Annotated in this window: 52 protein-coding genes, 4 pseudogenes and 1 riboswitch (2 of these 57 running past the window's edge); of the genes and pseudogenes, 21 read left to right on the forward strand and 35 right to left on the reverse strand. The window is 58.6% G+C overall.

The window, feature by feature from the left end; translation table 11 throughout:
* A protein-coding gene (locus tag KZJ38_RS21420; RefSeq protein WP_219798131.1) for an ammonium transporter crosses the window boundary here: on the reverse strand, positions 1–354 show its 5' end (the start). Its footprint begins 1104 nt before the window's first position; only the first 354 of its 1458 coding nucleotides appear in the window; it begins with the start codon at positions 352–354; the stop codon falls past the left edge of the window.
* A gap of 27 nt (positions 355–381) precedes the next feature.
* A complete protein-coding gene (locus KZJ38_RS21425; protein ID WP_006048089.1) occupies positions 382–720 on the reverse strand; it encodes a P-II family nitrogen regulator in 339 nt (112 codons plus the stop codon).
* Between the two features lie 432 nt (positions 721–1152).
* Between KZJ38_RS21425 and KZJ38_RS21430 the strand changes: the two genes are divergently transcribed.
* Both KZJ38_RS21430 and KZJ38_RS36675 read left to right on the forward strand, forming a co-directional pair.
* Entirely contained in the window at positions 1153–1407 is a 255-nt protein-coding gene (locus KZJ38_RS21430) for an accessory factor UbiK family protein (RefSeq protein WP_219798132.1), read from the forward strand.
* 105 nt (positions 1408–1512) lie between these two features.
* Positions 1513–1770, forward strand: a pseudogene (locus tag KZJ38_RS36675) (magnesium chelatase domain-containing protein); the annotation flags it as partial.
* Positions 1771–1997: 227 nt separating this feature from the next.
* Here the strand turns inward: KZJ38_RS36675 and KZJ38_RS21440 are convergent.
* Complete coding sequence (locus KZJ38_RS21440; protein WP_219798133.1) at positions 1998–2300, reverse strand: hypothetical protein; 303 nt, start codon at positions 2298–2300, stop codon at positions 1998–2000.
* Positions 2301–2319: 19 nt separating this feature from the next.
* Here KZJ38_RS21440 and KZJ38_RS21445 point away from each other — a divergent pair, with 19 nt between their 5' ends.
* A complete protein-coding gene (locus KZJ38_RS21445) occupies positions 2320–2481 on the forward strand; it encodes a hypothetical protein (RefSeq protein WP_219798134.1) in 162 nt (53 codons plus the stop codon).
* Positions 2482–3770: 1289 nt separating this feature from the next.
* Here the strand turns inward: KZJ38_RS21445 and KZJ38_RS21450 are convergent.
* The gene (locus KZJ38_RS21450) at positions 3771–4223 is read right to left on the reverse strand and encodes a hypothetical protein (RefSeq protein WP_219798135.1); all 453 of its coding nucleotides are present in this window, start codon (positions 4221–4223) and stop codon (positions 3771–3773) included.
* A 142-nt stretch (positions 4224–4365) separates the two neighbouring features.
* Here KZJ38_RS21450 and KZJ38_RS21455 point away from each other — a divergent pair, with 142 nt between their 5' ends.
* Positions 4366–4656 (forward strand): helix-turn-helix domain-containing protein, encoded by a 291-nt coding sequence (locus KZJ38_RS21455; protein ID WP_219798136.1) that lies wholly within the window; start codon positions 4366–4368, stop codon positions 4654–4656.
* Positions 4657–4831: 175 nt separating this feature from the next.
* On the opposite strand, the pseudogene KZJ38_RS36680 reads toward KZJ38_RS21455, so the two are convergent.
* Both KZJ38_RS36680 and KZJ38_RS21465 read right to left on the reverse strand, forming a co-directional pair.
* A pseudogene (locus KZJ38_RS36680) lies at positions 4832–5225 on the reverse strand (SOS response-associated peptidase family protein); the annotation flags it as partial.
* Between the two features lie 291 nt (positions 5226–5516).
* Positions 5517–7049, reverse strand: coding sequence for a YaaC family protein (locus KZJ38_RS21465; RefSeq protein ID WP_246641577.1), 1533 nt, complete (start codon positions 7047–7049; stop codon positions 5517–5519).
* 344 nt (positions 7050–7393) lie between these two features.
* Between KZJ38_RS21465 and KZJ38_RS21470 the strand changes: the two genes are divergently transcribed.
* The 3 genes from KZJ38_RS21470 to KZJ38_RS21480 all read left to right on the forward strand — a co-directional run bounded on the left by KZJ38_RS21470 (position 7394) and on the right by KZJ38_RS21480 (position 13018).
* Positions 7394–9646 (forward strand): KAP family P-loop NTPase fold protein, encoded by a 2253-nt coding sequence (locus KZJ38_RS21470; protein WP_219798137.1) that lies wholly within the window; start codon positions 7394–7396, stop codon positions 9644–9646.
* Positions 9647–9819: 173 nt separating this feature from the next.
* Positions 9820–11607 carry an ATP-dependent nuclease gene (locus KZJ38_RS21475; protein ID WP_246641578.1) on the forward strand — a complete coding sequence of 596 codons (1788 nt, stop codon included), beginning with the start codon at positions 9820–9822 and terminating at the stop codon, positions 11605–11607.
* Positions 11543–13018, forward strand: a complete 1476-nt coding sequence (locus KZJ38_RS21480; RefSeq protein WP_219798138.1) for a UvrD-helicase domain-containing protein — start codon at positions 11543–11545, stop codon at positions 13016–13018. Before KZJ38_RS21475 ends, KZJ38_RS21480 begins: the two co-directional genes overlap by 65 nt.
* A gap of 203 nt (positions 13019–13221) precedes the next feature.
* Here KZJ38_RS21480 and KZJ38_RS21485 read toward each other — a convergent pair whose 3' ends face one another.
* From KZJ38_RS21485 to KZJ38_RS21505, 5 genes are all read right to left on the reverse strand, one after another.
* Positions 13222–14283, reverse strand: a complete 1062-nt coding sequence (locus KZJ38_RS21485; RefSeq protein WP_219798139.1) for a HoxN/HupN/NixA family nickel/cobalt transporter — start codon at positions 14281–14283, stop codon at positions 13222–13224.
* A 59-nt stretch (positions 14284–14342) separates the two neighbouring features.
* Positions 14343–14530, reverse strand: a riboswitch (cobalamin riboswitch).
* 85 nt (positions 14531–14615) lie between these two features.
* Complete coding sequence (locus KZJ38_RS21490) at positions 14616–15062, reverse strand: copper chaperone PCu(A)C (protein WP_246641579.1); 447 nt, start codon at positions 15060–15062, stop codon at positions 14616–14618.
* Between the two features lie 34 nt (positions 15063–15096).
* A complete protein-coding gene (locus tag KZJ38_RS21495; RefSeq protein ID WP_219798140.1) occupies positions 15097–16566 on the reverse strand; it encodes a PepSY-associated TM helix domain-containing protein in 1470 nt (489 codons plus the stop codon).
* Between the two features lie 14 nt (positions 16567–16580).
* Complete coding sequence (locus KZJ38_RS21500; RefSeq protein WP_219798141.1) at positions 16581–18956, reverse strand: TonB-dependent receptor; 2376 nt, start codon at positions 18954–18956, stop codon at positions 16581–16583.
* A gap of 97 nt (positions 18957–19053) precedes the next feature.
* On the reverse strand, positions 19054–19413 hold the full coding sequence (locus KZJ38_RS21505) for a DUF2946 domain-containing protein (RefSeq protein WP_219798142.1): 360 nt from the start codon (positions 19411–19413) through the stop codon (positions 19054–19056).
* 188 nt (positions 19414–19601) lie between these two features.
* Here KZJ38_RS21505 and KZJ38_RS21510 point away from each other — a divergent pair, with 188 nt between their 5' ends.
* The 5 genes from KZJ38_RS21510 to KZJ38_RS21530 all read left to right on the forward strand — a co-directional run bounded on the left by KZJ38_RS21510 (position 19602) and on the right by KZJ38_RS21530 (position 22955).
* The gene (locus KZJ38_RS21510; protein WP_219800544.1) at positions 19602–20489 is read left to right on the forward strand and encodes a hypothetical protein; all 888 of its coding nucleotides are present in this window, start codon (positions 19602–19604) and stop codon (positions 20487–20489) included.
* An 11-nt stretch (positions 20490–20500) separates the two neighbouring features.
* On the forward strand, positions 20501–20872 hold the full coding sequence (locus KZJ38_RS21515; RefSeq protein WP_219798143.1) for a copper resistance CopC family protein: 372 nt from the start codon (positions 20501–20503) through the stop codon (positions 20870–20872).
* Positions 20873–21037: 165 nt separating this feature from the next.
* Positions 21038–21292 carry a BufA1 family periplasmic bufferin-type metallophore gene (locus KZJ38_RS21520; protein WP_219798144.1) on the forward strand — a complete coding sequence of 85 codons (255 nt, stop codon included), beginning with the start codon at positions 21038–21040 and terminating at the stop codon, positions 21290–21292.
* 38 nt (positions 21293–21330) lie between these two features.
* Positions 21331–22182, forward strand: coding sequence for an MNIO family bufferin maturase (gene bufB / locus KZJ38_RS21525; protein ID WP_219798145.1), 852 nt, complete (start codon positions 21331–21333; stop codon positions 22180–22182).
* The gene (locus KZJ38_RS21530; protein WP_219798146.1) at positions 22179–22955 is read left to right on the forward strand and encodes an HvfC/BufC N-terminal domain-containing protein; all 777 of its coding nucleotides are present in this window, start codon (positions 22179–22181) and stop codon (positions 22953–22955) included. The genes bufB and KZJ38_RS21530 overlap by 4 nt, the downstream gene beginning before the upstream one ends.
* A gap of 173 nt (positions 22956–23128) precedes the next feature.
* On the opposite strand, the gene KZJ38_RS21535 is transcribed toward KZJ38_RS21530, so the two are convergent.
* Together KZJ38_RS21535 and KZJ38_RS37190 are read right to left on the reverse strand one after the other, a co-directional pair.
* Positions 23129–24043, reverse strand: coding sequence for a DMT family transporter (locus KZJ38_RS21535; RefSeq protein WP_281425796.1), 915 nt, complete (start codon positions 24041–24043; stop codon positions 23129–23131).
* The gene (locus KZJ38_RS37190) at positions 23947–24219 is read right to left on the reverse strand and encodes an opine metallophore biosynthesis dehydrogenase (RefSeq protein WP_425518376.1); all 273 of its coding nucleotides are present in this window, start codon (positions 24217–24219) and stop codon (positions 23947–23949) included. Before KZJ38_RS37190 ends, KZJ38_RS21535 begins: the two co-directional genes overlap by 97 nt.
* 222 nt (positions 24220–24441) lie before the next feature.
* On the opposite strand from KZJ38_RS37190, the gene KZJ38_RS21545 reads away from it, so the two are divergent.
* Positions 24442–25278 carry a LysR family transcriptional regulator gene (locus KZJ38_RS21545; RefSeq protein ID WP_246641816.1) on the forward strand — a complete coding sequence of 279 codons (837 nt, stop codon included), beginning with the start codon at positions 24442–24444 and terminating at the stop codon, positions 25276–25278.
* Positions 25279–25958: 680 nt separating this feature from the next.
* Here the strand turns inward: KZJ38_RS21545 and KZJ38_RS21550 are convergent.
* A complete protein-coding gene (locus tag KZJ38_RS21550) occupies positions 25959–26441 on the reverse strand; it encodes a hypothetical protein (RefSeq protein WP_219798150.1) in 483 nt (160 codons plus the stop codon).
* Between the two features lie 161 nt (positions 26442–26602).
* Here KZJ38_RS21550 and KZJ38_RS21555 point away from each other — a divergent pair, with 161 nt between their 5' ends.
* The 4 genes and pseudogenes from KZJ38_RS21555 to KZJ38_RS21565 form a co-directional block, all read left to right on the forward strand.
* The gene (locus KZJ38_RS21555) at positions 26603–28123 is read left to right on the forward strand and encodes a recombinase family protein (RefSeq protein WP_219798151.1); all 1521 of its coding nucleotides are present in this window, start codon (positions 26603–26605) and stop codon (positions 28121–28123) included.
* Between the two features lie 146 nt (positions 28124–28269).
* On the forward strand, positions 28270–28602 hold the full coding sequence (locus tag KZJ38_RS21560; RefSeq protein ID WP_219798152.1) for a hypothetical protein: 333 nt from the start codon (positions 28270–28272) through the stop codon (positions 28600–28602).
* Between the two features lie 754 nt (positions 28603–29356).
* Positions 29357–29740, forward strand: a complete 384-nt coding sequence (locus tag KZJ38_RS37195; RefSeq protein ID WP_425518271.1) for an integrase arm-type DNA-binding domain-containing protein — start codon at positions 29357–29359, stop codon at positions 29738–29740.
* A gap of 182 nt (positions 29741–29922) precedes the next feature.
* Positions 29923–30282 (forward strand): annotated as a pseudogene (locus KZJ38_RS21565) (YkvA family protein); the annotation flags it as partial.
* Between the two features lie 402 nt (positions 30283–30684).
* Here KZJ38_RS21565 and KZJ38_RS21570 read toward each other — a convergent pair.
* From KZJ38_RS21570 to KZJ38_RS21590, 6 genes and pseudogenes are all read right to left on the reverse strand, one after another.
* Entirely contained in the window at positions 30685–32136 is a 1452-nt protein-coding gene (locus KZJ38_RS21570; protein WP_219798154.1) for an IS1182 family transposase, read from the reverse strand.
* Positions 32137–32233: 97 nt separating this feature from the next.
* Positions 32234–32398, reverse strand: a pseudogene (locus tag KZJ38_RS36685) (integrase); the annotation flags it as partial.
* Positions 32399–32468: 70 nt separating this feature from the next.
* Entirely contained in the window at positions 32469–33026 is a 558-nt protein-coding gene (locus tag KZJ38_RS21575; RefSeq protein ID WP_219798155.1) for a hypothetical protein, read from the reverse strand.
* A 500-nt stretch (positions 33027–33526) separates the two neighbouring features.
* Positions 33527–33907: a hypothetical protein gene (locus tag KZJ38_RS21580; RefSeq protein WP_219798156.1), complete on the reverse strand. Its 381-nt coding sequence runs from the start codon at positions 33905–33907 to the stop codon at positions 33527–33529.
* Between the two features lie 2 nt (positions 33908–33909).
* The gene (locus KZJ38_RS21585) at positions 33910–36165 is read right to left on the reverse strand and encodes a hypothetical protein (RefSeq protein ID WP_219798157.1); all 2256 of its coding nucleotides are present in this window, start codon (positions 36163–36165) and stop codon (positions 33910–33912) included.
* The gene (locus KZJ38_RS21590) at positions 36122–38116 is read right to left on the reverse strand and encodes a hypothetical protein (protein WP_219798158.1); all 1995 of its coding nucleotides are present in this window, start codon (positions 38114–38116) and stop codon (positions 36122–36124) included. Before KZJ38_RS21590 ends, KZJ38_RS21585 begins: the two co-directional genes overlap by 44 nt.
* A 23-nt stretch (positions 38117–38139) precedes the next feature.
* Here KZJ38_RS21590 and KZJ38_RS21595 point away from each other — a divergent pair, with 23 nt between their 5' ends.
* The gene (locus KZJ38_RS21595; RefSeq protein ID WP_246641580.1) at positions 38140–39561 is read left to right on the forward strand and encodes a YifB family Mg chelatase-like AAA ATPase; all 1422 of its coding nucleotides are present in this window, start codon (positions 38140–38142) and stop codon (positions 39559–39561) included.
* 335 nt (positions 39562–39896) lie between these two features.
* On the opposite strand, the gene KZJ38_RS21600 is transcribed toward KZJ38_RS21595, so the two are convergent.
* The gene (locus KZJ38_RS21600) at positions 39897–40400 is read right to left on the reverse strand and encodes a hypothetical protein (protein ID WP_219800545.1); all 504 of its coding nucleotides are present in this window, start codon (positions 40398–40400) and stop codon (positions 39897–39899) included.
* Between the two features lie 302 nt (positions 40401–40702).
* Here KZJ38_RS21600 and KZJ38_RS21605 point away from each other — a divergent pair, with 302 nt between their 5' ends.
* Together KZJ38_RS21605 and KZJ38_RS21610 are read left to right on the forward strand one after the other, a co-directional pair.
* On the forward strand, positions 40703–41227 hold the full coding sequence (locus KZJ38_RS21605; protein WP_219798159.1) for a TlpA disulfide reductase family protein: 525 nt from the start codon (positions 40703–40705) through the stop codon (positions 41225–41227).
* A gap of 324 nt (positions 41228–41551) precedes the next feature.
* Positions 41552–43078, forward strand: coding sequence for a M35 family metallo-endopeptidase (locus KZJ38_RS21610; RefSeq protein ID WP_219798160.1), 1527 nt, complete (start codon positions 41552–41554; stop codon positions 43076–43078).
* A 121-nt stretch (positions 43079–43199) separates the two neighbouring features.
* Here the strand turns inward: KZJ38_RS21610 and KZJ38_RS21615 are convergent, their stop codons facing one another.
* The 9 genes from KZJ38_RS21615 to KZJ38_RS21650 form a co-directional block, all read right to left on the reverse strand.
* Positions 43200–44549: a sigma-54-dependent transcriptional regulator gene (locus KZJ38_RS21615; protein WP_219798161.1), complete on the reverse strand. Its 1350-nt coding sequence runs from the start codon at positions 44547–44549 to the stop codon at positions 43200–43202.
* 19 nt (positions 44550–44568) lie between these two features.
* On the reverse strand, positions 44569–46668 hold the full coding sequence (locus tag KZJ38_RS21620; RefSeq protein WP_219798162.1) for a sensor histidine kinase: 2100 nt from the start codon (positions 46666–46668) through the stop codon (positions 44569–44571).
* Between the two features lie 18 nt (positions 46669–46686).
* On the reverse strand, positions 46687–47967 hold the full coding sequence (locus KZJ38_RS21625) for a dicarboxylate/amino acid:cation symporter (RefSeq protein ID WP_219798163.1): 1281 nt from the start codon (positions 47965–47967) through the stop codon (positions 46687–46689).
* Between the two features lie 363 nt (positions 47968–48330).
* Positions 48331–49104 (reverse strand): glycerophosphodiester phosphodiesterase, encoded by a 774-nt coding sequence (ugpQ, locus tag KZJ38_RS21630; protein WP_219800547.1) that lies wholly within the window; start codon positions 49102–49104, stop codon positions 48331–48333.
* Between the two features lie 60 nt (positions 49105–49164).
* Positions 49165–49689, reverse strand: a complete 525-nt coding sequence (locus KZJ38_RS21635; RefSeq protein ID WP_219798164.1) for a helix-turn-helix transcriptional regulator — start codon at positions 49687–49689, stop codon at positions 49165–49167.
* A gap of 2 nt (positions 49690–49691) precedes the next feature.
* Positions 49692–49973, reverse strand: a complete 282-nt coding sequence (locus tag KZJ38_RS36690) for a hypothetical protein (RefSeq protein ID WP_246641581.1) — start codon at positions 49971–49973, stop codon at positions 49692–49694.
* 301 nt (positions 49974–50274) lie between these two features.
* Positions 50275–51285 (reverse strand): lipoyl synthase, encoded by a 1011-nt coding sequence (gene lipA, locus KZJ38_RS21640; RefSeq protein ID WP_219798165.1) that lies wholly within the window; start codon positions 51283–51285, stop codon positions 50275–50277.
* Positions 51278–52129, reverse strand: a complete 852-nt coding sequence (gene lipB, locus KZJ38_RS21645; protein WP_219798166.1) for a lipoyl(octanoyl) transferase LipB — start codon at positions 52127–52129, stop codon at positions 51278–51280. The genes lipA and lipB overlap by 8 nt, the downstream gene beginning before the upstream one ends.
* A gap of 152 nt (positions 52130–52281) precedes the next feature.
* A complete protein-coding gene (locus KZJ38_RS21650; protein ID WP_219798167.1) occupies positions 52282–52608 on the reverse strand; it encodes a DUF2917 domain-containing protein in 327 nt (108 codons plus the stop codon).
* Positions 52609–52707: 99 nt separating this feature from the next.
* Here KZJ38_RS21650 and KZJ38_RS21655 point away from each other — a divergent pair, with 99 nt between their 5' ends.
* Positions 52708–53718 carry a transcriptional regulator GcvA gene (locus KZJ38_RS21655; RefSeq protein ID WP_219798168.1) on the forward strand — a complete coding sequence of 337 codons (1011 nt, stop codon included), beginning with the start codon at positions 52708–52710 and terminating at the stop codon, positions 53716–53718.
* Here the strand turns inward: KZJ38_RS21655 and KZJ38_RS21660 are convergent.
* The 5 genes from KZJ38_RS21660 to KZJ38_RS21680 all read right to left on the reverse strand — a co-directional run.
* Positions 53684–53953: a DUF493 family protein gene (locus KZJ38_RS21660; protein ID WP_219798169.1), complete on the reverse strand. Its 270-nt coding sequence runs from the start codon at positions 53951–53953 to the stop codon at positions 53684–53686. The two genes, KZJ38_RS21655 and KZJ38_RS21660, sit on opposite strands and share 35 nt — an antisense overlap.
* A 110-nt stretch (positions 53954–54063) precedes the next feature.
* Entirely contained in the window at positions 54064–55287 is a 1224-nt protein-coding gene (locus tag KZJ38_RS21665) for a D-alanyl-D-alanine carboxypeptidase family protein (RefSeq protein ID WP_219798170.1), read from the reverse strand.
* A 392-nt stretch (positions 55288–55679) separates the two neighbouring features.
* Complete coding sequence (locus tag KZJ38_RS21670; protein WP_219798171.1) at positions 55680–56306, reverse strand: alpha/beta hydrolase; 627 nt, start codon at positions 56304–56306, stop codon at positions 55680–55682.
* Positions 56307–56453: 147 nt separating this feature from the next.
* Positions 56454–56777, reverse strand: coding sequence for a (2Fe-2S) ferredoxin domain-containing protein (locus KZJ38_RS21675; protein WP_219798172.1), 324 nt, complete (start codon positions 56775–56777; stop codon positions 56454–56456).
* 146 nt (positions 56778–56923) lie between these two features.
* Positions 56924–56954, reverse strand: partial view of a VanZ family protein gene (locus KZJ38_RS21680; RefSeq protein ID WP_219798173.1) — the 3' portion only. The gene runs 1142 nt beyond the window's last position; only the last 31 of its 1173 coding nucleotides appear in the window; the start codon falls outside the window, past its right edge; the stop codon is at positions 56924–56926.

Here is a 56954-nt window from a genome sequence, read left to right on the forward strand (position 1 = left end):
CACGTTCTTCTTGCGGACCATGCCGCCGTAGAAGAGCGCGAGGCCCGGAATCGTCATGAACAGCACGAGCGCGGTGGAGGTCAGCATCCACGCGGTGTCGCCGGAGCTGATCTTCGACGAATCGACCGAGAACGGTGCGGTCGGTGCGGCAGGCGCCGCAGCCGCGGAAGCGTCCGCGGGGGCGCTGGCGGCCGGCGCGGCGGACGCATCCGCAGCGGGCGCGCTCGCGGTCGTCGCGGTCGTGTCGGGGGCCGATGCAGCGGCCGGTGCCGACGCGTCATCCGCGACGGCGTTGCCGATGCCGGCTGCGAGCAGCGAGCCGACCATCAGCAGGGACATCAAAAGTTTGCGCATTTCCGGTTTCCTCTTGTCACTGTTCTTCTACAGGGCATCCGCGCCGGTCTCCCCGGTACGGATCCGAATTACTTGTTCGATTGGCGTCACAAAAATCTTGCCGTCGCCGATCTTGCCGGTGCGCGCCGCGCGTTCGAGCGCTTCGATGGCCTGGTCGACGATGTCGTCCGACACGGCCGCCTCGATCTTCACCTTGGGCAGGAAGTCGACTACGTACTCCGCGCCCCGATACAACTCCGTGTGTCCCTTCTGACGTCCGAAGCCTTTGACTTCCGTCACCGTGATGCCGGAGACGCCGATCGCCGACAGGGCTTCGCGCGCCTCATCGAGCTTGAACGGCTTGATGATTGCGGTAATCAGTTTCATGAAATCCTCGCTGTAGTGACTCAACCCGTTGCGTGCTGCTTTCTAGTGCCTTTCGCCTGTCGGCGGCCACTCCATGAAGCCGCGGGGCCCGCGCATCGATCGGCGTCCCGACTGAAGCGCGGGCCAACAACAGCAGCTTCCATGCCATGCTGCATCGCAAAAAGGGTAAAGTTCATGCCGCGCAAGGCTCTGGCGGCAATTGGCGGGTTTACTCGTCCGAACGGCCAGCGTTGGCGGCGCACGGTGGCGCGGCGCGTTGATCGTTGTTAGAGTGTCCGCACGCATGCAGCACGGCTGTGCGCAACGAATGTGCACCAAGCCCGCACATGCGGCGTGCGCTGCCGGAGCGGGATGCACCATCAACGAACATCGGCGCTCGCGAAGCACTGAGGTAACGACGCTTGCACAAATTTTGTGCACAAGGGGAACGCAATGAGACAACCGAACGACATCTTCAATGACCTGCAGGCGCGCATGAGCGACCTCTTCAAAAACTCACCGGCCAAGGATGTCGAACGCAACGTGAGGGCGATGCTGGCCCAAGGATTTTCGAAGCTCGATCTCGTCACGCGCGAGGAATTCGATACGCAAACCCAGGTGCTGGTGCGCACACGCGCGCGGCTCGAAGAACTGGAGCGGCGCGTCGCCGAACTCGAGCAGAAGCTGCCGGTCACCCAATCGTCCTGACTGAACACCCTCCAGAGCTGCACATCACCGGCAAGCGAGCCGTGACGTCATCAGCGCATTAATGGGAGTGCGCGGCAACGCCCGCGCGTTCCGACGGGAGTAAACATGTCGCTTGCCGTGGTCAAGAGCCGCGCGCCGGCTGCTGGCCGCGCGCCCGAAGTTACCGTCGAGGTTCACCTCGCCAACGGTCTACCTGCTTTCTCCATCGTGGGTCTGCCCGATCTCGAAGTGCGCGAAAGCCGCGAACGGGTGCGGGCGGCGCTGCAGAACTGCGGACTCGACTTTCCCGTCCGCCGTATTCTATGTCGCCAACCGGTATCCCAAAGAAGTGAACTGAGTAGTGGTTTTGACGTTGGCCTTGCACATTATTTCATAATGTGCAACGACGGCCACTACCGTTACAAATATTGTGCGATAGCTTAATACTTGATACTTCATGCAACGCTGTACATTGGTTAGGCAGCGATGGCGCAACCATTCTCGAAGCTAAAATCACGTAGCGCCGGGACCGCCTCTCTTGAGCGGCCGGCCGGTACTTGACGCATGCAGCCCGCACGGCACCTCGTGATGTCGAACTCCCGCCCCGGCACCTACGCGCGAGAACGCGGCGCGTTTGGATGCGGTGTCGGGGTCGGTCGGTAGATCTTGTCGGCCCGGTGGATTTGCGCGTCGATCTCACGAAGTAGCTTGTTGATCTGCTTTACCCGTTGATCGAGCGGCTGCTTGTTCTCGGCCGCGATGCGGCATTGCTCGACCAGCGTGCGTATCTCGGGAAGCGCATAGCGTTGGGCCTGCACTTCAAGAATAAGGCGCCGCACGTCATCGCTTTCATATCGGAGCCACCACGAACGTAGCTCTTCGTATTTCGGTGGCTTGAAAGGGGGCAGAATCATCGATATCCCGACAGCTGATATGTATAAATATACAGTGCCAACCAACCACGTTGCGCCGATCTTCCGGGCGTTTGTACAGGGCGACGGGATTCGTGAAACCGGAAACGCGGAAATGGTCAAGCTGGTCGGATCGACGGCATGCACCAACGGCGCAGCTATCTATGTTGCAATGGGCAAGTGATGCATCATCCCTAGGCTGCTTGCCCGCGCTACGCGACACGCTTGATGACGTGACATTACCGGGTCAGACTTGTCGTGTCACTCACTCATTCCGAATGACCTCGATGATCACCGCTTTTGTCCGGATCTATACCAAACCGCGCCAATATCGCCATACGCCGCGATTCGCTGAGAATTGCCGGATCAACGGGCACGAGTGTAATTCGGGCTCTGTTTAGCGGGCCATCAGGCTTCTTCGCTGGTCGCGTGCGCGCTACCAGCTCTCTCGCGGCGGAACCGTCGTATCGCCAGCTACCGAGCCAATCTCGGATCGCGCGGATCCCACGCTGTAAAGGACGACTAACGAGAAACCTCTTAACGGTTCGATGCTTGCTCATGTTAGCAATCACCCAGTGTAAACAGCGTGACCTCATGGGGATATCGCAGGAAATCGATAGAGCAACACCGGTTTCCCGATCTCACCGCGACGATACGACTCATGTCATCGTCGGACGGAGGAGTCTGAAATTGCGCTCAAGACGCCGACGCTTTCAATCGTCCAGCGTCTGCTACAACCACCGCTTTATCCGAAGGCGCATGGATATAGTTTGGGCGCTGTCTCTACGTCAATATGCCCGCTCTCCTCCGTTGGGCGACTCACTTACCCACTCGTTCCTTGAAGCATGCTGCCAACAGGGAGGCGTCGCCTTTGTACACTGCGCCACTGCTAACCAATGCTAAGCAACGAACCGAATTATCGGCAGGTCAGCGCAACGGATGGGAAGTGGAACGGTTATATGGATGACAGCAATCAGGCCATGAATAGTGGCGCGCCACTATGCCATTCCGGCATTAGCGTCGTCGCTGTCTAGTCCAGATCAGCGCCAGTTCGGAAACAGGATGTGACCAAGAATCAGGAGCGAAACGGCAATGCCAAGTATGCAGATGCCGCCGCATAGCCACTTCACAAGCACGTCGATGTTCCTTTGGGACGCCGCGAAACGCAACAACCAATTGAACATCACAACCTCCCTAAGATAACGTCGCCCGGCGCGCCGCCGTAAGTCGCGCCCGGAACTGCCCGCCTGTTTCGGCCGGTGGCAACGCCATCATAAGCGCCCTTCGTCAAGTTGGACTTCGCCATCCGGACGGATCACGCTACCTGCAACACAACCGGGAGGCAAGTCACACGGCAACATGGACGGTCGTGGATGCTGCGTCCACGACCCACCGGCTTCCAGACAATGACACAACTTTGCATCGATGATTCCGGCCGTACGACCGCACGGTCACAGTCTTTTGGAGCCGTCCTTACAGCGCAGCCGTCGTCTTCGCACACCCTCCGAACGCGATCTCCTGAACCAGTCCAGCGTGAACGTCAGTTTCCGCTCGGGTCCGATTGCACGCCCGGACCTTGCCGCCGGGGATTCCATACCAGAACGCAACGGCTATCCCCGGATTGGCCAATTCGCTCCACAGGGCCGTAACTTCAACCAGTTGCCCGGCACCACGGCGACCCATCTCGATCGCGTAGACGGCCAGTTTGCATGCATCCAGCTGTCCAGCCATGTTCAGCAGCGCCTCGCCGCCGCTGACGAACCACCCGTCAGGCAACCCTTCACGCTCCTCAAGGTCGCCGGTCGGAATCACCCAAAAATTGGTGGTTTCGTTCACCCATCCGACGCATCGCCAGGCGCTGTAGGGCTGCACCAACGCCCTCCTGACCGGATGAAATTCCGCCCACGTCGCGTCAGTCAGCAGCATCACAACACCTCGCAAAAAATCCGGAAGCGGGTAATCGTCCGATTTTTAACTCTGATGATCAGCAACAAGTTTAATTCATAGTTCACTATGAAGACAAAGTACAGCGCCAAACTGACAGTGCTCCCATTTCACGGGAGCAGATTTGGAAGCAGCGGAAGCCTTCGGACTCGTACTGCGTAGGCGGCGGCTCGAGGCGCGCCTCACACAAGAACAGTTGGCGTTCGAAGCTGAGATCCAGCGCGTCTACGTCAGCAAGCTCGAACTCGGACAGTACCAGCCGACCTTGACGATGCTGCTGACCTTGGCCAAAGCGCTCAACTGCAGCGCGAGTGATCTGGTCAGCGAAGTCGAACAGCAACTGGCGAGCGTGCGCGAGAAAGCACAAGCCGATGCCGCAACGGCATCCCGACGCAGCCGCCCCAAGCACAAGTAGGCAACATAGCGGGGTTGTCTGTCACGTAGGTGCGAGCGCAACAGCGCAGGTCGGCTCTTTCCCAGACTAAGGGCGCGTCAGCACGCTCGGTCCGCGGAGCCCGGGTTCCCAGGGCCTGCGCCTTCCCTTGATCCAACGAACCGCCGCTGCCGGCACTCTTGGTTCGCCTCGATTTAGCAGGAAGCCTGTGTTCGTAGTACGGCCGGTCCCTGTCATCAAGAATCGCGTACAGCGCCGCCAGATTAGTCGGGTCGGGATTTAACCACGTGTCCATGTACTGTTCCTTGATAGGGATGATGCAGCGGTCGTGACCAGCCGCGGCCACCTCAGGCCGCGGCTCGTCAGTGATGGCGGCAAAGGACAGCAAGTCAGGTTCGCCCGGTGCCGTCCATCGCGACCAAAGGCAAGCGACGAGCATCTGCTGGCCGTTGATGGGGCGGAATTCCAGCACGACGCACTCATCCTCTTCGCCCTCCGAAAGCGTCCTTCCGTCCTGGCGCGGGAGGCATTCTCATAGAAAACGTCCATGAGCAGATGCCTTGTGTGTACCCGAAGCAAGACATCCAGAAGCTGCTCCAAGCCGTCGCACCTCCGCAACTCAGTGGAACCTGTTGATGATCAAACCGACCGCCGGAGTGTTTGACGACCCCGAGGCCTATGTTCAATTCTCCGACGTAGAGAAGATCATGACGGGTTTCTCCGCGTGCCGGATGGAAATGTAGTTTCAATCTCACTCTCCGAACGCGTCGTTGGTTGTCCGAGTGGCTGGCTGTTAAAGATTCGCGACTCACCAAGACAAGTGCCGTTTCACATCCAACCATCCTGAAAGTGTGCAATGGCGGCTAGCCCACCACACGTCGTCAAAAAAATCCTCCTGGAAGGCTGGCGTGCACGTGATCGTCGGTAATGCTTTCGAGAAACTCTTGCGGCAACATTCGCTCAAACACTTCGAGCATTCGCACGATTAACGCCGAATGTTGATCCCAGTCGCCACCTTCGACGCGCCTCCAAGCACTGGGCATGTAACGGACAAGAATGGATAGCGCGTAGAGGATGACCAAACAGATTGCGCGATACTCGTGAATTCCAGCCAAGACCGGGAGAATCAGCGTTCCGGTTTGCGTGAATGGACTGTGATGAATCGGAAGCACCTCGTACCAAAAGTCGAACCCGGAGTGGTCAACTCTCGCACGAAAAACATGCCTCTGTCCGACGTCATCTTGCGCCCGAGCGAGTTCCGCAATCGGCCAGTTTGTCATACGCAGCCTGTCCTCAGAGAGGCGAGCCGATTTGTCAACGAACCGCACGTAACTGCTGCCAACCACACCCGCTTGGCCCAAGTGGTTCGATTCCATGTCGAACACAGGTGCGACCCATGAGGGTTCGAGATCGTATACATCAAGAAAGAGCGACTCGAGTTCCGGTAGCGTCGAGAGCAATTCGCCGAGCGTCGTGACGCAGTTGGCAGTAATGTTCTCAAGGTCACTGGGCGTCTTTGGTTTTGCCCTCGGGTACTTGTCGGTCCCATAGCCGAGGAATGCCACCCAACGCGGGAAAAAGCCCGTCGCTAGCACACCGATATGTAGCGCTCCGAGGTCATCCGTTGCAGACGGAACGGTAAACAGGCCGTGCCCGTGCTTTGTCATGCCCTCTACTTCATCTAGGTCTGCAGCACCCTTCGGCGAGGCCAACATCTCCGCGAACGCTAGCGCGAGCGAACCGTAGTAGATGCTGAGGATACGACGATTCAAACTCTCGTTCGCGGCTCCACGAAAGTAATCCGCGGCATTTCGAATCGCGTATGCGACACCCGCTGATTTTGCTTGTAGTTGTTCTGATGACAGGTCGGCGGATTCTTGTACGGCGCGCCGTGCCACCAGCCTACCCGCCAACTTCACGCTCCCAAGCTGCGTCAAATGTGCCCATACCTCATCGACCGGTCGTTCGGCCGTTATGTGTCGAATGCCGTGGACCTTCCGTGAGCCCGTTGGCGCTACGACTTCCGGTGCCACCTGTTTGTTCCAATCGACAAGTACAGGGAAAAAATCATCGATCGGTGAAACGGGCGTCGATATCCCGAATGCGAAGCTATCGACCATGTACAAAGCCCCGTTGACGAATATTTGATCCACAATCTCGTCTAGTCGCTTGTAGTAACGATTATCCGTAGCAGATGTATACATTAAGGCGAGCTTGCGAGTCACGCCTGACTTTGTCGCACTTATGACCAGGTATTCGCCACCAGTGTCAGCAGCTGTGACAGAAGCGGCCCATCCGTGAGTTTGCAACGGTTTGAGAATTTGCTGATCGGCCGCCCTACGAAGAATGTCCATCCGCAACTCGATGCCGACGCCACCCATGATCATTACCCCGCTCAGTTTGAATTGCGCCAATGCTTGATTGCCGTGTGGGCATCTGCGTGCATTGCACGAAGCTCGCCAGCTATCGTGTCTCGGACACGCACGCCCTGGGATACAGTATCGCGCGCATCACCGCGCCCACACCGCCATCGCTGAAATTTTTGACTTTGATCCGAATCGTTATTACCGCGCAGAACCGTGCGCGAGTTAGAACGACGTAGCACTTGGCCTGGGCATCGGGCTTTAGCTCCACGCGTCCGCATTCTAGCCTCGAAATGTTGCATTCAGCGGCGGTGGAAAGCAACAGCCAAAAGTTTCTCGCTAAGCAAGGTAGGATTACCTCAAGACACAGAACGACAAACTCACCGGGGATCGAATTGGCAGCGAAAAACCAGAATGCGGCTCGCATATCGCCAACGCTCAAGACGCCGCTGGGCAGTGACTTACCGCAAGTGCATCCATCGCTCGATGCATTTGGATACGCGCCATTCGCAGGTGCAATCGCTGAAGCAACACGCGCGACACCTAGCCCCCAAGGCCTCGTCATGGCAATTGACGGTCCGTGGGGTGCGGGCAAGACGAGCTTACTCAACTTCGTTCGACATTACCTATCACCGGAGGACAATGCGTCATCGACCGCGGATCGCGGCACTCCAGTAGTGGTGGATTTCAATCCCTGGTGGTTTGCAGACCGCGAACAGCTCGCCATGCAGTTCCTAGCTCAGTTGCGGGCTCGCTTTCCCAGCGAAAACAAGATTTTGATGAGCGTCGCCGATGCTCTTGCCGAATACGCAGATGCCATTGGATCTGCCGTTTCGGTGAGCATGGCCGCAGGCGCGGGCTTCCCGGTCCCAATGATGAAAGAGTCCATCTCGTTCTTCCTGAAAAAGTTCAAGCGGAAGGCGAAGGATGTGCCAAAGCTCAAAGACGAAATTTCGAAAGCGCTGCGAGACAGTGGCCAGCGTTTCGTTGTTTTTATCGACGACATCGACCGACTCACGCCGGAAGAGGTGCGCGAAGTCTTCAAAGTGATTAAGGCAATCGCGGATTTTCCCAATGTTGTCTATGTTCTTGCCTTTGATCGGCGCGTAGTCTCTGAGTCGTTACGGGTCGCACTGGGAATAGCTGACGGAAACGCATACCTCGAAAAAATCGTTCAAGCGCAGTTCGCATTGCCAGCCGTCTCGCATCAACTCGTCTTGGACAAATTCGTGTCTGACTTGAACGTTCTCTTTAGCGGCCTCGACGACGGAGCGATTGGCATCGATCACACTCATTGGGCAAACGTGTTTCACGATGGAGTCGCACCGTTCATCGAGACCCCCCGCGACGTAGTTCGCGCCATTAACGCACTTCTCGTTACGTTCCCCGGAATTCGCGATGAAGTGAATCCGGTCGACTTCATTGCTCTCGAATGCTTGCGTGTGTTTGCGCCAGACGCGTATGCGGTCATCCGAGACAACAAAGACAGGTTCACGGGAGTCGCACCCGATCGCGGCGAGCGAGCCGATGAGCGAACTTTTCATGAGGGCTGGCTGGGCTTGCTCGAAGAGAAATATCAGGAACATGTCAAAGCCCTGATCCTTCGACTCTTCCCGCGCACGCAAGCGGTTTGGGGCAACGTTCATCACGGAAACAGTTCACTGCGACATTGGACTGTCGAGGCGCGCGTTTGCATTTCGGACAAGTTCGACAGGTACTTTCGATTCTCGCTGTCGCCGCACGAACTGGGTGAACGCGAGCTTCGGGATTTCATTGGTTTGGGCGACGACGTTGACGCGCTGGCGGCAGCGTGGGAGGCCGCGAACAATCAACGCCGTCCGGCGGGAACCGGGAAGGCAAACGATCTGATCGACGCATTGACGGAGCGCGATGATCTGCCCGCACGCTTTGCCAAGGCCTGTCTTGATGCGTTCTTCCGCGTCGGAGATCAGTTCGTTGCGGACCCAAGAAATGCGCTGAAACACTTTTTCAGCATCCGCCCTGAAATTCAAGTGTATTGGTTGGTGCATCACCTCGCCAAGGTAATTCCTGACGCCGATCGTGCTGCGATCGTTCTGGAAGAAATACGGAATGGAGATGCGATTGTTGTTGCTTGTCATGTTGCGTGGAGCATCGCACGCATGCACGAGCCCGATGCCGAAGAGCGCGACTCGGTCTTCCGGCAGTTCGCCGCTGGGAGGGTCGACGAAATGAAGTCAATCGTTGTTCAGCGTCTGCATGACGCTGCACGGGCTGGTACTTTATGCGATCTGCCGCACGTTCATTTCTTGCTGCATGTCTGGCACACGTGGGCGGGTGATACAACAGTACAAGACTGGTTCCAAACCGTACTGGAGAATGACAACGCGATTTTGCGTCTCCTCGTCGACGCCCGGCGAATTGGCACATCGCAAACCGCAGGTAACCGGGTAGTCGATCGGATCGTCTCGATGGATCCGCACGAATTCGAACCGTACTTGCGCGCACCCACTGATCTCGAAGCGTTCGCGACGCGAATCGGCGCGCTTGCGACGAAGCAAAATCTGACCGACGATGAGCGGGAAGCTATCCAGGTATTCGGCCAGGGCATGGAGTTGATTCGAAGCGGCCGGAACCCCAACGACCCGCGTGCTCGAAGAGGATTGTGAAGTAACTCAGTGGGTATCCAACCAATTGCGACGTGCGCCGGTCTGAGTCGTTGAAAGATAGAATCTGAGCGACAGTTTGAGGCTACATGCGGTCCGTCAGCATCCAAACTCCGGTGGCTCGTTTGTCTGAGAGACCTGACGTTGGGGTATGCCTAACGAGTACCCCTGCATTCTTGTGGCAGCTTCACGTCGTGTTGGGATATTTACCCGACCAACTAAGAGGAAACATGACGCGCGTTCGTCGCCTTGAAATTCGCAATTTCCGCTCGATACAGACGCTCGATTGGACACCATCTAACGGCGTGAATTGCCTTATCGGCCCCGGTGACAGCGGCAAGTCGACCATCCTCGATGCCATCGACCTATGCCTCGGAGCGCGGAGGAGCGCACCTTTCGGAGACACAGACTTCTTCGGCCTGGACGTCACTCGGACCATCGCGATTACGATCACGCTCGGCGCACTACCAGACGCGCTGAAGAACATCGACACCTACGGAGAGTTCCTTCGCGGATTCGATCTCGGCACTGGAGTGCTTGAAGACGAGCCGCGCGCAGGTCTAGAAACGGTTCTGACGCTGAAGCTTGAGGTCGAAAGCGACCTTGAGCCGAGCTGGACACTCTATTCCGATCGAACCGTCCACCAGCAACTGGAACGGTCTCTGGCCTGGAAGGACCGCAGCCTCTTAGCACCAGCTCGAATCGGCACCTACGCAAACACGAACCTTTCCTGGGCTAGGGGTTCAGTGTTGAATCGGCTCACGGACGAGCGCGCGAACCTTGGCTCGGAACTCGCTGGCGCGACACGAGCCGCTCGCGCAACCTTCGGCGCGCAAGCTGGCCCGCAACTCGCCCAGACCTTGCAAGTAGTCACCCAAACAGCTGCTGGCCTAGGCGTGGCCGTCGGTGCGAGCGCACAGGCGCTACTTGATGCTCACTCGGTGTCGATTGGCGAGGGTGCTATCGCGCTCCACAGCGAGACCGGCATCCCTCTGCGGTCGCTGGGCACCGGGTCGGGGCGGCTCCTTGTCGCGGGGTTGCAAAGGGCCGCAGCCGCAGCCGCCACGGTCGCCCTGGTAGATGAAGTCGAGTACGGACTTGAGCCGCACCGGCTCATGCGCCTGCTCGACTCAGTCGGAGCGAAGGACGCGACCCAGCCACTGCAGGTCTTTATGACAACCCATTCACCAGTGACGCTCAGGGAGCTCGCCGGCAACCAGCTTTTCGTCGTGCGCCAGCGCTTGGGTATCCACACGGCCACATGTGCCGGTACGGACGACGGCATCCAGGGCACGTTGCGCAAGGCGGCCGAGGCCTTCTTGTCCAAGTCCGTCATCGTCTGCGAAGGCGCCAGCGAGGTCGGATTCGCTCGCGGGATGGACCAGTGGTGGGTCCACTGCGGCGCAACCTCATTCCTGGCCCACGGAGGGTCATACGTGGACGCAGGCGGAGGAAGCCCCGACCAATGCTTCACACGAGGGGAGGCCTTCCTCAAGTTGGGATATCGCGTCCTCGTCTTCGTCGACGCAGACAAGCCTGTTTCAACCGTCGGACTCGTCGAGAGATTCGTTGCGGCTGGTGGCCAGCTCCTCACGTGGCGACCTGGCTTGGCACTCGAGGATGAGCTATTTCGCCATTCAAGCGATGCCGCAGTGCACGCCCTGCTGAATAAGGCGGATGAGATGGTCGGCCGCGAGCTCATGGCCGAGCACATCAAGTCGAAGTCGAACGGGCAAGTTACCTTGGATGCTATAGAGGCCGAACGACTGAATGGCGGCTACACACCTGCGAGCCGAGCATTGCTCGGACTTGCCGCTCGCAACAACAAGAACGGCTGGTTCAAGTCAGTGAGCGGTTTCCAGGAAGTCGCCAAGGACGTCGTCGGCCCTAACATAGCGAATGCAGAGCCGGGCTTCGTCCAAATTACGAACCTGCTTTGGGGGTGGACGAGTGCCGCCGCCTGAACTCGATATCTTTCAGGCGCGCCTAGGCTCAGTTACCGCTCCAGCCGGATGCGGCAAGACCCAGCTCATCGCCGACGCGCTGAGTCAGCACACCGACAGCAAGCCGGTCTTGGTGTTGACGCACACTAATGCAGGAGTCGCTGCGCTACGCGCTAGGCTCCAGCGTGGCGGCGTCCCGAACTCAGCGTACAGGGTGTTGACCATCGATGGTTTCGCGATGAGGCTTGCGGGCAAGTTTCCGCTCCGCACGGGCCTAGACGCTCGCGTTCTCGAACTGGCCAACCCGAACGCCGACTACCCTGCCATCCGAGGTGCCGTGCAAGGGATCCTGCAGGCCGGTCACATCAATGACCCAATAACCTCGACATATTCGCGCTTGCTGGTCGACGAGTATCAGGACTGCAACACCGCGCAGCACGCGATCGTCTGTTCCATCGCGCAGACGCTCCCCACATGTATTCTTGGTGACCCGATGCAGGCGATATTCGGCTTCCGCGATCCACTGGTCCACTGGGAGCGTGAGGCTCAGGCTGCGTTCCCGCCAATTGGCGCATTGCAGACTCCTTGGCGATGGCAACTCGTAGGCATGGACGCGCTGGGTGCTTGGCTACTTCAAGCCCGGGCATCATTGCAGGTTGGCCAACCTGTGGATTTGCGTGGAGCGCCAGAGGCAGTTCAGTGGGTTCAGCTAACCCGCGGTGCGGAACTGCAGCAGCGACTGGTGGCCGCGCGGACAGAAGCACCAAACCGAGACGGCCGCGTTCTCGTCATAGGCGACTCCATCAATGTCAATGGTCGCCATCAACTCACCATGCAGACGCCGGGCGCCACTTCCGTCGAGGCTGTCGACCTAAGAGACCTAGTGAACTTCGCCCGCCAGTTCGATTTGGCAAGTCCCAACGCGCTGCGACAAATTGCCGAGTTCGCAACATCACTGATGACCGGGGTGGGTGCTGCAAACTTGCTCACGCGAGTCGAAACGATACGAGGCGGCCGAGCCCGCACGCCCGCAACGCCAGCAGAAGTCGCAGCAGTAACGTTTATGGCTGCTCCCAGCCACGCGACTTCAATTGACCTGCTCCAGTCCCTCGCGGACCAACGCGGTGCGCGCGTTTACCGACCCGAAGTGCTGCACTGCTGCATCTCAGCGCTTAGAGCCGCCGGCGGCGAAGGTGGGTTCATTGGCGCGGCAATTCAGGCTCGCGAGCGAAACCGTCATCGGGGTCGGCCGCTGGGTCGGCGCGCCGTTGGAAGCACGCTTCTTCTGAAAGGTCTGGAGGCTGACGTCGCGGTCATTCTTGAGCCCGAGCGCATGACTGCACAACACCTCTACGTGGCTCTCACGCGAGGCGCAAGGAGAGTCGTGGTTTGCTCGTCGACGCCTTTGCTAACGCCCGCCGCGGGCCGATAGCGAACGCTCAATCAGCAACTTGATCTCACCCTCTCGATGGTGACGTCCGGGCCTCCACGACTGCTCCGCGCTCCAAATCGAACGTGCACTGCCGGACACCGAGCTTCCGCTCCCGACCCTGAGCAGACCTTCGAGTCCACCCTGCAGATGACTGCTTCCAGACGTGAAGCGGTCATCTGCCAAGTCCATGTGGTGAGACTCTGTCAGCCGAGATTGACCGGCAAATCGTCGTAGCGTTTGAACCTGTAGAACAGCACAGAAATCAGCCAGCTCGCGACGAAGACGCCGATCACCGCGTAGCCGAGCAAACCGAAGTTCTCCGACGCGGCGCCAATCAGGTCCCACGAGCCCCCCTTCAGATCGAGCTTGTCTGCGATCAACGCCAGCGCTTCAATGCCACCAATCAGCACGGCGACTACCACTGAAACGAAGGTGATCGTGATGTTGTAGTAGAGCTTGCGCACCGGCTTCATGAAGGCCCAACCATACGCGCCGAGCATCAGCACGCCATCCGCCGTATCGATCAGGCACATGCCGGCGGTGAACAGTGCCGGAAAGACCAGGATGGTCGCAAGCGACATGCCGTCGGCAGCCTGCGCGGCAGAGATGCCGAACAGCGCAACTTCTGTCGCCGTATCGAAGCCCAGTCCAAACAGGAAGCCGATCGGATACATATGCCAGCTACGCGTGACCAGCCGGAACAGCGGACGAAACACGCGCGAGAGGAAGCCGCGCTTGTTGAGCAGCATGTCCAGGTCTTCTTCGACCAGCCGCTCGCCGCGCTGCACGCGCCGGAACGTTTTCACGACCGACACGAGGATCAACACGTTGACCACAGCCAGCACCAGCAGAAAGCCGGCTGAGACGGATGTGCTGATCACACCGCCGATTGCCTTCATGTCTTCAAAGCGCGATTTCAATGTGACCGCCGCAAACGCCACCGCGACCGACAGTGCAATGACGATCGTCGAGTGGCCCAACGAAAAGAAGAAACCCACTGCGACGGGTCGCTTGCCACCCTGCATCAGCTTGCGCGTGGTGTTGTCGATCGCGGCGATATGGTCGGCGTCGACTGCATGACGCAAACCGAACGTATAGGCAAGCACTGCGGTACCGATAAGGCCGGGCCGCCCATGCAGCGCCGTTAGCGCCCAGATCCAGATGCCGATGTTTCCTGCGATAAGCAGCGAAAAAATCCCGATGACCTTACCGCGCAGTGCGTGTGCGCCATCATCGAAGAGACGGGAAAGGTATTGCCGTTGCATGAATGTCCTCGCATGCCAGGGTTTGAGCCACCCGACACGGGCGGCCAGGACCGGGGGTGTCGACGTCCCGGGCAGTGGCAGGTCTCCTGGCTCACGCATCATCGTCCGGCGCCGCCTTCCCGGTTTCCCAGTGTCTTCATCGCGCCGGGCTCCGCGCTCACAGTTGCGGGCACAGCTATGGCCTTGACAATCGCCTCACCATATTCCCTATTAATGCCTTGCGGCAACCATCGTGCCGCCGATTATCGCGCGGAAAACGCCTGGACGAATAACAAATGCGTTTGTGCGCGATACCTTACGGCATGCACGCCGGGTTTCGTGCGGATGCCGTCTCAGTGACCCATCGTGGCCGGACTTTTCGTTTCACATTCGGCTTGCAGATGCTCGCCGTCGCTGAAGACGAATATGAAGGGAATCCTGTCGCCGACCTTGAGCGGCCGTTTCGGCTGCTCCAGCATCACGTGATATCCACCTGGCTTGAATGCAAGCGTGCCATCGGCAGGCACACTGACTTTATCCACCATGTCCATCTTCGACATACTGCCGTTGCTGACCGTCTGGTGCAGCATCGCGCTGCCGTACGCGTCGGTCTGCACGCGAAGCAGGTCGACCGGCTTATGGCCCATGTTCATGACGCTGAAATAACCGCCCGATGGCAGATCGCCGGGCAATAGCCGGATCCAGCAGTCGGACACCATCATCGTTGCCGGGGCGGCGGTAGCACTTCCCGCCCATGCGAACGATGCCGCAACCAGAAAGAATGCTCGTGTGGCCGTCATGTCGTTCTCCTATGCACGAAAATGCCTTATGGCGTCACGCTGCGACCGGCCGCGATTCGCGGCCGAACAACATGCGGTCCATCAGCCAGACCGCGACCAGCGTCGCTCCCATCAGCGGAAACACAAGGCCAAGCACAACGAGGCCGACCTTCCAGCCTCGCATCGGCACACCAGCACGCTCGCGCGCGGGGGCGCCGAGCGTGCCTGCCGGCCGGCGCTTCCACCACATCACGCAGCCCGTCGCGGCGAGCGTTGCCAGTCCAAGCGAAATCGCCGTACAAACGAGCTGGTTCGCAAGGCCGAAGTAGCGGCCCATATGCAGCGACGTACCGTAAGACACTGCCTTTGCCACCGCGCCGTAATCGCCGTAGCGAATGTCTTTTAGTATTGCGCCGCTGTACTGATCGATGTACAGCGTGCGCTCGAGCTTCGGGTCAGCCGGAAAATACGACACCGAGTACACCCCGCTTGCGGAAGCGGGTAACGCGACGTCGTAGCCATCGGAGAGGCCGAGCGCACCCACCTGCGAAACGATCTGGTCGAGGGTCAATGACGTGGGACCCACCTGCTGCGACTGCGGCACGCGAGTCGCACCGGCAGCCCATGGAACCTGCGGCAGCGGCAGATCGTCCATCGTCATGCCCGGCATCGAATCCATGTCCGAGTCGCGTGACGCATGCGACGCGGACATTGGCTGCGCTTTCGCGCCCGGTATCGTCGAACGCAACGGCGAACCGCCCCACGCGCCCTGTGGCGAGCCGAGCTTTGCGCTTGTCGCCAGCGCCTTGAACTGCTTGCCCCATGACCCGGTCCACGGCAAGCCCGTGACGACGAACGCGAGCGCGCCCACGGCAAGCCAGATTCCGAGCGCGGCATGTATGCTCTTCCAGAACGGCCGGCCGCGCAGCACAAAATGCGGCACGAGCGCGCCACGTAGCGACGCCCCTGCCCGGGGCCACCAGAGCGCGACGCCTGTGCCGATCATCACGAGCGTCCAGCAGGCGACCAGTTCCATCAGCAGTTCACCCGGTTTTCCAAGCAACAGCTTTCGGTGAATCATCCGGTCGAGCTGCATGAAGCGGCGATCGACGCTCAGCGTGCCGAGCACGGTGCCGTCGTACGGATTCACATACACGCTCTGTTTGTCGCCATCGGGCAGGCGGAAGACGAACTCCGCACTGCGGTCCGTGCGAGAGGAGATGCGTGCGGTCGTCGCGACCGAGCCTGCCGGCAGTGCACGGCGTGCATTTGCGAGCAACATGTCTTCGGCAAGACGCGGCGTTTCGCGCGGCTCGACGACGAGCCGATGCGGATACAGCAGCGGCTCGATCTGCGGCTGGAAGCAATACAGCGTACCGGTCAGCGCGAGCACGACAAGAAACGGCATCACGAACAAGCCGGCATAGAAATGCCAGCGCCACAGCGTTCGATAACCGCGGCCCGCTGCCGTGGCGGCAGCCGGCGTCGTGCGCGGGTTCGGTGGTCGGGTTACGGTAGTGGACATGACATCCTCCTCCTTTAAAGATGAAGCCGGCCTTCGACGTAGAACGTACGGCCCGGATAGGGGTGATAGACGTAGTAGCGCTCATCGAAGAGGTTATCGATGCCTACGCCGATTTCGCTCTGCTTCGTCGGCCGGAATGTGAACTTCGCATCCGCGACCACATACGTGCTGGTGCCGCCGAACACATCGGGATTCGTGTCGGTATTCGTGAGCGTGTTGTACTGCCTGCCGGAATAGCGCACTGCAAGCGTCAGCGCCGAACGTGCATCGAAACGGTAAGTGCCGGCGACGTTCGCGCGCCACAGCGGAATACGGTAGAAGTATTTGCCCACCGTAGCGGGATTCTGCGCATTGGCGATGATCTTCGACTGCGTGTATGCGGCATTCGCGATCAGATCGAAACCGCGCAGAAACACGTCCTGCCCCTGGTAGCTGACTTCGACGCCGCGCGAACGCACCTTGCCGATGTTCTGGAAGCTCGTCACGTTTGGAATCACGGTCGTATCGGTCTGGCTAAAGATCGTGTTCTTTACGTCGTCCTGAAACAGCGAGAGCCGGAACAGGCCGTTCCAGTGTGCCCATTCCGCGGTCAGCTCTTTCGACAGGTCGTCCTCTGGCTGCAGATTCGGGTTGTTGTTGATGATCGACGAACCGTTGATTTGCCCCTGGAACAGCTCGCCGACCGTCGGGAAGCGATACGCGCGCGCGATCGATGCGCGCAGCGTCAGATCGTCGGTCGCATCGAAAGACAGCGACGCTTTCGGCGAAAAATGATGCTGGTCCGCTTCGGGGTAAGGCAAGGTTGCGGCACCCAGCGCCTGAAAACCGTCGTACGCGCGCCAGTCTTCGTAGCGCACGCCATAGACGAATTTCCAGCGCGGCAGAAAACGCCACGCGTCCTGCGCATACGCGGCCTGCGTTTGCGTGCGCCCCCTGAACGCGTTGGCGAAACTGCCGGACGCGCCGTCGCGCCAGGCCGCCGTGTTGTAGGTTTCGTTGTCGAGGAAGTAGTTGTCGTAGTGATAGCCGAACGTCAACGCATGGTTCAGCAGGCCCGCTTGCGGCGATGCGGGCGTGTACGTCGCTTTCAGGTCGAGCGTTTTCCAGCCGGTGCCGTCACCGAACGTGACCACACCCGGTCCGTTACCGGGACCGCCCGCGTTGGCGGTGCGCGCGACGCTATTCGACACGTCGTAGTACGACGCAATGGCCTCGCCGTTCCAGCCTGACGCGTTATGAGTCTTCAACCACGCGCCATACAGCCAGTTCTCGCTATTGCCAAGGCTCGGCGCCAGCGCTGCGGCCGGAATGTTGTACTCGAAGCCATTGATCGCGACCTTGCCGCTGTACACCGGGTTGCCGTTCGCGTCGCGCAGGAAAGTCGACGTCTCGCTGTTGTACGTTTGATGCCAGTACCCGAGCGTGAAACCCGCTTGCACGGTTGGCGTGAAGTCGTACTGCATCTTCACTTTCAGCTGGTCCTGAATCGTGCGCTCGATCCCTTCCCCATTGACGCCGAGCACCGCGGTCGGCGCGTTGGTCTGGTTGTTGTAGAAATAGGCGCCCGTGACCGGTGTGTCGCCCGGCTTCGCAGGCGTGCTGGATTGCGCGAGTGTCGCGAACTGCAGCGGCTGACCGGTGTTCTCGAGGTGATTCGCGCCGACGAAGAACGAGAACTTGCCGATCCGGTCGCCGACGGTCGCGCTGGACTCGGTGCCGTTGAAGTTGCGATTCACGCCGAACAGATCGAAGTGTTGTGTGAAGGCCTTGACGTCCGCGCTCGCTTCGAACTTCGTCGGCATGCGTGTCGTGATCAGCACTGTCGCGCCCAGCGAGTTGCCGGGATAGAGCACGGAGTACGGACCGTAGATCACGTCGACCTGCTGGATTTCGTCCGGAAACACCATCGACCAGCGAGGGGGAAAAGAGTAGCTGTTGCCGAGCAGATTCGATAAGAGCAGCCCATCCGCGTAGACAAGGCCACGCGCGCTTTGCACGTTGCTCGTACCGCGCACCGCAATGATCGAGTTCAGATCACCGATAAAGCGCTTGCGCACTGCGAGGTTCGGCAGGTACTTGAGTACATCTTCGGTGTTGACCACATTCCAGTTCTCGAACTGCTCGCGCGTGACCGTTTCGGTCGATGCCGGCAGATTTGGATCGACGACCCGGCGATAGCTGCCGGCACTGCTTGCCGTCACGGTGACGGCCGGCAATTCGTTGGCGGTGGAACCGGTGCTGGTCTGAGCAGTAGACGACGCGCCCGCAGGCGCACCGGCTGTGTCCGCAAGTGCTGGAGCGGCCAGCGTCAGCGGCAGAAGTCCGAAGGCGACATGGCGCCTGCGCGGCCGAATGCCGCGGCTAAGGCTTCGCAAAGCGAAGTACAGCATGTTGTTATTTCCTGTGCGTGTTGGTGAACACGCCGCTGGAAACAGCTATGCGCGCCTTCAAAAGGCGCAAGCCGGTGCGGCGTGCGGCGAACGACGATCAGGAAAAGGCGGGAGGGTCGCGTGGACGCCCGGATGGAAACGCGCCGAGCGGCGTGAAGCGTGTAGAGAGCGCGACGGTTGCGGCCACAACCGGCAGCAGAAGAACCGGGACGATGGTCGGTGGGATAGGTGGCGGCGCCGCATGCGTGGCGAGCAGATCGCAGTAGCCGCACGCGGAAAGCAGATCGCCCGCATGATGACTGCCGCCATCCACTTGCGTGGCAGAACAGAGCACCGCAACCGGTTCCGCGACATGAGCCGACGCCACCAGCTGACTCACGACCGGCACGAACACGACAAGGCACATGGCAAGCATGCCAAGCCATGCGCTCAGGCGTCGACGGGCGTGAAGAGTCATAAGGGATGGATGCGTAGCTGCGTCAGCGAGCGAAGTTTAGCACCGGTTTGTACCGGGTTAAGTATTCGCTTTCCATTTTTCGGTTTGCGCGCGTCCGCCGAGTGCCACAATAGGCCCCGCATGCATGGACATCTTTCAAGAGTGCGACGATGCTCTGGAATAAGGAGGAGTCGTGTATTCCCCGTTCAATGCGAAGCCAGGCACCACGCGCGTCGCTCACGATCGTAGCTGTCGCGCTCGGCATTATCCCGGCCGTGCTGCCGTTGCAAGCGGACGCCCACGCGATCGCGGGCGACCGCGTCTTTCCCGCAACCATGTCCATCGACGATCCCGGTGTCGGCGACGAAGCCAATCTTCAGTTCGGGCACATCCGCGTGCCGGGCGACAACGGCGACCAGAGCATCAACACGTTCGATTTCGAGTACGACAAGCTGATTACGTCACGGCTCGCGCTATCGGTAGGCGGCACATACGTGATGCAGAACAACCCGACCGCGCACGGCTTCGACAACTTCGAGGTAGGCTTGAAGTATCTGCTCTACGTGAACGAAGCGCACGAATTCATGACTTCGATCGGCGTCAATGCGGAACTTGGCGGCACGGGAAGCCGCGCAATTGCGGACAGCTTCTCGACCATCTCGCCGACGATCTACGCCGGCAAGGGCATGGGCGACCTGCCGGATTCGCTTTTGTGGCTGCGCCCGGTTGCTATTACGGCGGAGGCGGGGCCGGCACTCACGACGGGAGCCGGGCAGCCTAACGCGTTCAACTACGGCTTTACCGTTCAGTACAGCCTGCCCTATCTGGAGCAGCACGTGCATTCGCTTGGCTTGCCCCAGCCGTTTTCGGACCTGATTCCGCTAGTCGAGATTCCACTTTCGCGAAGCCAGGGGCAGACCACGGGTACCGTCAACCCCGGCTTCATCTGGATTAACCGCTATGGTCAGTTCGGCATCGAAGCGCAGATTCCGATCAATCGCGCGAGCGGCTCGCACGTTGGTGTTCTGGTACAGGCGCATCTCTTCTTCGACGACATCGCGCCGACGACGATCGGCAAGCCTTTATTCAACTGGTAAAGGAGCACTGCATGAACTCATCTCATCGTATCCGGGCCTGCGTCGTGCTGGCATTCGTGCTCGGACCGGCGTCGGCCAGCGCGGTTTGCGCGCACGTCTTTCCCCGTACGCAGGTTCCCGCAGCAGGCGCCACCGTAACGTCGGCCAACGAGGTGAGGATCGTCTTTGACGGGCCACTGGAACCCGCCTTTTCCACCGTGACCGTCACCGATGCAAGCGGCAAACAGGTCAACACTGCAAAAGCCGCTGTTGATGCGAAAGATCACGATGCGATAGAGGTCGCTTTGCCGCCATTGCCAATGGGGCACTACACCGTACATTGGGCGGCGGTTGCATCCGATGGCCACCGCACGCACGGCGACTATGGCTTCGACATAAAGTAGGAGGCGGTACTTTCGGGCTTGCCGGATTGCCACATCCAATGCATGAAGTGTGCGGCAGATGCGGCCCCGAATTGAGGCTATATTAAATGACAGGCGGCGCCTCTATCATTCAGTCGCACATTTTCCGCCTTTGGCATGCCTGTCGGACGGACTGGAGATCGAATCATGAAACAGGAGATTGCACGTCAGGCGGTCATCGCCGCAGCCCTGGCAGGCCTCACGTTCGTAGCGCACCAAACCGCGCACGCCGAAAAGAAGGTGCAGTGCTATGGCATCGCCAAGGCGGGACAGAATGACTGCGCCAGCAAGACCGGCGTGCATGGTTGCGCGGGCGAGTCAAAGGTCGACTACGACAAGGGCGACTTCAAGAATGTGCCCGAAGGGACCTGCAAGAAACTGGGCGGAACAGTGGGCACCTGATTCCCCACGTCACTCGACGCAACCTCAATGGCCAGGCGATGACTGAGCACGTGTCGCTCGCGGAATTATCCGGCGTGGGCATCGGACTGAGGCACGCGCACTATGCGGATTTCCTTGAAACCATTCCTCCCGTCGATTGGGTGGAAGTCCATAGCGAAAATTATTTCGGCGATGGTGGATACGACCTTCACGTGCTGGAGAAAGTGCGGCGCGATCTGCCCGTCAGCCTTCACGGCGTAGGTCTCGGGCCAGGTTCATTAACGCCGCTGGACACTGTGCATGCCGGCAAACTCCGACGCCTCGTCGACCGCATCGTCCCGGCTATCGTGTCCGAACATCTGTCGTGGAATGCATCGACATCCGGTTACATCAATGATCTGCTCCCCTTGCCGCTTACCGGCGAGGCGCTCGACCACCTGTGCAATCGCGTCGACGCGCTCCAGCACGCGCTCGCACGCCCGATCCTTCTCGAGAACGTTTCGACGTACATCCGCTTCAAGGAGGACCAGTACAGCGAAGCCGCGTTTCTCGCCGAGCTCGCGAATCGCACGGGATGCGGCGTGCTGCTCGATATCAACAACCTTTACGTCAATCAGCGCAATCATGGAGAGGATGCGATCCGCGCGATGAACGAGCTTGCACCGCAGGTCGTGTGCGAGATTCATCTTGCGGGACATAGCGTGACGGATTTCGCCGTTATCGACGACCACGGTTCGCGCGTGACACCTGAAGTCTGGGCGCTTTACAAGTACGCGATCCGGCGTTTCGGTCAACGCCCCACGCTGATCGAATGGGACAACGACATCCCACCACTTGCCGTCCTGCTCGATGAGGCGGACAAGGCCCGCGCCTGCGGCGTGACCACTTCGAACGCCGGGGCTGCACGATGAAGGCACGGCTCGACGTCATTGAGCAGGCGTTTGCTGACGCCATCCGCGATCCACGCAAAGAGTCCGCGCTTCTCGAACTGCTGTCGACGGAACCGCAAGTTGCAGCACGCCGGCTCGACATCTATCGCGGCAACGCATACGCGCATTGGCATGCTGCGCTGAAAAATGCATACCCGGTCTTACTGGCACTTGTCGGCGAACACTATTTTTCGACATTGGCGCGCGCTTACGCAGAGACATGTTCATCGCACAGCGGGGACCTGAACCAGTACGGAGCCCAGCTTGCCGCGTTTATCGACAACCGGGAACGGGATCCGCGCTATGCGTATTTCGCCGATATCGCGCGACTCGAGTGGGCCGTTCACACTGCCTCGCACGCGTCCGAGCCAGCCGCACTCAGCGCGAGCCAATGGCAGCAGTTCAATGCCGAAACGCTGCTCGCATGCCAGCTCATTATTCATCCGGCGTGCCGCGCCATCAGCTCGCGCTATGCGATCTCCGCGATCTGGCGCGGACACCAGCCCGGAGGAACCCTTCCGCAAAGCATCGATGCGCCATCACAAGCTCTCGTTGTGCGTCCCGAATGGCGCTGCCTCGTTGTCGATCAGACGGACGCAGCGCATGCGGCTTTCATCGCGCTGCAACGCCGGCGCACGCTCAACGAGGCAATCGACATCGCATTGGCTATCGATGAGCAATTCGACATATCGTCGCAACTTCAAACCTGGATTTTGATGTGCGCAGTCATTGATGTTGTATCTGACGGCGCATAGGCTCGATGGACCCGTATCGCTGAAGCAGACTGCCTCAGGAGTGAAGCGAAAGTCGCTTCATGGCCGCTGTCTGTCGGATGAGACGATCGCTGCTCGACCCTTGTCAGTCATTTGCCGGACTATGCTCAGTGTCCGCTAGCGAAAAGCGGACACGATCATTTCGGAAATTTCGCCTAGGCCCCTTTGAGGCGCGAGAGAAGGATACAGGCCGCCACGATCAGGCACCCACCCGCGATTGTCAGTGTGCCTATCGATTCGCTCCAGAATAGCCAGCCCCAAGCCACATTAAAAACAATGCCGATATATCGGGTAACGGCAACGATCGCAGCACTTTCGTGCGTAAACGCCTTCGTCAGAAACAATTGACCCAGCAGTGACACGACGCCAAGTGTAATGAGGCAAATCCATTCGCGCTCGCTCGTCGGCCAGACGAAATCCGTCCACATTAATGGGATTGACACGAGTGCGGCAATCGACAAAAAGTAGAAGACAATTTCGTACGCGTGATGTCTCGCGCTTAGCTGACGAATGGCGACATGCGCTCCGCCCGCGAAGAAGGCACCCAGCAGGCCAATCGCCGCGTACATGGAGTAAGTGGAGTATGAGAATGGCCTAACTATGAGAGCCGCCCCGATGATGACGACGCCCAGCAGAAGCCAGATGGGTGTTGCGACACGCTCCCTGAGAAAAACGGCCGAGATCAGAATAATGAACACCGGAGACATGTGTGCGAGAATGCTCGCGTCAGCGAGTGGGATATGCGCGATTGAAAAGAAATAACAGACGAGATATAGCGCGCCTAGCAGCCCCCGAATCAGGAGCATAGGTACGTCCTGGTTTGAGAATGAAACCTTCTCGCGCAACATCAGCAAATAGACGAGGACCGAGCCGATCACGCCTCGGAAGAATCCAATTTCCGAAGCAGGAAGAGTGGCGCTCGCTTCTTTCACAAGCGCGTTCATGATACTGAACGTGAACGAAGCCAGAATCGCTAACAGGACACCGCTCTTCCATGCCTCGTTGACCATTGACGATAGATGATCGACGCCAGTTCCTGTGTGTTGTCCCGGAGTACGGTCGGGTGGCAATGTTGTGCTCCTTTCAGATTAACAAAGCGCTCAATCGCAAATGCGAAATTCGAGAGTAAATCCTGTGTTTGCGGCATATCTAGCTGAAATTGACGCCCCAGATGGGAAACCAGCGAAAGCTTCCGGTGATCTTCCAGAGGTACACGAGGAACGTGCCATTGACCTTGCGCGTCCACATAGGCGCGCCGAAAAGGGATCGCCGAAAAATCGAAGTATCGTCCCTTGTTCGAATGATGCTCGACCAAGCATCATGTCATGAACCGGATAGTGCAATAGTCGCTATTCTCTTGCTAATGCAGACTTGATTTGCATCTATTCAAAAACCGTATAGACATTCATCAGGCATGAATCAACGACAGATTGCAGCTTTCAGGGCTGTCATGCTCACGGGAACGACAATGCGTGCCTCGGAGACGATGCATACATCCCAATCTGCGGTTAGCCGACTAATCGGCCAACTCGAAGCAAGTCTCCAAATGAGACTCTTTGAAAGAGACGGAGCACGCCTGCGCCCGACTCCGGAAGCGAAAGCGTTGCTCATCGACGTGGAGCGTATGTTCTCGGGTCTTGATCAAATAAGGGAGCGCGCGCGGAGTCTGCGTGAAGGTCGCAGCGGACTGCTGACGGTCGCAAGTCTTCCCGCGATGGGATATGGTCCGCTGCCCCAGTTGGTCGTGCAGTTGAAACGCCAGTTGCCCGAGCTATCCGTTCGTTACGAGATCCATTCTTCAACGGAGGTTCGGGAGCGTGTGGCGAGTGGGCGCTGCGATGTGGGCTTCGCCGCCGAGCACATCGACACGCATGGGCTCGTTGCGCGGTCTGTCGCCCGACGGCGCGCGGTGCTTGCTGTACCCGTCCGTCATCCGTTGGCGCGGCGATCAAGCGTGTCGGTCATGGACGCCGCGGAATATCCTTTTGTCGCGCTATCGTCTACGGATACTTCGCGTCGCCAGATCGATGCACTATTGGCAGCTCAGGGCAAAGCACTCAACATCGCTATCGAAGCGGCGTATACGTTGACTGTCGCTTCACTGGTGGTAAACGGAGCGGGAATTGGACTCGTGGATCCACTGTCGCTCGAAGCCTTTGACTGGCCAGGAGCCAGATTCTTACATCTTGATGAAGCGATCTGGTTCAATACGCTGGCGATTCACAGCATGTCAGTTCCGCTTTCCGCTGCTGCCGGGATGCTGATCAGGATGGCGCATGAGGCATGGTCTACGGAACCTCGCTAGGCGTACCATCGCATGCAAATCGGCTGAAGCATGCATCCCAGATGGCGCGAACAGTCCCTGCCACATAATCACCGAACGTCCGATGTTCCTACAGATGCGGATGTTCGCGAGGAAACGCCGAACGTCTCTTCATGGCCGATAGTGTTGAAAAACTCGCTAGCGATGCCTTATGCGATGTTTTCAGGGGTCTTCTTACCCTTGGCCGGCGCTCACGAAGGGCTTATACGTCGATCTGAGAGGTCGATTTTTTGAGCGTCGCGCGTGCGGCGAGACAAAGCGAGTTTTTCAACACTATCGGCCGAATGCGGCCGTTTCTGATTCGCTCCGCCGCCATGCGACTCAGTGGCACCTCACTGCCGCTATGGCAAATCCATAACGGGACAATTAAACGCAGGATTGGTGTCCAACGTCGCATGGCACTTGGCGCCAGGATCCTAGACATCGCCGCACGACTCGGTTGCTAAACCTTTGCCGTCGAGCAGCCATGATCTAGAGTGAATCTGCCCGGTACATGAAGCGATCGGGCACTTGTCCATACCCCGCACGACCTGTACGTGCGGGGCTTTTTTCGCGCATTGGATGGCCGGGCTGGTGGGCCGTCAGTGTCGTTCCGCTTCGGCTACTGGGGCCGGTGGTAACTGGCAATGGCGCAGCCACAGGCGCACGGAGATGTGGCTCATTTAAAGCCAGGTGAACGACATCCTGCCCGCAAGGTAATTCAGGCAGACGCCGTACAGAGACCTGGCCGCAGGTGAACGGAAGTCCAGCCGCAAGTTCTCGCACAGCATCGAAGACACAGATTTGATATCAGCCATCGATGGCGAGGCTCGTGCAACCTGCTTTGCAACATCGAGTGCGCGGCTGGAAAGCATGACCCTCTGCAGCCAGTCCGTATTGGCGCCGTTCGCACTAAGCCACATGTGAGTTGATTCGACGACGTGCTCTGGCGACAGCCATTCTCCGGTCATTGACCTTGCGAGCAAATGCGAGACGACAAGAAACGTGAGCAGTTCCGTGCACGCGGGCAGGTCAAGGTTCAGTGGTCGGTTCGCGAACACGATGGAAAACTGGAGGGAATCACAACAGAATTGTAGTAAAGGTCTTGCGGCACCCCAAACAAGAGTGACGCCGGCGATGCGGTAGACATCTGGCTTGTTCGCCATTGGAATGCCCACAATCTTGACATTATGACGCCGCGAAGTATTACTAGGTAATTGACCTGCTATCAACGGGACCGACGTTCCGGCCAGACATGGCTTCCTCCGCCAGCGTTAATCGCACACACAAGCCGTCCCCTCCTGTTCGCGCTGCCCAGTATCTTCGAATGTCAACAGACATGCAGGAATACTCGCTAACTTTCCAGCGCGACGTGATAGCGGAGTATGCCTCCGGAAATCACCTCCGCATCGTCGAGACTTATGAAGACGTGGGCATCAGTGGCCTCACGCTCAAAGATCGCCCGGCACTCACAAAGCTGCTCGTCGACGTCATTAACCCGGCGCGCAGATTCTCCGTCCTGCTGGTCTTCGATGTGTCCCGATGGGGACGTTTTCAGGACGTCGATGAGAGTGCTTTTTATGAATACACATGCCGACGTGCCGGCGTAAAAGTGGTCTATGTCGCGGAGCCGTTCGAGAACGATGGAAGTCCGGTCGCATGCATCATGAAGACACTCAAAAGGGCGATGGCCGGCGAGCTCAGTCGTGATATGTCACGCAAGGTATTTCTGGGTATCTGCGTGAACGTTCAGCGCGGATTTCACGGTGGCGGACCGGCTCCGTATGGTATGCAACGGTTACTGGTTAACAAGGACGGTGTAAAACAAACACTTGCGCTTCATGAGTACAAGAGCGTCCAGACTGATCGTATTGTCCTGACGCCCGGACCTGCGCATGAGGCCGCGTTAGTCCGAAAAATCTTCGAGTGGTACACGCGGAAGGATGTAAGCGGAGCATCCATTGCCCCGCGCCTGAATGATTTCGGAATCGTCAATCGCGGTGGCCGTCCCTGGTGTGGACAGGTCATCCTCGACATCCTCCGCAACGAGACATACATCGGCACCAATGTTTATAGCAGGACATCATCGAAGCTCGATTCGGGCTGGAAGCGCTTACCAAGCTCGGACTGGATACGCATACCAGGCGCGTATTTACCGCTCGTTGACAAAGGCGTGTTCGAGAAGGCCCCAAAAAAAATGCGGAACTGGCACGCGCGGCCGACACGTGAAGACATCATCGAAGGGCTGCAAATGGTCGTGGCGAAGCAAGGACGCCTTAATCAGAAACTCCTGCATCACTATCGCAGTGCTCCGTCCGTCGAACAGGTCATGCACGAGTTCGGGAGCCTGTACGACGCATACAAGGAGATCGGCTACCCGCCGAATCTGGATCCGGAGCGGTCAGAGAACCGGAACGTAGAGCACAAGACAGAACATCTGCTGGCGGATTTGCTGCTCGAGGAGATTCGTCGCCGGGGACATCATGCCGAATATGCGAAGCACACGGGGACCCTGTGCATTGACAAGACGCTCAGGGTGCAGCTTGTCGCGAGGAGCACATGGCTGATACACGGCAAACTGCCCTACTGGGTCGCGCGCTGGCCTGACCGCTTTGCAATCGACTTCCTTGTTTATGGTCGCATCGAGCGCTCGGGAAAAGAACTGATCGACTTCCATATCTTTCCTCGCGGAAGCCTTAAACCTGGTGTCTACACGGTCATATACAGAAACGGAAAGTCATTTTTTGAACACTTCCGGTATCGCGACCTGAGGATGCTGCTCGCACTCTCCGACACGGTTCCAATCATCGATGTTGGCAGCCTTGCATCTGCTGTACAGGTGCAGTGATGGGCCGCACTGTCGCCTTAAAGCGGTCACGCCCAAAGGATATGCCTCCGGCGGCACGAGCGCACAGGCGGACCGCCGCGAAGAATGCGCCGCCGGACCACTCTGCTGACGGACACTACGCGGTTCTGATAGCTGAACGGTGTCGAATGCGCAAACACGTCAAGAAAATGAACGCGACGGCGGTGAGACATAAGGAGTTTGTCGACCTGTTACGTGCATTGCTGTCAGACGAAGAGTTTGTCCGTGTGCTCGCGGAACAGGGCATCACAACGATGCCACGTCTGCTCGCGGAGCATACATCGGGTATGGTCGGTAATGAGGCGCATGCTGTTGCGAATCTCCGCGAGGACAAAAGCGTCGATAACCAATTGACTGTCCTGTCTTTCGAGGCTGCCACGCTTCTCTCAGGTCACGAAATGCCGGCAATGGCGATTGCCGCCATACGTTCAATGTCGCCGGGCCGGCAGATTGAAGATTGAAGTTGCGCACGAGATGCTGGCTGGAAACAACTACACCGCGGAATTCGCACGAGCGCTATTGGCTGCGACGCCAAAAAAGTTTGCGAGTTGCTGGAGCGAGAGTTTATCGGGCTCACGAAGCTCGTGCTGTCGCTCTGTCAGGCATTGAGCGGTCACTGCGCACGCTCTATGCACGCGCAAGTATTCTCGCACCAAACCATAACGACAATCTCTCTTACCTCACACTCGGCGGCACTGTCGCTCGCACATGGACAGCTAACAGCGAGGTCATCGTGTGGCTACTTGCCCGATATCCTCGACACGCTGCAGGCCTCGAGAAACTCGCCGTAGAAGCTGGGCGCACCTGGAAGGCTTCGCGACGCGCTTTAAAGCTCTCATACACCTAAGCCGAGGCGCAGAGTCGTCAGGATTGGTTTGGCCGATACTGGATAAATGGATGATTTCGACTCCGGTCATAGTTGATAGACCACTTCCGGACACCGCGATCTTCATTTGGCGCCCCTTTGCTGCCGATCACCGTCTTGTGACCCCGGTGACGCGTTTCGGGTGAAGCAGCCATTCACGGGATGAGTTTTCATGCAGCAATGGATGCGGTATGCATAGAAGATGCGCGCACGATAGAGTTGCACTTAAGTTGCAAATCTGTAAATCGATAGGATAATTCCTCTCCACCCAACTGCGAAAAGGGTGGAGGGGATTCCTGATGACTTGCTATCAATCGGGAGCTTTTTGTGTAACGAGGAGATCTTGATTTATGGCAGAGCGAAAACGCGGAACGACTATCTATTCCAACTCGGATATTTACAATTGGTTAGCCGAACAGAAAGATACTCGCCTTCTCGACAAGTTCGGTCTCGAGTTTGAGCGGCGAGTCCTGACGGACGGGCGAACAACTGCGCGGATGTCTATTTCTTATGTCTCTCCGCACACAGAGGGGAAGTGGGCTGGTAAGGAGCGGCGCTATAGCTGTGGGACGTTTCCGACTGACTCGATCGAAGGTGCGCATCTCCAGATTGAAAAGATGGATGCGCTACTGACGAAGGGCATCGACCCGAACGATGAGCGGGATGGGGGCCGTCCGAGAGTGGGTGACGGAATGGGTCCGGAGGGGAGGAACGGCGGACGCTCTAGTGAGTGATATCGTCCGGCACGTTTGACCGCTTGCGGTTGTGGAACTGTCATGTGAATGTCTGAACGCCGCATCCGAGGAAGGTCACGTCATGGCCGATTACTCCCAAGGAAATACTTGTACTTGTCGCCGGTAGCTCAGGCGAACAGATGCGAAGGAGCAAGATGCTCGACAAGCTCAAAGACTGGGCACGCTCGATCAAGCGTGATGCGCACGCGCTCTATCTCGCGGCCCGGGACCCTCGCGTGCCCTGGTACGCGAAGGCGCTCGCACTCTGCGTTGCAGGATATGCCCTTTCACCCATCGATCTCATACCAGACTTCATTCCGGTGCTTGGATATCTGGACGACGTGATTCTCGTGCCGTTAGGCATCTGGGCGGTCGTGAAATTGATCCCCACATCGATTCTGGCTGAGCACCGCGCGGCCGCATCATTAGCAGTGCAACGCCCGGTAAGCCGTATGGCTGCCCTCGCCATTGCCCTCATTTGGGTGGCGTCCATCGCACTGACGGCGTGGCTCGGCTACCGTTATTTCTCAGACCGAATTTGAAGCCTCGTGCTGGCACCCTCTAGAACTGGACCGCTTCGTAGGGGAGAGGCTTGACGCGCCAGCGCGGTGTGAAGAGCTGTGCGCGAGCGACCGGTAACCGGCGCGAAGCCGACAGCCGAGTGTCGAAGTTGCGACCCAGCGAAATGTCGGCTCGTGGGGCGTTGGTCACGTCCGGCCGTTGTCCGGCGAAGCTATGTACGCGGTGGTTTCAGTGACCGTTCTACGAGGTTCTTCTGTCATCCGGTATTCCCAATCGATTGTCTGTTCATGGCCGAGGTTGTGTAAAAACGCTCGGGTTAGTCGATAGAGCATCGCGAGAGCACATTTGCGCGCCCGCCTGAATGCAGACGGCTTGCCGTGCCTAATCGTTACTGACCGAGTTAGCAGGAACGGCGCGCGAGATCACGCGCCTGCCAGCTTCATCGCGCGCATCGCTTTGGCGAATCCCAGAATCCTGATGATGCGCTTGAAGTTGTATGTCAGTACATGCAGGCTCATTTCGGTTGCGACGTGGCCAAGTCCGCGCATCTGGAAGTGTGTCGAACCCATCCAGTGCTTGATTGTGCCGAACACGTGCTCGACCGTACGGCGTCGTATCGTCATTGCGTCGAGCTGGCGATCCAGCCGGTACTGCATCGCCTCTAGCACGGCTTCGTGCTCCCAGCGGCGGATACGCCGGTAATCAGCTGGCGTACACTGACTCTTCATCGGACATCGAGGGCACGCGCTGCTCCAGTAGGTGCGCAGGGTCATCTGGTTACTACGCTCAACCGAGCTGAATCGATAGATGGCTCGTTGACCCGCTGGACACAAGTACTGGTCATCTTTGGCTATATAGATGAAGTCTGCCCGGTCGAACCGCCCGTCAGCCTTTGCACTCGAGGTTTGCGTTTTGGGCACAAGTGCTGCGATGCCCACGTCATCACAAGCCTTGATTTCCGGTGCGCTGAAGTAGCCGCGATCTGCCAGTGCCTTGATCTTCTTCTTGCCCATGGCATCACGCGCAGCCTTCGCCATCGGGCTTAACTGCGCCCGGTCGCTGCCAATGTTCGTGACTTCGTGCGTCACGATGAGATGATGTCGGCTATCGACAGCCACCTGAACGTTGTAGCCAACCACGCCTGTGCCTTTGGCTTGCGAGATCATCGAGCGTGAGTCGGGATCGGTTAGCGAGACCTGCTTTTCCGGCAGATTGTTTAAGAGCGTTGCTGCGCGATCCAGATCGCGCATCTGTTCACGCAGCGTCTGGATCTTTTCCCGTAGCCGATCGGTCTTCGCTTCAACTTCGGGTGGTTGAGTGCGATCTGCTGTTTCCAGCGCATCCAGGTAGCGCTGAATGCTTTGTTCGATCTGTTCCTGCCGCCTCTCGATCTTGTTGGGTGTGAAGTTCTGGTCGCGGCTGTTAACCGCCTTGAACTTGCTGCTGTCGATAGCAACGACAGCTTGCGTAAAGAGCTTCAGGTCACGGCATATCATCACGAAACGCCGACACACGTTGCGGATGCCTTCTCCGTTGCTTCGCCTGAACTCGGCAATTGTCTTGAAGTCCGGCGCGAGGCGGCCGGTCAACCACATCAGTTCGACATTGCGTTGGCACTCTCGCTCCAGACGCCGGCTCGACTGAACACGATTGAGATAGCCGTAGATGTAGATCTTGAGCAACACCGTGGGGTGGTATGACGGGCGACCCGTGGTTGCTGGCGTGGCCCCTTCAAACCCTAGGGAAGCCAGTTCGAGCTCTTCTACGAATGCATCGACAATTCTGATCGGATTGTCTTCTGCGATGAAGTCATCAAGACATTCCGGCAGCAGCGTTACCTGATTGCGGTCCGCACCTTCGACAAATCGCCCCATCTTCACCTCTCGCGCCAACGGGTTGATTCAGTCTAGGCGATCACTCGCGTTTTTACACAGCCTCGGCCGGGAAGCGACCGCTCGCCGGCCGCCGCACTTAGATCTCAGTTTGTTCAGCCATCTCGAGTGCATCGTCGACCTCGATGCCGAGATAGCGGACAGTGCTTTCAAGCTTTGTAGGCCCGAGCAGTAGTTGAACCACCCACAAATTCTTCGTGCGCCGGTAGATCAGTGAGGCCGTTGTCCGCCGCAGGGTGTACGTGGAGATGAGAATAGTTTCACGACACCGTGTCAGTGGCGCTCAAATGTCATTAAATCGAACTACTGCGTTATTACGGGGCACGCTTGCGGCTTGTGAGCTTTGTTACGTTTGCGTCCACATATGCCTTGATCGATTCAACGCTGCGATGCCCCAGATCCATCGATACAGCAGCGGCAATCGACGCTGAGCTCGTATCCAACCCTAGATCTCGTCTCGCTATCGTTTCCTTGCCAATCTGATCATTCGTAAACTTATTTCTGAAGCTCTTGATTCCCGCTCGCTTTGGAGCACCAGATGCAGCAAAGCCCATCCCAAAAATCTTGGAAATCGCCTTATCTGACAACGCGTTCCCGTCGCGAGCAGAAAGAAAAATCGGTCCGGATGTTTCAGGTATTCGCCAACCCATTTCCCTAATAAGATTTCGGCGAGTATCGTTTATAAAGGCACAGACTTTCGTCACCAACGATTCTGGCATATAGAAACTGTCACGATAACCAAATTTCTGATTTCCTGGTACGCATGCTAGCCCCCGCTCGGTCATTGCTCTAAGTCGATCATCCGAAAATTGCTCGCAACGAAGCGAATTTATCGATGTGCGGCGCCAACCAAGCTCATCGGCAATTCTCATTATTAAAATGTTTCTTATCGCGACGTATTCTGTAAAATTAGTTATGAAGTAATTTTCTAGAAATTTTCTATCAATGGTCGTCGCCGTATATCCTCTCGGTCGCTTCGAGGTTTGCCCAACGCGACGATAGAGAAGAGGATATTTCTCGTATAGATTCCCCCGTCGCCGTCCTCGCGGCGCATCTTGGACTAATTCGACGGCCGGAAGAGACGATGTCACGGGGCAGTTGCATGTACCCATAAATTTTGACTTACCCTGAGATTGCCACCATTGAAGAAACAAGTAAATGTAAACCAACTTTTCATTGACCGTTCGCTTAGCCGCAAACTCATCCCTGTTGGAGCGCTCATTGCACAACACCCGCAGTAACTCCGAATCCCTATAGCGTTTAATTAGATCATCCGTCGACTCTTGGAATTCGTAACATCCCAGATTTCTGCACACACGCTCTACGTCGCTGTGACTCGTAGCTGCTAGAAATCGACGATAAGATGATATAGCTAAGATATACGTTCACGTGCGACGCTTTGCATACTGCGCCTCAGAGCGATAAGGCCAACGATTTTCACATGATCGTCCGCGTATCTGTCGAGCGTTCCATTTCCTGTACGACGTATTTCAACCACGCTCTGACCGATCAAGCCGCAGGCTGAACTTGCGTCGTCCCATCTTAGGAATTGCCGGAGTGTTGTCGGTGCAAAAACTTTATCCGTACTATGCAGCTTGTCATGCAACAGCTGATGATGCAACTCACTAGTCGCCCCATAAACGAGCAAAGCAGTCACGATTTCAGCTTTAATTTCTAAATTTGAATATGCCAATTGCTCAGACGTAAACGCTATAGCTGGCTTGCGACCGATTCGCGCTTTGGTGGCTGTCATATTCAAACCCCGAGACGTGATCGGAGAAGTACGATTGCTTCGTCAAGCTCCTCGAGTTCACGAACATTTCGCACATTTTCGAGCGTGCAATCTTTCCCTGCCGACAATTTGTTCACCAAAAAGACCCGGTCCGCCTTCAAATTTTCTATATAAGCGGCTTTCGATAAATGATAAATACATCCGCTACAAATTTTGACGCTTGCTTTCTCTCTCTCGACCCGTTTTGATTTTCCTGAATAGCACCGCGCTGCTCGCTGATTCAACGCGGTTCCCAACATACACTCACCATGTGGGAATGGTCGCGGGAAATGCCCTTTGCGCTTCATGGCGCTAATAACAGCGTCCACCCCACGAGTTCCAGAGAAACTCGCCGTCCGAGCAAATTTTGCATATACTTTTTTCACATAGAACGCATAGCCTCCGGAAAAGCTCTTACCTTCCAAAATCGCATAGATCTCCTCGGCCAGTTTCTCGTCACCGACGATTCCTAATTCCCTGTCCAGATCAGCAATTTCCTGCATTCGTGCGCGCTTGTGCTCTTCAGCTTCAGTAGGACTTGTGAAATAGATCGACTCCATATCATGCCTAGATAATGGATCGGTCACATATGCACGTGTCGTTTCAAGATCGATCTGTCCGTATTGATATTTTAATGCGATTAAGTCGGAATTTTCATATCTATAGAAGAAGACAATTCCATACATCCGGCGTCCGATATGCGACGCACTCCAATCATTACCATCACCAAGCGCCTCATGACATACGCCCAGGACGCCTGCGCTGTCCTTATATTCCGCAAACTCAAATTGAGACGCGATTCCAATGCCGTATCTAGCATTAAGGCGACGATAAGTAAAAAGAGATGTTTTCCCGTTTGTCGTAGATGTCTTTTCATGAATCGCACATCTCTCAAAACGTGCGTACATGTACTGGAAAGCCTCCAAGGCGTTGATAGCGTCAACGGTGGTTGCGTTCACATAAAATGGAATTCGTTTGCAAAAGGTCTTTGCAATGTAAAAGGGAACCTGGTAAAGGCCAAGATCGGCATTTACAGTCACAAGGCAACCCGAATATAGTCCGACGTCGCTATCTGATATTTCGCACTTGCGTCGAGCATTCATGATAGAAATCAGAATAAAACATGACGCAATCACATTGAGTATCACACTTCTCACGGTGTGCGCGATTTCCCCGCTGGGGGAACGTTCCGTATCCAAGAATTCAATTGAATAGGGTAAAAGTTCATTTAAATCTTTTCGAATAGAAGAACTCCGGAAAGCGTCATACATATATTCTCCAAGCTGCCTTCGTCCGCACGCGGAAGCCGCCTCTGCTGCGACTATCATTTCCTCAAGCAATCGACGCAACAAAGGAAATATTTCATAAAGGTAAAGCATTGTCGTTTTAAGAATTCGACCCGCGCTTTTGACCAAGACATTTTTTGTTCTGTCGCACGGCCTGCCGAGCAAGTTAGCTAATTCGTGCGGATTAGGGAAAGGCAAAAACACCAATCCGAATCCTTGTTTTGCATCGAAAAGAAGATTTGCAATAGCGAGGTTGTGACGTATCGATCTGGCCGTATACCGTTCCGTGTCGGGAGGACGCTCGGATTCTTCGGTTGAGATGCTTCCGTCGATCTTGCCGCCCGTTTCCGGGGAACCCTCGGCGGCTAGCTTGGAGCGGAGGTAAGAGCCAGCAAATGTGTAATTTGTTCCGAGGCGCCTCAGTACACTGGCTTTTGCGCCTTTTTTTGCCAATTCACTCAGCCCGATTTTCTCCCGTGCAGCGCGAGCTGAAATCCGAAGTACGCTTGGCCAACCGCCGACCGAATATTCGCTGGCTATCTCCGAAAATTGTTGACGCGACATACTTCCTGTCGCAATGATATTTCTAATCCATAGTGCTTCGTAGAATAAGCATATAACTTTGATTACCTGCGTTACTTTATCGAGCTTGGTGTGCGTGCGCTTCGATCTGCGCAAGTACGCATCGACTGCAAACAGTAGCGTTATCACAAGATCTTTACGCTTGCTTAGCGGCATAGGTTCGCTAAACAACTCATTCGGTGGGAGAATAACTTCGCTGAGATCAAATTCCTTACGTTTTTTCTCTCCCGTCATTTCAAATTTATACTCGAACAAAATGATGCCATTGTCCGAAATTCGGAGTTCACCACTCGCCAATTCTGTATTTAGATCGGAAAGTCTAATTGATTCATCTATCGACTTGGTGCGCCGCTGAGGTTTTGTCGCCGGCATCGTCCACCTCCAAATCCTTTACGAGTGGAGAAATAACGAACCAATAAAGGCTCTTTTTTATATAAGTTTTGAGCAAAAGATTAAATAACATTGCTGGCCCATGCCATTTTTCAAATGCTTCGGCATTTTCGTTCAGTAGACGTTTCCAATTCCTCGCATAATAATTGGATGTTGTCCATACCTCTCTCACCCTTGCTCTTCCAATTACAATACGATTGTTGGCGCATCCTCGGTCCGCATGGCAATTTTTGGCGTCACAGACACCACCGATAAGCCAACTCGGTTCGACTGGTTCGAATGGATTTCGACAGCCAGTTCCGTCTCCAATCGGGAAAAGCAGGTTTTTGTCCACTTTTTTTTGATCAAATTTTCCAACAAAATATGACCGTTCTTTCGATAGAGAAAATTTGACGCTAGCATCGAATCGTCTTTGAAATTCCAAATTAATTGCCTGATTGTGTAAAATCGTAGCAATTTGTGAAATATAATGAACTGTCATGTTCACATCCGCGTGATCCGCCTCAAGCTGGACCATTTCGATTCCTGACGCCAACTTGAAATTGTCCAGCGTGAGCATGTGTGTGCGGATCTGCTCATCGCTAAACCAATCCATACCAATTTTTTCCAGCAAAATAAGTTTCTGCGTTTTTGTGTCTGAAATTGGGCGCGTTATAATCTGTTCATTTTTATTGTCCCAACCAAACCATAATCTGTCTTCCTCGGGAAAGAGATGTTTGAATTCTTTCAGTTTTTCGAAATTCCACAACAGAAGCTCTATCGCCATGTATGCAGCCTTATTGTCCGGAATAATATCGATTTCCGGCGTATATCGATCGCTGCGTGATTTAAAGCTTTGTAACGTATATATGTCGCCGCATTTGCTCACCCCACTCCGCCTTAATTCCCGAAGCGAATCGGCGTTCCATCGCGTATGTATGAGTAACGCGTAAAACGCTGCGATCAATTCCCGATTAAGGGCACAGCGTGGCAAGAAGAAAAGGTACCGTGTACGCAGGCCGCACAAACGATCACGCTCAATTTCGAAATAAGTTAAAAACGAATCATTGACGTTTCCAAATCTAAGTTTCGTTTGTACAATCTGCCGCCTGGGTAATCTCACATCGTTGACGAGTTGAATAATGCACGAGGCAACGTGAGACGGATCAAAGCTCTGGATTCTAGACATTTCAGCAAATGTTGCGCTGCCTAGAAGAAACGCACGCATCGCTGCCATTTCTAGCGACGAAGTAGGAATCAACGTCGCACTGTTCATTTTTTGTCTAATTAAATGCCAATACTGCATTTCCTCCGTCACACTTTCCACGAGTTTATTAATATCTTGGGTCATGCGTGCGACTTCCCGATTCCTGAGTTCGGCGATGGTTTGGTGGGGAATCGCCCCGAGGGGATAATCGACGGGGTTTTCCGGATCTGCGCCACGATGAGGTGACTCGCTCAACGTTTTTCGAGGAGCGCCAGTTCCTCGAAATCGCGTTTGGAAGTAACTGGCACATCTGGAAATTCGCTCTGCGAATAAATCTTCTGGCAGCTTCTCGGCAAGGAACGTTCGGATTAGGCTCGAGGACTTTTTCTTTGTTGTCTCGGATAGGTGTGCAAACAACGACGACTCGAGGAGATTCTCTATACCAGCGAACAAATCTCGCGCGTCTCGTCTTCCAACTTCTCCCACTGGCAATACGAGATAACGTCGAGTATGCGGATTTGTACACGCCTGACCTAGGACGTTGAAGATGTGACCAAGGTCTCGTTTCTGGCCGGGCACCAACTGCGATCTTGACCGGTGGTATTCCAAGGCTTCATAAATCCAGGATCCGCGTCGGACACGAGCAGCGCCGAGATCGAAGCTAATGGTTTTTTCGACGGTCACCCCGTAGTACCTCACGGTCGTACGAAAATGCATCAGGTTCTGTCTACCCAGTGCGCCCTGCATAACCGGCTCCTCGCATCGCCTAGTTGCAGTCTAGTGTTACCCAGAGCGATTTCAAGGCGGCTTCGCGCCAGACCGTCAATCTCGCTCCCGCCGATCTGCCGAAGGAATCCGGCCGCTTCGATCTGCCGATTGCGCTTGGCATTCTTGCCGCCAGCGGGCAGATTCCGGTCGAATCGCTTGCACACCGCGAGTTCGCCGGCGAGTTGTCGCTGACCGGTGCGCTCCGGCCGATGCGCGGCGCGTTCGCGATGGCCTGCGGGACCGCGCGCAGCGCGGCTGGGTCGTCAGCGAGCGGCGAAGACCGCACAGACTTTTCGCAGCGCAACCCTGAGTTGTATCTACCTGCCGCGAGCGCGGCCGAAGCCGCGCTGGTACCGGGCGTCGACGTATTCGGCGCGGCGGATCTGCCGTCGCTTTGCGCGCATCTGTCGGGGGACGCCGACGCCAGGCTGTCGCCGGTCGCGGCGCCTCCGGTCAGCGACCAGATCTCGGCCGCCGGGCCGGATATGGCCGACGTGATCGGCCAGCGCGGTGCGCGCCGGGCGCTCGAAGTCGCCGCGGCGGGCGGTCATCATGTGCTGATGGTCGGACCGCCCGGCGCAGGCAAGTCGATGCTCGCGGCGCGCCTGCCCAGCCTGCTGCCGCCGATGACCGACGACGAAGCGCTGACCTCGGCGGCCCTGCTTTCGGCGAGCCTTAGCGGCTTCTCGCCTGCGCAATGGCGGCAACGGCCGTTCCGCGCGCCACATCATTCGTCGAGCGCCGCGGCGCTCGTCGGCGGACGCAATCCGCCGCGGCCCGGAGAAATCACGCTCGCGCATCTGGGCGTGCTCTTTCTAGATGAGTTGCCGGAATTCGACCGTCATGTTTTAGAGACGCTGCGTGAACCGCTCGAAGCCGGTCGCATCACGATCTCGCGCGCCGCCTGGCAAGCCGATTTTCCCGCTGCATGCCAGCTGATCGCCGCCATGAACCCCTGTCCGTGCGGCTGGCGCGGCGATCCGAACGGCCGCTGCCGGTGCACGCCCGAGATTGCGGCGCGCTATATGCGCAAGTTGTCGGGCCCGCTTCTCGACCGTATCGATATCCAGATCGAGATACCGGCGCTGTCGCCGGCCGAGCTTTCGGCGCGCGCGGCCGATAGCGGCGAGTCAAGCGGCGTAATCGCCGCTCGCGTGCAGCAGGCGCGCGAGCGCCAGCTCAAGCGCCAGGGCAAGACCAACCGCGAACTGGACGGACGCGAGGTCGATGAAGTGTGTCGCCCCGACAACGCCGGCGAAAGCCTTTTGCGCGAAGCCGGCGAGCGCTTCGGCTGGTCCGCGCGGGCCTATTACCGGGTGCTCAAAGTGGCGCGGACCATTGCGGACCTGGCCGGCGTCGATACGCCAAACGCATCCCAGATAGCGGAAGCCGTGCAGTACCGGCGCGTATTCGCGTCGGCTTGATCTCAGCAAAAAACTTATGTCAAGACTTGACTTATTCACACAAACCGCGGTCTGACACGTTTAGATACAACTGAAAGCGACTTGTGAGGCCGACGTTAAAGTTCTTTGATTTTATTGAGATTTATTGCTTGCCAAGAATCAGGGCAAAATAACTGGAGGTCCGCTGGGCGGGCTTGTGCGGCCTACCGCACATAGTTGTCAACAAAGATATCCACAGGTCCTGTGGGTAACCGAAAAACTTGAGAGAAATCCGCCTATTAGCGCCATGAGCTACGAAGGAACTTTCACTTTGCGCAATGCTCGGCGAATACCTGGCGAGAGCCTTTTTACCGCTCTTAATACAGTTTGAACGACTGGAAGAACTGGTCTAATTGCTCGGGCGGCAGTTCTTTTTTGGCGACGACGGCGGCCTGATACACGTGCCGCCCCTTGGCGACGAGGCGCGCGTGCATGATACGCGTCTCCTTTTTAGGACCGGCGGCGCCGCTGAACGTCACTTCGAACCCCGGCACGTCGCCGCCTGCCGCGAGCGGAATCGGTGTCGCGCGCGCGTCGGGCGCCACACCCAGATTGCGTGCGAGGCCCGCGCGCAGGAAATCGAGCGTCGCACGCTGCGTATTCGGGTCGTCATTCGGGAGTTGCACGGTGCCGACAGCAAACACCGCATCGCCGGCTTCGGCGGTCTGCATGTCCATCTTCATCGGCGTGCCATCGATGTCGATCTGCCGTTCGTCGAGGCTTGGCTTGGCGGGCAGATCGACGGTGTATCCGTTGTCGTTATTCATGATCGTCCGCCAGTCGTAGGTCGGCGAACAGGCAGCGAGCGCCGCGGCGCTCATGGTGACGTACAACGCCCGGCTCCATGGCAAGTTCGCCAGCCTGCTACGCGACACACGGCGACGGGCGACCGATACTGCGGGCTCGATATCAGCGGGAGTACGGCGAAGCAAACGGGCAGGCGAAAGCGATTGGAAATTGACGCGAAACATGAATGACAGGTCAGTCGAAATTGCGCTGAAAACACCATTATCCGCCTGCACGGTCGGTCCTGCCGCCTATACTGAATAAGGCTACAATGACACCCGCGCGGCGCACTGCCCGCTCCGTTTGCGCACCCGGTGCGCCCCAGAGATCGAGACTCATGAGCCAAGACACTGTTTCCCGGCGCGCCAGCCCGTTTCGCTACATTGCGATGGCGGTCGTCGCCGGCGCGATCGCGGTTGCCGGTTATTTCGCCTTCGGCAACCAGCAGCATGTTCCTGATGCGACCTTCACGCTGCTCTCCGGCCAGAAAGTCACGACCGCCGATCTGAAGGGCAAGGTCTATCTGGTGAACTTCTGGGCGACGAACTGCGATACCTGCATGAAGGAAATGCCGCAGATGGTCGACACGTACAACCGCTTCAAAGGCAAAGGTCTCGAGTTCGTTGCGGTCGCAATGAAATATGACGCACCGATGTACGTCGCCAACTACACGGAAACGCGCCGCCTGCCGTTCAAGGTTGCGATGGATGACGGTTCCGCGGCGCAGCAGTTCGGCAATGTCCAGCTCACGCCGACCACGTTCGTCATCGGCCGTGACGGCAAGATTCTCAAGCGCTATGTCGGCGAGCCGAGCTTCCAGGAGCTCGATGCATTGCTCGACAAGGAACTGGGTTCGGCATAAGCAGCGATTAGCAGCGTTTAACCGCTAGCCTATGAAGCCCGCGCGATTGCGCGGGCTTTTTTGTTGTCCGTCTCATCCGCGCTGTCTACGCGACGCACTTTCCCCTCCATCCATTCGATTCCCTAAGCATTCTCACGCGTAACGCATGACGCGCCGATGTGCAATTCCTGTATCGCATGTCGCCGGCGACCCGATGCTTAAATCATTCAGCGCACGTCAGTGCGTGTTACTCGAGCGCATCGCAGACGCGACGCCAGATTGTTGTGCGTGCATCGATTCGCCGCTCCACGACGCGAGTCGCCATATCTAGACGACGGGAATTCAATGAGAACCGACAGCTATCGCAATACATATGCGCGCGAAGGCGCGCCAGCTCAAATACCACCACCGGCCGCTCCTGTGCAGCAACCGCAGGTGTTCAACTACACGGCCCCACCACGCACGGCCCCGGATACTGAGTTCCGCCAGGCTTCGCCGGACACTCAGGTGCCGTACCGCATCGCCGGCGAGCAGGGCAATGGAAACAATAGAAACGACGTCGACGGTGTGCCGTTGCGCAATGCGCCGTCACCTCAAGCACCGGGCGCGGAAACGCAACCAGCAGGCGCAGTCCAGGACGCAAACGGCAATTTCGTCTTCGATCGCTGGGACGAGGCCGGCACGCACGTCGTGGATAAATTCAACAAGCAGACCCTTATGCGTTCGCACGAAGAGACCGATACAGACGGTACCAGCAGCCTTCTGGTATTCAACGAACGCACCGGCCAGCGCTCAAGCGACGTGTATACGTCGGATGGCTCGCACAGACACAGCGAGTGGAACCAGCGTACCGGCAAACATAAGGACGAGAGCTGGAGCCCGCAGGGTCAGTACCAGTGTCAGGAGTGGAACGAGGCGACCGCGCGCGAGCAGGCCTTGCTGCGTCAGTATAAGAGCGATGTCGAACAAACTCTGCCAAACAATCGGCGGAATCTGGACGCCCCCACTTCTGCGGCACCCGGTGACGTTTCGCAGCGGCCGGTTTCCGATTACCGCAATACAGGCACGGGCGCGCCGGGCGCAGATAGGAATGAAGCGAGCCCGCGCCCCACGAATACCGATTGGCGCCCCGTCGGTGACGGCAGGTACGGTCGCGGCACAGGAGGCCAAGGAGGCCGCGGACACGTAGGCCCCGGTGGTGGTGGCCGCGGGCAAGTAGGTCCCGGTGGTGGTGGCGGCGGAGGTGGCCGCGGGCAAGTAGGTCCCGGTGGTGGCGGTGGCGGTGGCGGAGGTGGCGGCGGATCAGCAGGTCCAACGGGTGGCGCGGGCAACGCAACCGTCCCCAATCCCGAGATGATCAACACCGGCGCGTCGCAATTCTCGCAGGAGCAGCTGAATCGCTTGAACGCCGCTCCTCAGAAGCTGATGCAGTTCCTTGACGTCGCGCTTGCGCGTCTCGACAAATACGGAGCGAACGATCCGGAACTGCAGCAATGGTTCGGCAAGAACGCGAGCGTCGACGAAATCAGGCAGACGCTAACCAGAATGCGTGAGACGCTTGCTTCGGGTAACTACAAATTCTCGCTCGACCCGAATACCCGGGACAATTGGGAGATGGCGCACGTCTTCCCTAACGACAAATCGCACACGATCCACGTGAGGCCGCACATGCTGGACCCGGTCTTCGGCAAAAATACGCCTGAGGTCACACTGTTCCATGAGCTCAGTCATTTCGACGACATCGGCAAAACACGCGATCTGGTTTACGGGGACTACAACGCGGCGACGCTCGCGCAAAGGGATAGCAACGCGGCAATGCACAACGCGGAAAACTACGGCATGTTTATCCGCCAGGTGGCGCAGTTAGCTTAAGTCGAAGTCGTAACCGGGTTCGCCTTGGATGCAGTTCCGCCCGATGCCGCGCGAAGCCCGGTGGCCCCGCCCTTGCCTCGCATCGGATCGATACGCGTGACGGCGCCGGCAAGCCGACCCGTTACCGCTCGCCCTCACCGCGCGCAACAAGCCCATACCGCTTGATCTTTTCATAGAGCGTCGCCTTGCCGAGCTGCAGCCGGTCGGCCGCCAACGCAACCGCGCCGCCCGCCTGCTCGAGCGCCTCGGCAATCACCGCACGCTCAAACTGTTCGACGCGCTCCTTCAACGGCTGCGTGTCGCCATCATCGGCCGACGTCGCGACCGTATCGTCGACGATACCGAGCACGAAGCGATCGGCCGCATTGCGCAGCTCGCGCACATTGCCGGGCCACTCGCGCTGCATCAGGCCCGTGCGCTGACGGTCGGTGAGCATAGGCGCGGGACGCTGGTAGCGCACCGCCGCATCGAGCAGGAAATGTTCGAAGAGCGGCACGATATCTTCACGGCGCTCGGACAACGGCGGCAGCGCAATCGTCACGACGTTGAGCCGATACAGCAAGTCACGCCGGAACGTGCCGGCCGCGACGTGCTCCGTCATATCGCCTTTCGCCGCGGCAACAATGCGGCAGTCCACCTGAATCGGCTGGTTCGAGCCGAGCCGCTCGAGCACGCCATCCTGCAGCACACGCAGCAGCTTCACCTGCAGCGCGAGCGGCATGCTTTCGATTTCGTCGAGAAAAAGCGTGCCGCCCGACGCATGCTCGAGCTTGCCGATGCGTCGTTTGGCCGCGCCCGTGAAAGCGCCAGGCTCGTAGCCGAACATTTCAGACTCGAACATCTGCTCGGGCAGAGCGCCGCAATTGACCGCGATAAACGGCTTGTCGCGGCGCGGTGACAGTTCGTGCAGACTGCGCGCAATGAGCTCCTTGCCCGCGCCCGTGTCGCCGTTGATCAGCACCGCCGCATCGGTCGGCGCAACGTTCGCGATAAGCCGGCGCACCTGCTCGATCGCAGAGCTGCGTCCGATGATGCGCGGCGCGACCGAACTTTGTTCGGCCAGCTCGCGGCGCAATGCGAGGTTCTCGAGCACCAGCGTGCGGCGCTCGAGCGCGCGCCGCACCGTCTCGACGAGCCGCTCCGACGCGAACGGCTTTTCAATGAAGTCGTAGGCGCCGTCGCGCATCGCCTGCACGGCCATTGAAATATCGCCGTGTCCGGTGACGAGAATCACCGGCACATCGGGCGTGCGCTCGCGGCACTGCGCGAGCAGGTCGAGTCCGCTCGCACCGGGTAGCCGGATATCGCTCACCACGACGCCCGCGAAATCGGCGCTGACCAGCTTCAACGCGGATTCAGCCGCGGCGTGTCCCATCACTTCGAAGCCCGCGAGCTGCAAGCTCTGCACGCTTGCGCGCCGCACGAGCTCGTCGTCTTCGACATACAGCACCTGGATACTCTTGGTCACCATGATCGTTGCCGGATGAATGTCAGGTTCCCGCGGCAAGCGGGTCGCTCACCTGCGCCCGGGCGCGGCGCAGCGTCAGCGTGAAAGCCGCGCCGCCGTCCGGCGCGTTGCGCGCGGCCAGCGAGCCGCCGCAATCGCGCGCGATCGACGACGAGATCGCAAGGCCGAGCCCCAACCCCTGCCCCATCTCCTTCGTCGTGAAGAACGGTTCGAACAGGTGCGGCAGCACGTCGGCCGGAATGCCCGGTCCGTTGTCGCGGACCGTGATCGTCAACGTCGCCGCATCGGGCGCTTCCATCTCGATCGCAATATGCGGTTCAAGCAGGCCCGCGACCGCATCGAGCGCATTGCCGAGCAGATTGATCAGCACTTGCTCGAGCCGCAGATCGTCGCAATTCACCATGAGCTGCGGATGCCCGGCATCGATGTCGAACCGCTCGCGCGTCGGATTCGCCGCGGTTGCGTCGAGTAGCGACACATCGACCGTCACGCCTTGCAAGCGCTTCTGCAACAGCCCCAGCACATTGCGCAATGCGCGTGCGACCGGCGAGCGCGCGTTGCGCGGCCGCGCACGACCGACAAACAGCTTCAACTGATTCGTGATCTTGCCCATGCGCTCGGTCAGCGCGGCGATCGCCTCGAGATTTTCATGCGCCGCCGCCTGGTCGCCGCGTTCGAGCAGCACGCGTGTGTTGTCCGAAAAGCTGCGCAGCGCGGCAAGCGGCTGGTTCAGCTCATGGGTGATGCCCGCCGCCATCTGGCCCAGCGCCGCGAGCTTGCTTGCCTGGATCAGTTCGTCGTGTGCGGCGCGCAGTTCCTGTTCGGCACGCGCGCGTTCGCGCACTTCGTTTTTCAGCTGTTCATTCGCCTGCGAGAGGTCCGCGGTGCGCTCCGCCACGCGCTCGTTGAGTTCGGCATATGCTTTTTGCAGCAGCGTGCGGCTCCTCATCACTTCGCGCACGCGCGCACGGCGCATGCGCCAGTAGAACAGCAACAGACACAGCGATACATAGCCGAAGCCCGTTACGACCGTCGCATAGCGTGCGTCCGCGTTCACGGGATCGACCGGCGACAGCGTGATCAGATGCCAGTCCGGTTCGCCGAGCGCGCGGCTCGACGCGAGATAGCGCGGCGCATAGCGGCCGCCGCCGATCCGCACGATCCGTGCGCCGCCGGCGAGCGTGCGCTCGATTGTCATCGGTAGCGGCGTGATCGGTTGCTGCGCGTACTGGCGCGTCTGGCGGATCGAGTCCATCACTTCGTTCGAAAGCGGCCGCACCGTGTGGTACTTCCACGCAGCCACCGACGACAGAAAGATCACGCCATGGTCGTCGGTCACGATCAGCGGTTCCGATGCATCCGCACCCTGAAACCACTCGAGATTGAGCTTGACGACCGCAACGCCGACGATCTTGCCGTCGCGCATCACCGGTTGCGAGATAAAGTATCCCGGATCGTGCGACGTTGTGCCGATCGCAAAGAAACGCCCGACGCGTCCGTTAATCGCCTCGATGAAATACGGCCGGAACAGATATTCGACGCCGACGAAACTGTCCGCGTCGAGCCAGTTGCTGGCCGCGACGCATATGCCGTCGGCTTTGATGATGTAGGTGACGTTCGCCCGTGCCTGGCGGTTCAGGTCCTCGAGGTAATGGTTGGCGCGCGCGACGTTGACTTCAGTGGGCGCAACCACGACGTCTTGCACAACAGGGTGTTCGGCAAGCAGATAGGGAAGCGATTCGTAGCGCTCGAGCGTGCTTCTGAGCGCGCTTGTCGTACGGTCGGCGCGAGCGGCCGCATTCAGACGCAGCGCTTCGATGCCGCGCTGCCAGCTCACCGACCACGTGAGCCCGCATGCCGCCGCGAGCCCAGCGACGAGCGCGAAGAAAACGAGCAGACGGCGCGTCACGGTAACCACGTCAGGACGATGGGAGTCGCCTATTGTGGCACATTGCGCAGCGCCGTCTGCGTCTAGCGAGGCTTGATCCGCCTTTTGCGCGGCGGCACTTATGTCGCGCGCCGCGCCTTTCTTATTGTTGAAGAGCCGCGCGCGATACGTCTGTTGCGTCGCTTGCGCGGCTGCGGGCGGCGCCGCTGTGCCTCGCGGCGCCGTGGTCCCCATGGCTAAAACCCTGGTCGCTTAAACTTCGGCCGCTTCGCTGACCGACACGTCGCGCTGCATCACCGCGCGCAGCTTCGAGCGGTCAAGTTCGCGTTCCCATGCCGATACGACAACCGTCGCCACGCCGTTACCGACAATGTTCGTCAGCGCGCGGCATTCGCTCATGAAGCGGTCGATGCCGAGAATCAGCACCATGCCCGACAGCGGAATCGTCGGCACGACGGCGAGCGTCGCGGCGAGCGTGATGAAGCCTGCGCCCGTCACGCCGCTCGCGCCCTTCGACGTCAGCATCGTCACGGCGAGCAGCGTCAGCTGCTGCGTGAGCGTCAGATCGGTGTTGGTCGCCTGCGCGATAAAGAGCACCGCCATCGTCATGTAGATATTGGTGCCGTCGAGGTTAAACGAGTAACCGGTCGGCACGACGAGGCCCACGACCGAACGCGAGCAGCCGAGCTTCTCGAGCTTCAGCATCAGCTGCGGCAGCGCCGCTTCCGACGAGCTCGTGCCGAGCACGATCAGCATCTCTTCCTTGATGTACGCGACAAAGCGGAAGATGTTGAAGCCAACCACGCGCGCGATGATGCCGAGCACGACAATCACGAACACGATCGACGTCAGATAGAACGTGCCGATCAGCTTCAGCAGCGGCAGCAGCGAGCCGATGCCGTACTTGCCGATGGTGAACGCCATCGCGCCGAACGCGCCGATCGGCGCGAGCTTCGTGATGATCTTCACGACGCCGAACAGCACGCCCGAGATGCCTTCGATGAAATCGGTGACGACCTTGCCGCGCTCGCCGATCGTGGCAAGCACGCTGCCGAACAGCAGCGCGACGAGCAGGATCTGCAGGATTTCACCTTGCGCGAACGCGGACGAGATCGTGTCCGGAATGATGTGCATCAGGAACTCGACCGTCGACTGGCCGTGCGCTTTCGCCGCATACGACGCAACCGCCTTGCCGTCGAGCGTGGCCGGATCGATGTTGAAGCCGACGCCGGGCTTGAGCACATGCGTCGCGATCAGGCCGAGCACGAGTGCGAAGGTCGAGACGATCTCGAAGTACAGCAGCGCCTTGCCGCCGACGCGTCCTACCTTCTTCATGTCCTGCATGCCAGCGATGCCGGTCACAACCGTGCAGAAGATGATCGGGCCGATCACCATCTTGATCAGCTTGATGAACGCGTCGCCAAGCGGCTTCATGTCTACGGCGAATGCCGGCGAGAAATGCCCGAGGACGATGCCGATAATGATTGCGGCAATCACCTGGACATAAAGGATTTTGTAGAAGGGTTTCTTCACGATGGTTCCTGCGATGGAGTAAGCGACAGGCTCGTCATGCGGCGCATCATGCGAACGGAGTTCGTACGCTTGTGCGCGAGCTACGAGCCGCTACAAGACGACGATTTCAGAAGGTCCAGGACAGGAATTCAGGCATCGTTGTCTCCTTTGCTTTATTTATGAGCAGCACCCCGTAGCGTGCCGCGCCAGACATATTGCAAGGTCGATGCCAATGCGAGCCGCATGGCGGCGCGTTGATTTCTAAAGCTATTTTTCGCCTGTGCGGGCGCACATATCCCGCTTTCCGGAAATCCGGAATCGGAATGTCGGGGATTCCAGAATGTGGGCGTAAGGTGAAACCCCAGGCGCGCGCAGCGCGCCGGCTCAGCGCAGTGCGGCTTCGCTAATCAGATCGAGGCGGTCGGTGCAGATCATGTCGACGCCCCATTGGGAGAGTTCGCGCGCACGAACAACGTCGTTCACGGTGTACGCGAGTACGCGCAGGCCGGCCGCGCGAACTTCAGCGACGAGCCGTTCAGTCAGATGCTTGTGATCCGCGTGCAGCGATACGCATTCGAGTTCGCACACGATGCGCTGCCAGTCGTGCGGCACCGCGTCGAACAGCATGCCGCGCGGTAGCGAGGGGGCCGCCTTGCGTGCCGCCGCCAACGCGTCGTACGAGAACGACGACAGCAGAGGCGTTTGCGAACGCCATAGCGAAAGCGCCGCGGTGGCGACGAGTTCGCCCGTCAGCGCGTCGCGGCCGCTACAGGGCTTGATTTCGATATTCGCGGCGAGCGTATCGCGTTCACAGCGCGCAGCGGCATCCGCAAGCGTGGGCAGGCGTGCGCCCGCGAAGCGGTGATCGAACCATGAACCTGCGTCGAGCGCGCTCAATTGCGCCCACGTGTGCTGCGCCGCTGCGCCGCAACCGCTTGTGGTTCGATCGAGGGTGTCGTCATGCAGCAGAAACGGTTGATTGTCGGCGGACAGCTTTGCGTCGAACTCGACCATCCGGTAACCGTGCTGGACACACACGTCGAAGCCCGCGAGCGTGTTTTCCGGTGCGAGCTTACCCCCGCACCGGTGCGCCACGAGCCGCGGGTATCGCCAACGGGCCGTTTCATCTTCGTCTTCGACGTCGATTCCGTTTGCCATCATCCGTCCGCTTTGGGTTGGTGCATCCGTTGATGTGGTGATGATCGCCGCATGTACCAACTACGCGACCAGCATGCGGACTTCCCGCTGCATGCGCGACGTCATCTGGCGCCCTTCCTTCGCAAGGTTGATCTGCATCGCGGTGGAAGCGACATCGATCAAGCGCTGCTCAAGGTTGTAGTTGCACTTCGCCTGCAGCCACGCAAGGATATCGGCCAGATGCCATACGGTTGTGGTCCCCTCGTGTACCGGTGTGGGGAAGCTCGTCGCGTGTTTGAGCATGAGCTTGCGCATGTTCTGGCGCGTCACGCCAACCGCCTGTGCCGCATCGGTGAGCCCGACAAAGTCGGGCGCCGCTTCGATCAGCTTCGCCGACGGGACGACCGATTTGACGCTTGCAAGTGCGCTGACGAGCGCTTCATCGGCCGACTCCGCCTCACGCGTAAATTCGAGTGCGATGCGGCCAGGATGGCCGATGCCGATCAATGCATCGTCGCACCCGGCGGCACCGAGCTGTTCGACCAGGTCGTCCAGATCGGTGTCGACCTCTGCCAACTGGTACTTCAGCGTAAAGATGTACTCCATTGCTATCCCTCCTGCGGCGCGAGCCGCATTGAAGCCTTGCGCCTGATGTGCGTGGCGCAGTTATCGACCACCCGCCTCAACGCATTGGCGTGATTGCCGGCACTGCGCGGCGTACTCCAGACACAGCTAATACAAAATTCTCCGCAGCGACATTCATCGCCTTTATACGGGCAATAAAGCTTTCCCCAAGCGTGCGCTCCGCCCACGACGAGCCGCCAACCTTCTGCTTCGGCGTGCTTCAGTGCTTGCTCGACTTCCTTCTTTGGGTGAATTGATCTCGTCATGCTGACCTCAAGATTAATGACGTTGAAACCAGTTGTCAATTGACAACATTATCAAGATAGAACCCGGCCAAGCGGACATTCGCAATCCGCAGCCTCAGCCACTTGTCAATCATGTCGATCATGGAAGCCCTCGCAATGTGTTCGAAGAACAAGCATCGTGCCGGGCAAAGCGCGCTACATCAATATGCCGAAAGATGTAGTCCGAATTAATATTCAACCGCGAGAATTCTGAGGAAAGAAATAAAAAAAGCCCGCTTGAAAGCGGGCTTTTTGGATCGATCGGAGTAAGGGCGCGGTGTCTTCAGACCACTCCTGCTCCGTGCGCCTGTACATCGGCATGGTAGCTCGAACGCACCATCGCGCCGACGGCGGCGTGTGTGAAGCCCATCTTGTAGGCTTCCTCTTCGTACATCTTGAAAGTATCGGGGTGCACGTAGGCGCGCACCGGCAGATGGTGTTCCGATGGCTGCAGATACTGGCCGATCGTCAGCATGTCCACGTCGTGCGCGCGCAGGTCGCGCATCACCTGCAGAATTTCTTCCTCGGTTTCGCCAAGCCCCACCATCAGGCCGGACTTCGTCGCGACATTCGGATGCAACGCCTTGAAGTCTTTGAGCAGCTTCAGCGAGTGCGCGTAGTCCGAGCCCGGGCGCGCTTCCTTATACAGACGCGGCACCGTCTCCAGGTTGTGATTCATCACGTCGGGCGGAGCCGCATTCAGAATGCCGAGCGCGCGATCGAGGCGGCCACGGAAGTCCGGCGTCAGAATCTCGATGCGCGTCTCGGGCGACAACTCGCGCGTCTTCTCGATGCATTCGACGAAGTGCGCCGCGCCGCCATCGCGCAGATCGTCGCGATCGACGCTCGTGATCACCACGTACTTCAGTTTCAGCGCCGCAATCGTGCGTGCGAGATTGAGCGGCTCATCCGCATCGAGCGGGTCGGGCCGGCCGTGGCCGACATCGCAGAACGGGCAACGGCGCGTGCACTTGTCGCCCATGATCATGAACGTGGCCGTGCCCTTGCCGAAGCATTCGCCGATATTCGGGCAGCTCGCTTCCTCGCACACCGTGTGCAGGTTGTGCTCGCGCAGGATCTGTTTGATCTCGGTGAAGCGCGAATTGCCGGTTGCCGCTTTCACGCGGATCCAGTCCGGCTTCTTGAGTTTTTCGATCGGAACGATTTTGATCGGAATGCGCGCCGTTTTCGCCTGGGCTTTCTGCTTGGCGGTGGCGTCGTAGGCGGCGGATGCAGGTGCCGCGCCAGCGTTAGGAGCGGATTGGCCTGCGGGGTTCGCGGTAACGTCAGTCATTCGTTCGTTCCAGTGAGGCGGTGGCGGCACCGGCCTGCGATTGGGCGGAGTGGGCGGCGGCTGTAGCAACGCCGTCGATGTGTGCGGTAAGACGTGCGGCCAGCGTGCGAGCTACATCGGTCCAGCCCGCATTCGCGCCAAGTGTTGCCATGTCCACCGTTTCGAGTCCGGCGTAACCGCACGGGTTGATTGCGAAAAACGGCTCCAGGTCCATCTTCACGTTCAGGCTTACGCCGTGATAACTGCAGCCGTTGCGGATCTTGAGGCCCAACGCGGCGATTTTGGCGCCGGCGTGCTGCCCTGCGGAAGGCCCCGGCGCGACATAAATACCCGGCGCGCCGACCTTGCGTTCTCCGGCCAGATTATACGCCGCGAGCGTTTCGATCACGGCCGCTTCAATGCGCGTGACAAGCTCGCGCACCATTAGTTTGCGGCGGCGCAAATCGAGCAGCAGATAAGCGACGACCTGGCCGGGACCGTGGTACGTGATCTGCCCGCCGCGATCGACCTTGACGAGCGGTATGCCGCTATCGGCTGCAAGCAGATGCGCAGGGTCGCCCGCCTGCCCGAGTGTGAAAACCGGCGGGTGTTCGACAAGCCAGATTTCGTCGACGGTTTCCGCGGTGCGCGCTTCGGTGAAGGCACGCATCGCATCGAAGCTCAGCTGATAGGGCTCAGCGCCGCGCCAACGCAGCAGAACAGGTGCAGCGAGAGCCGCACAAGCGGAGACAGACGCCGTGGCAGCGCCAGCGGGGTTGTCAACGGAAGCCGTTTCAGACAGCGCCGCTCCGGCAGCGACAGTGCTGGAAGGCGCGACAGGCAGGGTAACCGGCGTGGCACACATGATTGCGCAAGTTTACCGAAATCTTGCGCGCCTCGCCGGGTGTGGCGCGATCCGCGAAACAAATGACCGCTCGCAAACGCGTGGCGCCCGCTTCAACCCCGCTTCAACGCCGTTCCAACGCCTTGTTCGTCATACGTTACGTTTCGCTAACTTCATACGGTTCGCCAGCCACCGCGCACCCGCATGCCGATCTGCTCCGCAACACGCGCAAACCAGTTGACCGCCCGCTCGTTGGCGCGCTTCGGCACATAGAAGACGACGCACGCGTGCGTGCCGCCTTCGGCGCTCAGCCACAGCCGCTCGCCGCGCCGCAAGCGCAGCGTCTTGCCGGGTTCGAGCCAGTAATCCTCGACGTCATTGCTGCGCGTAACCCATACCGCGCCACCGTGAACCGTCAGCCGCGTGCTGTTCGTGACGCGCAGCGGCACCGTTTCGCCATGGCCGACTTCGAACCAGATGCTAGAGGAAATTTCTCGCATGACACCCTCTCAAAAAAGCGTTCCATGGCTAGAATCGTAGTCACGACAAGGGCTTGCACCAAACGATCATTTTTCACGGATATGTGAGAAAAATTAGCAATGGACCTTCGCGATCTCCCCACCCTCAACGCGGTCAAGGCATTCGAAGCCGCCGCGCGTCACGAAAGCTTTTCACGCGCCGCCGACGAGCTGTTCGTCACGCACGGCGCGGTGAGCCATCAGATCCGGGCACTCGAAGCGGAGCTCGGCGTCACGCTTTTCACCCGCGAGGGCAAGCGCCTGCGGCTGACCGACGTCGGCCGGCGTTACGCGGTGCGCGTGCGTACGGCGCTCGTCACGCTCGCGGAAGCGACGCGTGAAATTCGCGCGAGCGATCGCGAAAGGCGGCTCGTGGTATCGATCCTGCCGTCGTTCGCGGCACGCTGGATCACGCCTCGTGTCGGCAGCTTCATTGAAGCGCATCCGCAGTGGGATCTCGAGTTGCAGACGAGCAACGTGCTCGTCGACTTCGCACGCGACGACGTCGACATCGCAATCCGGTTCGGCTACGGCCGGTATCCGGGGCTGAACGTCGAGATGCTGCTCGAAGAGGTGTTCTTTCCGGCCTGCACGCCCGATTTCAACGGCGGCAAGCTGCCGAGGACGCCCGCCGAGCTCGCCAGCCTGCCGCTGCTGCGCTCAGACGATCAGTTGTGGAAGCGATGGTTCGACGCGGCGGATCTGCCGGACTGGCCTGAACCGAGCCGCGGCGTGCTGTATCAGGATTCGTCGAACCTGCTGCAGGCCGCGCTGGACGGCCAGGGTGTCGCGCTCACACGCCGTGCGCTGGCGATGCAGGAAATCGCGGAAGGACGGCTCGTGCGGCTATTCAATATCGATGGCCCGAGCCCATGGCAATACTTTTTTGTCTGCCCGCCGCAGTTGCGGCACACGCCGCGCGTCGAGGCGTTTCATGACTGGATTTTTAGCGAAGCGCAACTGTTCAGGGCGCAACTCGAAGCGGTTTGCACAGGCACGGGCGCGCCGAAGAATCGGGCGCGGGCGCGCACGAAGGCACAACCCGCCCAGACAGCGATTACAGAACCACCTTCACCATCGGATGCCCGGTAAGCGCGCGATAGATATCGTCGAGGTGCTCGCGATTCTGCGCACGCACCGTCACGGTCAAACCGGTGTAGTTGCCGCCGCTCGACGGCCGCGTTTCGATGCGCGCGGCGTCGAAACTGCTGTCGAATTGCAAGATCACCGCGGCGATCGTCGTAGTGAACTCGGGGTGCGATTTGCCCATTACCTTGATCGGGAAATCGCACGGGAAGTCGATCAATGATTCTTTCCCGGCGCTCATACCATCGCCTCCTTGCGACAAGCCGCGCACGCACCATTGCGGCACGCGCGCGGCGATTGAACCGGCGGAACGGGTGACGCCAATCTGCGGCGCCAACCGCCCCCGCAGGCTTACTTCTTCTTGTTGAACATCAACATCAACGAATCCCACACGCGGCCAACGACGCCCGCCTGCGGCACCGGCTGCAACGCGACCACCGGGAATTGAGCAAGCGTCTTGCCATCCGACACGAGCTTCGCCGTGCCGATCTGCTGGCCCGCCGTGATCGGTGCAATCAACGGATCGGCATGCTCGACCTGCGGCTTGAGCTTGTCGCCGAGGCCCTTCGGCACGGTGATGTACTGGTCGGTATTCACGCCGATCTTGACCGTATCCTGCGTGCCCTTGTACACACGCGGCGTTTCGATGACCTGCCCCGCCTTATACAGGCGCACGACGTCGTACGCGCTATAGCCGTAATTCAGCATCTTGAGGCTGTCCTGCACGCGGTCGTGTTCCTTCGGCTCGCCCATCATCACCGTGACGAGGCGGCGCGACGCATCGGCCATGCCCGGCACAGGACGCTTCGCCGTCGCGATCAGGCAGTAGCCTGCAGCTTCCGTGTGTCCCGTCTTCAGCCCGTCGACGGTCGGATCGAGCCACAGCAGGCGGTTACGGTTCGGCTGCTTGATCTTGTTGTAGGTGAATTCCTTGACCGAGAAGATGCTGTAGTAATCGGGATAGTCGCGAATCAGGCGCGCCGACAGCACGGCGAGGTCGCCCGCGGTCGTGTAGTGCTGCGCGTCGGGCATGCCGTTCACGTCGGCGAAGTGCGTGTTCTTCATGCCGAGCTTTTGCGCTTCCGCGTTCATCATCGTGACGAACTGCGTTTCCGTGCCGCCGACGAGTTCCGCCAGCGCGATCGCCGCATCGTTACCCGACTGCACGATCATGCCGTAGACGAGGTCGTGCACGGTTACCGGCTTGTTTGCTTCGATGAACATGCGCGATTCGTCGTTGCGCACGCGGCGCACCGCGACGCTCGGCATCACGGTCTGATCCATCGAGATCTTCTTCGAATCGAGCGCCTGGAACACCAGATATGCGGTCATCAGCTTCGTGAGCGACGCGGGCTCGACGCGCTCGTCCGGATTGCCCGACGCGAGCACCTGGTTGCTCGTCGCATCGATGAGAACCCATGAGCGCGCATTCACGGCCGGCGGCGGCACCTGTGCGAACGCGCTGCTCGCGGCGACCAGCGACGCGGGCAGCACGACGCCGAGCATCACGGCGCGGCTAATGGATTGGGGAACGAAAGACGCCAGTGACGGGAAGCCGGAATTGGAAAAGCGCATAGGATCGGTTCGGGCAGAAATGAGCAATCACGCGTGAGCGGCGCGCAGTGTGGACAAGCCGGTCAGCACGCGTCGCACCGCACTCACTGCGCGCGCCCTCGAAGAGGACGACGGCAAGGGCAGCGCGGCGCTTCTTGGACTGCCGGCTAAAGAATCGGTTCGCGCAACGCGCCTCGCATCCGTCGCGGCGCGCATGGAAAAACGATGCGTGGTCAATGCATGATCGACGCGGAATCATTGCACGATGCCTGCGGCGGAATTGGGGCGCTGCGCCCAAAAAAGAGCGCCCATTATACGCGCCGCGGAACCACATTTTTGCAGCCTGGCCCCGCTTTTTACCGCGATTTACCGCTTAAGTGTTGTGTTCGCGCATCTTGCCGCGCGCGCAATGCTCAACGCCAGGCGTCGAGGATGATGCGCTTCAGAATGTGCAGCTTGCGATGCAGAAAATGCTCGGCGCCCGGGATCACGACGACCGGCAGTTCCTGCGGCGTCGCCCAGTCGAATACCGATTGAAGCGGCACCGTCTCGTCGATTTCGCCGTGAATCACGAGTGTATTTTCCGGCACCGGCACGACATCCCAGCGGCTCGCCGCGGTACCGACGAACACGATTCGCTCGATCGCGCGGCCTTCTTCGCGAAGGCGCGCCGCGACATGCGACAGCACGAAGGTGCCGAACGAAAAACCCGCGAGCACGAGCGGCATGTCGGCCTGACCCGGCTGTGCGCGCATGTAATCGAGCACCGCGCGCAGGTCGTCCTGTTCGCCGATGCCGTTGTCGTGCTCGCCCTCGGTCGCACCGACGCCGCGAAAATTCGCGCGGTACGTCACGTACTTCAGTTGCACGAGCGTGCGCGCGAGCGTCTGCGCAACCTTGTTGTCCATCGAGCCGCCAAAGAGCGGATGCGGATGCGCGACGAGCGCGATGCCGCGCGGCTCGCCATCGGGGAGGTCGAGCGCGACTTCGATCTTGCCGACAGGACCGTCGATCAGGAACTTCTGCGTTTGAGCATTCATTGGCGCCGCTTCCGGGTCAATTGATAGATAGGGATGGGTCGAGTGACGTGTCGATGCGAGTTGCAGCTAGCGTCGCTGCGTGCGTCGATTCTCACGAGCCGAACCGCGACTCGAACCGCGGCATCGATTGTTGATTGATGAGTCGAATTACTGATCGATTCTCAGACGCTCGACCACTTTACCGTTCAGAAGATGCGATTCGACGATCTCGTCGATATCGCTCTCGTCGACGTACGTGTACCACGTGCCTTCCGGATAGACGACGATGGTCGGCCCTTCTTCGCAGCGGTCGAGACACCCTGCCTTGTTGATGCGCACATTGCCCGGACCGGCAAGGCCCAGCTGCTTCACGCGCTTTTTCGCGTATTCCTGCATTTCCTGAGCGTTGCAGTTGGCGCAGCACGGGCGCGTCGCCTCCGGTCCACGCTGGTTCAGGCAAAAGAAAACGTGATATTTGAAATGAGGATCCATGGGCATTGGCGCTAAGGCGAAATGGTTTTGAAAGTGCGGAGCGCGGGGCAACCGAAAACTGCTGTATCGGTTCGAGGCTTCCGGCGAGAAGCGTCGTCGCTCGCTAGCTGATCCAACCAATTATAACGACCGCGTTCATGCGTCGCTCAGGCGCCGCGCCGCTTCCCGCCCCCACGC

The sequence above is a fragment of the Paraburkholderia edwinii genome (assembly GCF_019428685.1).
Classification (GTDB): domain Bacteria; phylum Pseudomonadota; class Gammaproteobacteria; order Burkholderiales; family Burkholderiaceae; genus Paraburkholderia; species Paraburkholderia edwinii.

Excerpts from the sequence above, each read along its gene's own strand:
- KZJ38_RS21610 (WP_219798160.1), top strand. The coding sequence starts at position 41,552 with ATGAGAACCGACAGCTATCGCAATACATATGCGCGCGAAGGCGCGCCA.
- KZJ38_RS21605 (WP_219798159.1), top strand. The coding sequence starts at position 40,703 with ATGAGCCAAGACACTGTTTCCCGGCGCGCCAGCCCGTTTCGCTACATT.
- KZJ38_RS21650 (WP_219798167.1), bottom strand. The coding sequence starts at position 52,608 with ATGCGAGAAATTTCCTCTAGCATCTGGTTCGAAGTCGGCCATGGCGAA.
- bufB (WP_219798145.1), top strand. The coding sequence starts at position 21,331 with ATGACTGAGCACGTGTCGCTCGCGGAATTATCCGGCGTGGGCATCGGA.
- KZJ38_RS21560 (WP_219798152.1), top strand. The coding sequence starts at position 28,270 with ATGCGCAAACACGTCAAGAAAATGAACGCGACGGCGGTGAGACATAAG.
- KZJ38_RS36690 (WP_246641581.1), bottom strand. The coding sequence starts at position 49,973 with ATGACGAGATCAATTCACCCAAAGAAGGAAGTCGAGCAAGCACTGAAG.
- KZJ38_RS21675 (WP_219798172.1), bottom strand. The coding sequence starts at position 56,777 with ATGGATCCTCATTTCAAATATCACGTTTTCTTTTGCCTGAACCAGCGT.
- KZJ38_RS21655 (WP_219798168.1), top strand. The coding sequence starts at position 52,708 with ATGGACCTTCGCGATCTCCCCACCCTCAACGCGGTCAAGGCATTCGAA.
- KZJ38_RS21445 (WP_219798134.1), top strand. The coding sequence starts at position 2,320 with ATGTATAAATATACAGTGCCAACCAACCACGTTGCGCCGATCTTCCGG.
- KZJ38_RS21660 (WP_219798169.1), bottom strand. The coding sequence starts at position 53,953 with ATGAGCGCCGGGAAAGAATCATTGATCGACTTCCCGTGCGATTTCCCG.
- lipB (WP_219798166.1), bottom strand. The coding sequence starts at position 52,129 with ATGTGTGCCACGCCGGTTACCCTGCCTGTCGCGCCTTCCAGCACTGTC.
- KZJ38_RS21665 (WP_219798170.1), bottom strand. The coding sequence starts at position 55,287 with ATGCGCTTTTCCAATTCCGGCTTCCCGTCACTGGCGTCTTTCGTTCCC.
- KZJ38_RS21480 (WP_219798138.1), top strand. The coding sequence starts at position 11,543 with ATGCAGAGCCGGGCTTCGTCCAAATTACGAACCTGCTTTGGGGGTGGA.
- KZJ38_RS21485 (WP_219798139.1), bottom strand. The coding sequence starts at position 14,283 with ATGCAACGGCAATACCTTTCCCGTCTCTTCGATGATGGCGCACACGCA.
- KZJ38_RS21600 (WP_219800545.1), bottom strand. The coding sequence starts at position 40,400 with ATGAGCGCCGCGGCGCTCGCTGCCTGTTCGCCGACCTACGACTGGCGG.
- lipA (WP_219798165.1), bottom strand. The coding sequence starts at position 51,285 with ATGACTGACGTTACCGCGAACCCCGCAGGCCAATCCGCTCCTAACGCT.
- KZJ38_RS21575 (WP_219798155.1), bottom strand. The coding sequence starts at position 33,026 with ATGAGAATTGCCGATGAGCTTGGTTGGCGCCGCACATCGATAAATTCG.
- KZJ38_RS21555 (WP_219798151.1), top strand. The coding sequence starts at position 26,603 with ATGTCAACAGACATGCAGGAATACTCGCTAACTTTCCAGCGCGACGTG.
- KZJ38_RS21550 (WP_219798150.1), bottom strand. The coding sequence starts at position 26,441 with ATGGCGAACAAGCCAGATGTCTACCGCATCGCCGGCGTCACTCTTGTT.
- KZJ38_RS21620 (WP_219798162.1), bottom strand. The coding sequence starts at position 46,668 with ATGGGGACCACGGCGCCGCGAGGCACAGCGGCGCCGCCCGCAGCCGCG.
- KZJ38_RS21425 (WP_006048089.1), bottom strand. The coding sequence starts at position 720 with ATGAAACTGATTACCGCAATCATCAAGCCGTTCAAGCTCGATGAGGCG.
- KZJ38_RS21615 (WP_219798161.1), bottom strand. The coding sequence starts at position 44,549 with ATGGTGACCAAGAGTATCCAGGTGCTGTATGTCGAAGACGACGAGCTC.
- KZJ38_RS21570 (WP_219798154.1), bottom strand. The coding sequence starts at position 32,136 with ATGGGGCGATTTGTCGAAGGTGCGGACCGCAATCAGGTAACGCTGCTG.
- KZJ38_RS21440 (WP_219798133.1), bottom strand. The coding sequence starts at position 2,300 with ATGATTCTGCCCCCTTTCAAGCCACCGAAATACGAAGAGCTACGTTCG.
- KZJ38_RS21490 (WP_246641579.1), bottom strand. The coding sequence starts at position 15,062 with ATGACGGCCACACGAGCATTCTTTCTGGTTGCGGCATCGTTCGCATGG.
- KZJ38_RS21635 (WP_219798164.1), bottom strand. The coding sequence starts at position 49,689 with ATGGAGTACATCTTTACGCTGAAGTACCAGTTGGCAGAGGTCGACACC.
- KZJ38_RS21670 (WP_219798171.1), bottom strand. The coding sequence starts at position 56,306 with ATGAATGCTCAAACGCAGAAGTTCCTGATCGACGGTCCTGTCGGCAAG.
- KZJ38_RS21500 (WP_219798141.1), bottom strand. The coding sequence starts at position 18,956 with ATGCTGTACTTCGCTTTGCGAAGCCTTAGCCGCGGCATTCGGCCGCGC.
- KZJ38_RS21510 (WP_219800544.1), top strand. The coding sequence starts at position 19,602 with ATGCGAAGCCAGGCACCACGCGCGTCGCTCACGATCGTAGCTGTCGCG.
- KZJ38_RS37195 (WP_425518271.1), top strand. The coding sequence starts at position 29,357 with ATGGCAGAGCGAAAACGCGGAACGACTATCTATTCCAACTCGGATATT.
- KZJ38_RS21585 (WP_219798157.1), bottom strand. The coding sequence starts at position 36,165 with ATGCCGGCGACAAAACCTCAGCGGCGCACCAAGTCGATAGATGAATCA.
- KZJ38_RS21495 (WP_219798140.1), bottom strand. The coding sequence starts at position 16,566 with ATGTCCACTACCGTAACCCGACCACCGAACCCGCGCACGACGCCGGCT.
- KZJ38_RS21450 (WP_219798135.1), bottom strand. The coding sequence starts at position 4,223 with ATGCTGCTGACTGACGCGACGTGGGCGGAATTTCATCCGGTCAGGAGG.
- ugpQ (WP_219800547.1), bottom strand. The coding sequence starts at position 49,104 with ATGGCAAACGGAATCGACGTCGAAGACGAAGATGAAACGGCCCGTTGG.
- KZJ38_RS21545 (WP_246641816.1), top strand. The coding sequence starts at position 24,442 with ATGCGTGCCTCGGAGACGATGCATACATCCCAATCTGCGGTTAGCCGA.
- KZJ38_RS21590 (WP_219798158.1), bottom strand. The coding sequence starts at position 38,116 with ATGCAGGGCGCACTGGGTAGACAGAACCTGATGCATTTTCGTACGACC.
- KZJ38_RS21515 (WP_219798143.1), top strand. The coding sequence starts at position 20,501 with ATGAACTCATCTCATCGTATCCGGGCCTGCGTCGTGCTGGCATTCGTG.
- KZJ38_RS21430 (WP_219798132.1), top strand. The coding sequence starts at position 1,153 with ATGAGACAACCGAACGACATCTTCAATGACCTGCAGGCGCGCATGAGC.
- KZJ38_RS21530 (WP_219798146.1), top strand. The coding sequence starts at position 22,179 with ATGAAGGCACGGCTCGACGTCATTGAGCAGGCGTTTGCTGACGCCATC.
- KZJ38_RS21580 (WP_219798156.1), bottom strand. The coding sequence starts at position 33,907 with ATGACAGCCACCAAAGCGCGAATCGGTCGCAAGCCAGCTATAGCGTTT.
- KZJ38_RS21505 (WP_219798142.1), bottom strand. The coding sequence starts at position 19,413 with ATGACTCTTCACGCCCGTCGACGCCTGAGCGCATGGCTTGGCATGCTT.
- KZJ38_RS21520 (WP_219798144.1), top strand. The coding sequence starts at position 21,038 with ATGAAACAGGAGATTGCACGTCAGGCGGTCATCGCCGCAGCCCTGGCA.